The sequence below is a fragment of the Micromonospora sp. NPDC047134 genome, from assembly GCF_040643455.1.
Classification (GTDB): Bacteria; Actinomycetota; Actinomycetes; order Mycobacteriales; family Micromonosporaceae; genus Micromonospora.
Genome location: NZ_JBEYUI010000008.1, coordinates 111,852 through 168,248, shown reverse-complemented (window position 1 = coordinate 168,248; position 56,397 = coordinate 111,852). Strand labels below are relative to the sequence as shown.

At 71.5% G+C, this 56,397-nt stretch carries 56 protein-coding genes and 1 pseudogene (2 of these 57 running past the window's edge); 25 read left to right on the top strand and 32 right to left on the bottom strand.

Annotated features, from left to right (window positions below; translation table 11 throughout):
- On the bottom strand, nt 1-11 hold the beginning of the coding sequence (locus tag ABZ795_RS13200) for a fused response regulator/phosphatase (RefSeq protein ID WP_327023964.1). It extends 1,126 nt beyond the left edge of the window; 11 of the gene's 1,137 nt are visible here — the first part of the coding sequence; the start codon lies at nt 9-11; its stop codon lies off the left edge, out of view.
- A gap of 273 nt (nt 12-284) precedes the next feature.
- Between ABZ795_RS13200 and ABZ795_RS13195 the strand changes: the two genes are divergently transcribed.
- The gene (locus ABZ795_RS13195) at nt 285-2,663 is read left to right on the top strand and encodes a M28 family peptidase (protein ID WP_357530452.1); all 2,379 of its coding nucleotides are present in this window, start codon (nt 285-287) and stop codon (nt 2,661-2,663) included.
- A 126-nt stretch (nt 2,664-2,789) separates the two neighbouring features.
- Here ABZ795_RS13195 and ABZ795_RS13190 read toward each other — a convergent pair whose 3' ends face one another.
- The 3 genes from ABZ795_RS13190 to ABZ795_RS13180 all read right to left on the bottom strand — a co-directional run bounded on the left by ABZ795_RS13190 (nt 2,790) and on the right by ABZ795_RS13180 (nt 4,439).
- Nucleotides 2,790-3,044, bottom strand: a complete 255-nt coding sequence (locus ABZ795_RS13190; protein ID WP_013736060.1) for a Smr/MutS family protein — start codon at nt 3,042-3,044, stop codon at nt 2,790-2,792.
- A 115-nt stretch (nt 3,045-3,159) separates the two neighbouring features.
- Nucleotides 3,160-3,531, bottom strand: coding sequence for a tetratricopeptide repeat protein (locus ABZ795_RS13185; RefSeq protein ID WP_327023961.1), 372 nt, complete (start codon nt 3,529-3,531; stop codon nt 3,160-3,162).
- A gap of 155 nt (nt 3,532-3,686) precedes the next feature.
- Nucleotides 3,687-4,439: an ROK family protein gene (locus ABZ795_RS13180; RefSeq protein WP_327023960.1), complete on the bottom strand. Its 753-nt coding sequence runs from the start codon at nt 4,437-4,439 to the stop codon at nt 3,687-3,689.
- A gap of 97 nt (nt 4,440-4,536) precedes the next feature.
- Between ABZ795_RS13180 and ABZ795_RS13175 the strand changes: the two genes are divergently transcribed.
- The 3 genes from ABZ795_RS13175 to ABZ795_RS13165 all read left to right on the top strand — a co-directional run bounded on the left by ABZ795_RS13175 (nt 4,537) and on the right by ABZ795_RS13165 (nt 7,694).
- Nucleotides 4,537-6,174: an ABC-F family ATP-binding cassette domain-containing protein gene (locus tag ABZ795_RS13175; RefSeq protein ID WP_357530451.1), complete on the top strand. Its 1,638-nt coding sequence runs from the start codon at nt 4,537-4,539 to the stop codon at nt 6,172-6,174.
- A gap of 81 nt (nt 6,175-6,255) precedes the next feature.
- Nucleotides 6,256-6,981: a methyltransferase domain-containing protein gene (locus ABZ795_RS13170; protein ID WP_357530450.1), complete on the top strand. Its 726-nt coding sequence runs from the start codon at nt 6,256-6,258 to the stop codon at nt 6,979-6,981.
- Nucleotides 6,982-7,157: 176 nt separating this feature from the next.
- Nucleotides 7,158-7,694, top strand: coding sequence for a phospholipase (locus ABZ795_RS13165; RefSeq protein ID WP_327023956.1), 537 nt, complete (start codon nt 7,158-7,160; stop codon nt 7,692-7,694).
- 71 nt (nt 7,695-7,765) lie between these two features.
- On the opposite strand, the gene ABZ795_RS13160 is transcribed toward ABZ795_RS13165, so the two are convergent.
- Both ABZ795_RS13160 and ABZ795_RS13155 read right to left on the bottom strand, forming a co-directional pair.
- Nucleotides 7,766-10,543 (bottom strand): NB-ARC domain-containing protein, encoded by a 2,778-nt coding sequence (locus ABZ795_RS13160; protein WP_357530449.1) that lies wholly within the window; start codon nt 10,541-10,543, stop codon nt 7,766-7,768.
- 150 nt (nt 10,544-10,693) lie between these two features.
- On the bottom strand, nt 10,694-10,909 hold the full coding sequence (locus ABZ795_RS13155; protein ID WP_327023954.1) for a zinc ribbon domain-containing protein: 216 nt from the start codon (nt 10,907-10,909) through the stop codon (nt 10,694-10,696).
- A gap of 38 nt (nt 10,910-10,947) precedes the next feature.
- Here ABZ795_RS13155 and ABZ795_RS13150 point away from each other — a divergent pair, with 38 nt between their 5' ends.
- The gene (locus tag ABZ795_RS13150; protein ID WP_357530448.1) at nt 10,948-12,357 is read left to right on the top strand and encodes a lytic murein transglycosylase; all 1,410 of its coding nucleotides are present in this window, start codon (nt 10,948-10,950) and stop codon (nt 12,355-12,357) included.
- 72 nt (nt 12,358-12,429) lie between these two features.
- A complete protein-coding gene (locus ABZ795_RS13145) occupies nt 12,430-13,446 on the top strand; it encodes a GNAT family N-acetyltransferase (protein ID WP_357530483.1) in 1,017 nt (338 codons plus the stop codon).
- A gap of 9 nt (nt 13,447-13,455) precedes the next feature.
- Here ABZ795_RS13145 and hemB read toward each other — a convergent pair whose 3' ends face one another.
- The 7 genes from hemB to ABZ795_RS13110 form a co-directional block, all read right to left on the bottom strand.
- Nucleotides 13,456-14,439: a porphobilinogen synthase gene (gene hemB / locus ABZ795_RS13140; RefSeq protein WP_357530447.1), complete on the bottom strand. Its 984-nt coding sequence runs from the start codon at nt 14,437-14,439 to the stop codon at nt 13,456-13,458.
- 18 nt (nt 14,440-14,457) lie between these two features.
- Nucleotides 14,458-16,038 (bottom strand): uroporphyrinogen-III synthase, encoded by a 1,581-nt coding sequence (locus ABZ795_RS13135; RefSeq protein WP_327023951.1) that lies wholly within the window; start codon nt 16,036-16,038, stop codon nt 14,458-14,460.
- Nucleotides 16,035-17,045, bottom strand: coding sequence for a hydroxymethylbilane synthase (gene hemC, locus ABZ795_RS13130; RefSeq protein WP_327023950.1), 1,011 nt, complete (start codon nt 17,043-17,045; stop codon nt 16,035-16,037). Before hemC ends, ABZ795_RS13135 begins: the two co-directional genes overlap by 4 nt.
- Nucleotides 17,042-18,370 (bottom strand): glutamyl-tRNA reductase, encoded by a 1,329-nt coding sequence (locus tag ABZ795_RS13125; RefSeq protein ID WP_357530446.1) that lies wholly within the window; start codon nt 18,368-18,370, stop codon nt 17,042-17,044. The genes hemC and ABZ795_RS13125 overlap by 4 nt, the downstream gene beginning before the upstream one ends.
- Complete coding sequence (locus ABZ795_RS13120; RefSeq protein WP_357530445.1) at nt 18,367-19,137, bottom strand: redox-sensing transcriptional repressor Rex; 771 nt, start codon at nt 19,135-19,137, stop codon at nt 18,367-18,369. The genes ABZ795_RS13125 and ABZ795_RS13120 overlap by 4 nt, the downstream gene beginning before the upstream one ends.
- Nucleotides 19,138-19,463: 326 nt before the next feature.
- Entirely contained in the window at nt 19,464-20,126 is a 663-nt protein-coding gene (locus ABZ795_RS13115; protein WP_327023947.1) for an HAD hydrolase-like protein, read from the bottom strand.
- A 39-nt stretch (nt 20,127-20,165) separates the two neighbouring features.
- Nucleotides 20,166-20,417, bottom strand: coding sequence for a glutaredoxin family protein (locus tag ABZ795_RS13110; RefSeq protein ID WP_327023946.1), 252 nt, complete (start codon nt 20,415-20,417; stop codon nt 20,166-20,168).
- A 480-nt stretch (nt 20,418-20,897) separates the two neighbouring features.
- Between ABZ795_RS13110 and ABZ795_RS13105 the strand changes: the two genes are divergently transcribed.
- The 4 genes from ABZ795_RS13105 to ABZ795_RS13090 all read left to right on the top strand — a co-directional run bounded on the left by ABZ795_RS13105 (nt 20,898) and on the right by ABZ795_RS13090 (nt 24,110).
- Nucleotides 20,898-21,044: a hypothetical protein gene (locus ABZ795_RS13105; RefSeq protein WP_327023945.1), complete on the top strand. Its 147-nt coding sequence runs from the start codon at nt 20,898-20,900 to the stop codon at nt 21,042-21,044.
- A complete protein-coding gene (locus ABZ795_RS13100) occupies nt 21,041-21,991 on the top strand; it encodes an ECF subfamily RNA polymerase sigma factor, BldN family (RefSeq protein ID WP_327023944.1) in 951 nt (316 codons plus the stop codon). The genes ABZ795_RS13105 and ABZ795_RS13100 overlap by 4 nt, the downstream gene beginning before the upstream one ends.
- Before the next feature lie 269 nt (nt 21,992-22,260).
- On the top strand, nt 22,261-23,103 hold the full coding sequence (locus ABZ795_RS13095) for a DUF5667 domain-containing protein (RefSeq protein ID WP_327023943.1): 843 nt from the start codon (nt 22,261-22,263) through the stop codon (nt 23,101-23,103).
- A gap of 107 nt (nt 23,104-23,210) precedes the next feature.
- Nucleotides 23,211-24,110 carry an HAD-IB family hydrolase gene (locus ABZ795_RS13090; protein WP_357530444.1) on the top strand — a complete coding sequence of 300 codons (900 nt, stop codon included), beginning with the start codon at nt 23,211-23,213 and terminating at the stop codon, nt 24,108-24,110.
- A gap of 13 nt (nt 24,111-24,123) precedes the next feature.
- Here the strand turns inward: ABZ795_RS13090 and ABZ795_RS13085 are convergent, their stop codons facing one another.
- The 10 genes and pseudogenes from ABZ795_RS13085 to ABZ795_RS13040 form a co-directional block, all read right to left on the bottom strand.
- Entirely contained in the window at nt 24,124-25,092 is a 969-nt protein-coding gene (locus ABZ795_RS13085; RefSeq protein ID WP_327023941.1) for a lysophospholipid acyltransferase family protein, read from the bottom strand.
- Nucleotides 25,089-26,162 carry an NAD-dependent epimerase/dehydratase family protein gene (locus ABZ795_RS13080; protein WP_357530443.1) on the bottom strand — a complete coding sequence of 358 codons (1,074 nt, stop codon included), beginning with the start codon at nt 26,160-26,162 and terminating at the stop codon, nt 25,089-25,091. The genes ABZ795_RS13085 and ABZ795_RS13080 overlap by 4 nt, the downstream gene beginning before the upstream one ends.
- 116 nt (nt 26,163-26,278) lie before the next feature.
- Nucleotides 26,279-26,380: an AURKAIP1/COX24 domain-containing protein gene (locus tag ABZ795_RS13075; protein WP_007465623.1), complete on the bottom strand. Its 102-nt coding sequence runs from the start codon at nt 26,378-26,380 to the stop codon at nt 26,279-26,281.
- Between the two features lie 220 nt (nt 26,381-26,600).
- Nucleotides 26,601-26,810, bottom strand: coding sequence for a helix-turn-helix domain-containing protein (locus ABZ795_RS13070; protein ID WP_013736082.1), 210 nt, complete (start codon nt 26,808-26,810; stop codon nt 26,601-26,603).
- Nucleotides 26,811-27,031: 221 nt separating this feature from the next.
- Nucleotides 27,032-28,216: an ABC transporter permease gene (locus ABZ795_RS13065; RefSeq protein WP_327023939.1), complete on the bottom strand. Its 1,185-nt coding sequence runs from the start codon at nt 28,214-28,216 to the stop codon at nt 27,032-27,034.
- 16 nt (nt 28,217-28,232) lie between these two features.
- A pseudogene (locus tag ABZ795_RS13060) lies at nt 28,233-28,941 on the bottom strand (ABC transporter ATP-binding protein); the annotation flags it as partial.
- A complete protein-coding gene (locus tag ABZ795_RS13055) occupies nt 28,938-30,323 on the bottom strand; it encodes an efflux RND transporter periplasmic adaptor subunit (protein WP_357530442.1) in 1,386 nt (461 codons plus the stop codon). The pseudogene ABZ795_RS13060 and the gene ABZ795_RS13055, both read right to left, overlap by 4 nt.
- Before the next feature lie 49 nt (nt 30,324-30,372).
- Nucleotides 30,373-30,954 carry a WHG domain-containing protein gene (locus ABZ795_RS13050; protein WP_327023936.1) on the bottom strand — a complete coding sequence of 194 codons (582 nt, stop codon included), beginning with the start codon at nt 30,952-30,954 and terminating at the stop codon, nt 30,373-30,375.
- Nucleotides 30,947-31,747, bottom strand: coding sequence for an alpha/beta hydrolase (locus tag ABZ795_RS13045; protein WP_357530441.1), 801 nt, complete (start codon nt 31,745-31,747; stop codon nt 30,947-30,949). The genes ABZ795_RS13050 and ABZ795_RS13045 overlap by 8 nt, the downstream gene beginning before the upstream one ends.
- Nucleotides 31,748-31,842: 95 nt before the next feature.
- A complete protein-coding gene (locus tag ABZ795_RS13040; RefSeq protein WP_327023934.1) occupies nt 31,843-32,763 on the bottom strand; it encodes a proline dehydrogenase family protein in 921 nt (306 codons plus the stop codon).
- Nucleotides 32,764-32,936: 173 nt separating this feature from the next.
- Here ABZ795_RS13040 and ABZ795_RS13035 point away from each other — a divergent pair, with 173 nt between their 5' ends.
- The 3 genes from ABZ795_RS13035 to ABZ795_RS13025 are packed head-to-tail and all read left to right on the top strand — an operon-like array spanning nt 32,937 to nt 34,960.
- A complete protein-coding gene (locus ABZ795_RS13035; protein WP_327023933.1) occupies nt 32,937-33,215 on the top strand; it encodes a hypothetical protein in 279 nt (92 codons plus the stop codon).
- 1 nt (nt 33,216) lies between these two features.
- Entirely contained in the window at nt 33,217-34,383 is a 1,167-nt protein-coding gene (locus ABZ795_RS13030; protein ID WP_357530440.1) for a glutathionylspermidine synthase family protein, read from the top strand.
- Between the two features lie 19 nt (nt 34,384-34,402).
- On the top strand, nt 34,403-34,960 hold the full coding sequence (locus ABZ795_RS13025) for a CGNR zinc finger domain-containing protein (RefSeq protein ID WP_357530439.1): 558 nt from the start codon (nt 34,403-34,405) through the stop codon (nt 34,958-34,960).
- 7 nt (nt 34,961-34,967) lie between these two features.
- On the opposite strand, the gene ABZ795_RS13020 is transcribed toward ABZ795_RS13025, so the two are convergent.
- Both ABZ795_RS13020 and ABZ795_RS13015 read right to left on the bottom strand, forming a co-directional pair.
- Complete coding sequence (locus ABZ795_RS13020; protein ID WP_357530438.1) at nt 34,968-35,771, bottom strand: sugar phosphate isomerase/epimerase; 804 nt, start codon at nt 35,769-35,771, stop codon at nt 34,968-34,970.
- A gap of 76 nt (nt 35,772-35,847) precedes the next feature.
- Nucleotides 35,848-36,792, bottom strand: a complete 945-nt coding sequence (locus ABZ795_RS13015; RefSeq protein ID WP_357530437.1) for a Ppx/GppA phosphatase family protein — start codon at nt 36,790-36,792, stop codon at nt 35,848-35,850.
- 73 nt (nt 36,793-36,865) lie between these two features.
- Here ABZ795_RS13015 and ABZ795_RS13010 point away from each other — a divergent pair, with 73 nt between their 5' ends.
- A complete protein-coding gene (locus ABZ795_RS13010; RefSeq protein ID WP_327023928.1) occupies nt 36,866-37,675 on the top strand; it encodes a hypothetical protein in 810 nt (269 codons plus the stop codon).
- A 10-nt stretch (nt 37,676-37,685) separates the two neighbouring features.
- Here ABZ795_RS13010 and ABZ795_RS13005 read toward each other — a convergent pair whose 3' ends face one another.
- Nucleotides 37,686-38,369 (bottom strand): response regulator transcription factor, encoded by a 684-nt coding sequence (locus ABZ795_RS13005; protein ID WP_357530436.1) that lies wholly within the window; start codon nt 38,367-38,369, stop codon nt 37,686-37,688.
- A 23-nt stretch (nt 38,370-38,392) separates the two neighbouring features.
- Entirely contained in the window at nt 38,393-39,667 is a 1,275-nt protein-coding gene (locus ABZ795_RS13000) for an ATP-binding protein (RefSeq protein WP_357530482.1), read from the bottom strand.
- 209 nt (nt 39,668-39,876) lie between these two features.
- Here ABZ795_RS13000 and phoU point away from each other — a divergent pair, with 209 nt between their 5' ends.
- Nucleotides 39,877-40,518 carry a phosphate signaling complex protein PhoU gene (gene phoU, locus ABZ795_RS12995; RefSeq protein ID WP_327023926.1) on the top strand — a complete coding sequence of 214 codons (642 nt, stop codon included), beginning with the start codon at nt 39,877-39,879 and terminating at the stop codon, nt 40,516-40,518.
- Nucleotides 40,519-40,585: 67 nt separating this feature from the next.
- Here the strand turns inward: phoU and ABZ795_RS12990 are convergent, their stop codons facing one another.
- Nucleotides 40,586-41,353 carry a phosphoglyceromutase gene (locus ABZ795_RS12990; RefSeq protein ID WP_327023925.1) on the bottom strand — a complete coding sequence of 256 codons (768 nt, stop codon included), beginning with the start codon at nt 41,351-41,353 and terminating at the stop codon, nt 40,586-40,588.
- Between the two features lie 148 nt (nt 41,354-41,501).
- Here ABZ795_RS12990 and ABZ795_RS12985 point away from each other — a divergent pair, with 148 nt between their 5' ends.
- Nucleotides 41,502-42,776 carry an MFS transporter gene (locus ABZ795_RS12985; protein ID WP_357530435.1) on the top strand — a complete coding sequence of 425 codons (1,275 nt, stop codon included), beginning with the start codon at nt 41,502-41,504 and terminating at the stop codon, nt 42,774-42,776.
- 370 nt (nt 42,777-43,146) lie between these two features.
- On the opposite strand, the gene ABZ795_RS12980 is transcribed toward ABZ795_RS12985, so the two are convergent.
- The 3 genes from ABZ795_RS12980 to mshA all read right to left on the bottom strand — a co-directional run bounded on the left by ABZ795_RS12980 (nt 43,147) and on the right by mshA (nt 46,377).
- Nucleotides 43,147-44,298 (bottom strand): hypothetical protein, encoded by a 1,152-nt coding sequence (locus ABZ795_RS12980; RefSeq protein WP_357530434.1) that lies wholly within the window; start codon nt 44,296-44,298, stop codon nt 43,147-43,149.
- A 120-nt stretch (nt 44,299-44,418) separates the two neighbouring features.
- The gene (locus ABZ795_RS12975) at nt 44,419-44,970 is read right to left on the bottom strand and encodes a YbjN domain-containing protein (RefSeq protein ID WP_357530433.1); all 552 of its coding nucleotides are present in this window, start codon (nt 44,968-44,970) and stop codon (nt 44,419-44,421) included.
- A 60-nt stretch (nt 44,971-45,030) separates the two neighbouring features.
- Nucleotides 45,031-46,377 (bottom strand): D-inositol-3-phosphate glycosyltransferase, encoded by a 1,347-nt coding sequence (mshA, locus tag ABZ795_RS12970; RefSeq protein ID WP_357530432.1) that lies wholly within the window; start codon nt 46,375-46,377, stop codon nt 45,031-45,033.
- A gap of 186 nt (nt 46,378-46,563) precedes the next feature.
- On the opposite strand from mshA, the gene ABZ795_RS12965 reads away from it, so the two are divergent.
- A complete protein-coding gene (locus tag ABZ795_RS12965; RefSeq protein ID WP_357530431.1) occupies nt 46,564-47,334 on the top strand; it encodes an SDR family oxidoreductase in 771 nt (256 codons plus the stop codon).
- Between the two features lie 10 nt (nt 47,335-47,344).
- Nucleotides 47,345-48,157, top strand: coding sequence for a class I SAM-dependent methyltransferase (locus ABZ795_RS12960; RefSeq protein ID WP_357530430.1), 813 nt, complete (start codon nt 47,345-47,347; stop codon nt 48,155-48,157).
- A 28-nt stretch (nt 48,158-48,185) separates the two neighbouring features.
- On the opposite strand, the gene ABZ795_RS12955 is transcribed toward ABZ795_RS12960, so the two are convergent.
- Nucleotides 48,186-49,268, bottom strand: coding sequence for a UDP-N-acetylmuramate dehydrogenase (locus ABZ795_RS12955; protein ID WP_357530429.1), 1,083 nt, complete (start codon nt 49,266-49,268; stop codon nt 48,186-48,188).
- 70 nt (nt 49,269-49,338) lie between these two features.
- On the opposite strand from ABZ795_RS12955, the gene ABZ795_RS12950 reads away from it, so the two are divergent.
- The 7 genes from ABZ795_RS12950 to ABZ795_RS12920 form a co-directional block, all read left to right on the top strand.
- Entirely contained in the window at nt 49,339-50,103 is a 765-nt protein-coding gene (locus tag ABZ795_RS12950; RefSeq protein WP_357530428.1) for a maleylpyruvate isomerase family mycothiol-dependent enzyme, read from the top strand.
- A gap of 224 nt (nt 50,104-50,327) precedes the next feature.
- A complete protein-coding gene (locus tag ABZ795_RS12945) occupies nt 50,328-51,632 on the top strand; it encodes an ABC transporter substrate-binding protein (protein ID WP_357530427.1) in 1,305 nt (434 codons plus the stop codon).
- Between the two features lie 115 nt (nt 51,633-51,747).
- Entirely contained in the window at nt 51,748-52,755 is a 1,008-nt protein-coding gene (locus tag ABZ795_RS12940) for a sugar ABC transporter permease (protein ID WP_357530426.1), read from the top strand.
- Complete coding sequence (locus ABZ795_RS12935) at nt 52,752-53,585, top strand: carbohydrate ABC transporter permease (RefSeq protein WP_357530425.1); 834 nt, start codon at nt 52,752-52,754, stop codon at nt 53,583-53,585. Before ABZ795_RS12940 ends, ABZ795_RS12935 begins: the two co-directional genes overlap by 4 nt.
- The gene (locus ABZ795_RS12930) at nt 53,582-54,955 is read left to right on the top strand and encodes a GH1 family beta-glucosidase (protein WP_357530424.1); all 1,374 of its coding nucleotides are present in this window, start codon (nt 53,582-53,584) and stop codon (nt 54,953-54,955) included. Before ABZ795_RS12935 ends, ABZ795_RS12930 begins: the two co-directional genes overlap by 4 nt.
- 19 nt (nt 54,956-54,974) lie before the next feature.
- Nucleotides 54,975-55,982 carry a LacI family DNA-binding transcriptional regulator gene (locus tag ABZ795_RS12925; protein ID WP_327023913.1) on the top strand — a complete coding sequence of 336 codons (1,008 nt, stop codon included), beginning with the start codon at nt 54,975-54,977 and terminating at the stop codon, nt 55,980-55,982.
- A 106-nt stretch (nt 55,983-56,088) separates the two neighbouring features.
- Nucleotides 56,089-56,397 carry the 5' portion of a RidA family protein gene (locus ABZ795_RS12920; RefSeq protein ID WP_357530423.1) on the top strand. The gene runs 102 nt beyond the window's last position, so only the first 309 of its 411 coding nucleotides appear in the window; it begins with the start codon at nt 56,089-56,091; the stop codon falls past the right edge of the window.

Genomic DNA, 56,397 nt, shown 5'->3' with positions numbered 1-56,397 from the left:
ACCAGCAGCACCCGCAGCCGCTCCCCCGGCGGGAGGTTGGGATTACCTCCCAGGCCACCTCGCGGGTACGGCCACGACACGACGGAGGGACCGGTCGTGCCGGTCCCCCGGTGTGCCCGGGCCACCGCCGTGACCGGCGGGAGTTCGCTGGTGATGTCGGGCTCCTTCCGAGTGCCCCGCTGATCCTGTATTAGACAACGTTCGCACACAACACGACGGAGCGCCCTGGCGTGGCATAGAGGATGATGTGCACCCCCCAGGTCCCATCCCCCGAGGAGCCGTCCGTGGGCGCACCCCCCAGCCCCGCTGCCGATCGTGCCCTGTCCCGACCCCGTCGCCGCGGGCTGGCCGCGTTGGCGGCTCTGGTCGCGCTGGCCGCCGTCGGCACCCTGGCCCTGCTCGACATCCGCCCCCCGACACCCCGCCCCACGGACGCACCGGCCGAGGAGTTCAGCGCCGGTCGGGCGTACGCCCATCTGGCTGTCGTCGCCGGTGGGCCGCATGTCGCCGGCAGCCCGGCCAACGACGAGGTCCGCGCCTACCTGGAGGCCGAACTCCGCAAACTGGGCCTGACTCCGGAGGTACAGGACACCGTCGCCGAGGAGGCCGGTCAGCTCAGCGGAGCGGCCGCCGGCGCCACCCTGGCCCGGGTCCGCAACGTGGTGGCCCGGCTACCCGGCACCGACCCGACCGGCACGGTGTTCCTGGTGGCCCACTACGACGCCGTGCAGACCGGGCCGGGCGGCAACGACAACGGGGCCGGGGTGGCCGCCATCCTGGAGGTGGCCCGGGCGCTGACCAACGGACCGGCCCCGCGCAACGAGGTCGTCTTCGTGCTCACCGACGCGGAGGAGGCCTGCCTGTGCGGGGCCTCCGCCTTCGCCGCCGACCATCGGCTGGCCGCCGAGAAGGGGGTGGTGCTCAACCTGGAGGCGCGGGGCCGCACCGGGCCGGTGATCATGTTCGAGACCTCGCCGCGGAACGCCGCACTGGTGGAGGTCTTCGGTCGGGCCGCGCCGCATCCCGTCGGCACCTCCTTCGCCGTGGAGGTCTACCGCGCCCTGCCCAACGACACCGACTTCACGGCCTTCCTGGACCACGGTTTCGTCGGGCTGAACTCGGCCTATCTGGACGGGGGCGCGATCTACCACACCCCGCTGGACACCCCCGCGTCGATGGACCGGGCCAGCCTCCAGCACCACGGCGCCAACACCCTAGCCATGGCCCGCGAATTCGGTCGGATCGACCTGACCGACCTGGACGCCGGACACGACGCCACCTACTTCCCGATCCCCGGCGGCCTGGCCCGCTACCCCGGGCCGCTGGTGCTGCCGCTGGCCCTGCTGGCGCTGGCCGGGGTGATCGTGCTGGCCTGGCTGGCCCGGCGTCGAGGTCGGGTCACCGGGAGCCGGCTGGCAGCCGGGTTCGGGCTGGCGCTGGTGCCGATCGTGGTAGCCCCGCTGGGCGCGCAGTTGCTCTGGGCCGCGATCACCGCCATCCGGCCCGGCTACGCGATGCTGCTCGACCCGTACCGGCCGACCTGGTATCGACTGGCGGTGCTGGCGCTGGCCGCCGCCGTGCTGTTCACCTGGTACGCCCTGACCCGTCGACGGGTCGGTCCCGCCGCCCTGGCCATCGGTGGACTGGGCTGGCTGGCCCTGCTCGGCGTACTGCTCGCGGTGCTGGTGCCCGGTGGGGCGTACCTGGCGACCCTGCCCGCCCTGGCCGGCGCCCTGGCCGGGCTGGTCGCGGTGGCCGCCCGCATCGAGGGCCCGGTACCGGTCATCGCGGTGACCCTGGCCGGCGCGGTCGCCGTGGTCGTCCTGCTGCCCGTGGTGGTGCTGCTGTTCCCGGCGCTGGGCATGACCATGGGGGGTGTCGCGGCACTGTTCGCGGTCCTGCTCGGCCTGGCCGCCCTGCCGGTGGTGGACCTGCTGCACCCCGAGGCCGGCGGCCAGCGGGGCCTGGTGGCCCTGCGGGCCCGGCGGCTCGGCGCGCTGCCCGCCGGGGCCGCCACCCTGGCCGCGATCGTGCTCGCCGGGGTCGGGCTGGCCGTCGACCGGTTCGACGCCGCGCACCCCACCCCCACCCACCTGATGTACGCCCTGGACGCCGACACCGGACAGGCCCGCTGGCTCAGCCGCGAAACCGACCCCCAACCCTGGACCGCACAGTACGTCGAGGGGCCGGTCTCCATCGCGGACGACTTCCCCGGCCTGGCCCACACCGACCTGCTGGGCGGCCCGGCGCAGGCGGCCCCACTGCCCGCACCCCGGCTGGAGGTGCTGGCCGACACCAGCACGGCCGGGCAGCGCACCCTGCGCCTGCGGCTGACCCCCCAACGACAGGTACGCCTGGCCACCCTGCATGTGGACACCTCCACGGCCACGGTTCGCAGCGCCACGGTGGCCGGCCGGCCGGTGCCGATCGAGACACGCGAGGGCCGGTGGGGCTTCGGGGTGGTCTTCCACGCCCCGCCCCCGGAGGGCATCGAGATCACTCTGACCGTAGAACCCCGGGCGGCACAGGTCTCCCTGCGCGCCCAAGACGTCAGCGACGGCCTGGACCAGATCCCCGGCTTCCGCCCCCGCCCACCCCACGTAGGCGTGGTCGGCTCCCACACCTCCGAAATGCTCGCCGTAGCCCGCACCTACCCCCTCTAGCCCTCGCCCTCCCTCCCCCGCGATCTTGCACTTTTGGTCTCCGCAAAGCGGACATACTCCGCAGAAAGGCGACCGAAAGTGCAAGATCGGCGGGGTGGGGTGGGAGAGGCGGGGAGGGTGGGGGTCTTACTTCCAGCGGAAGTGGACGAAGAGGCGGCCGAAGTTCTTGGAGTCCTTCTCTACCCGGTGGTAGAGCTGCTTGACGTCCTTCTGGTCCAGGAAACGCAGCACCCGCTTCTTGAGCTGGCCGGAGCCCTTGCCGGGGATGATCTCGACCAGGGTGGCCTTCTTCGCGACCGCCTCGTCCATGATCCCGCGCAGCGCCCGGTCGATGTCGTGACCCTTGTTGAAGATGTCGTGCAGGTCCAGCTTCAGCTTCATGGCGCGTCCACCGTCCGGTCGGCTCCCATGTGCCCATGGTAGGCAGGGTGGTTGCCGGGGCCGGAGGCGCCGAAGGGGCAGCCCGGGTGGGCTGCCCCTTCGAGGGTTCCGATGGTCAGCGGGCGCTGGTCCCCAGCCGGGTCTCGACCCGGCGCAGGGCGGTCCGGTAGTCGTCGTTGGCGCCGTGCATGGCCGCTGCGATGCGCAGGTGGCGCAGCGCGTCGGAGTGCCGGTTCAGTCGCTCCAGGGTCCGGCCCAGGACGTGGTGGGCGTAGTGGTCGCTGGGGTTGCGGTCGACCAGTTCCCGCAGGTGCTCCTCGGCGCGACCGAGCTGGGCGGACTGGAAGTACGCCCGGGCCAGCAGTTGCCGTACGGCGGCGTTGTCCGGCTCGGCCTCGATGATCGGTTCGAGCAGCCGGGCCGCCCCGGTGGGGTCGCCCGACTCGAAGAACAGATTCGCCCGTCGGTACTCGGCCAGAAGATCCATCTTGACCACCCTCTCCCGTCGCAGCGCTGTTCTGACGCTCGCACAACAACGGCCGGACCGCGACTGTTCCCGCGTGCTCCTCCCGCCCCGCGCAGGCAGCGGTGTTAAGCAGGGGCCCTTCCTCTACACGAGGCGTTAATAAGGTGCCCTTCCTTTCACCGGAGCTTGAGGTCCCAGGCGCGGACCCCGCCGACTATGCCGGCGCTGTTGGGTACCACGACCACGTCGTCGCCCATCCGGGCGAGCTGTTCCGGGCGGATCAGTCGGGAGTTGCCGCCGCCCAGGTAGAGCCGGTCCCAGCGGAACACCGGGCGCAGCCCGTCCACCACCTGGCGGATCCGTCGGGACCAGAAGGCGTCGCCCAGCCGACGGCGTTCCGGTTCGCCGATGTAGGTGTCGTAGGTGGTGCCCCAGCGCACCGGGGCGTGGGACAGCTCCAGGTGCGGGGCGAGCACCCCGCCGTCGAACAGGGCGCTGCCCAGCCCGGTGCCCAGGGTCAGCACCAGCTCGCAGCCGGTGCCGGCGACCACCCCGGCACCGTGCACCTCGGCGTCGTTGAGCACCAGGGTCGGCAGCCCGAAGGCATCGGCAAGGGCGCTGCGGGCGTCGTACCCGGACCATTCGGCGAGCAGGGCCGGGTCCACCCGGGTACGCGGGCCGGAGCGGGTCACGTAGTGCGGGGTGGCCACCACCACCCCGTGCCGGATCATGCCCGGCATCCCGACCGTCACCCGGTCCGCCGAGGGCAGCCGGGCGCCCAGCTCCAGCAGGGTCTTGACGAACAGTTCTGGAGGCAGGGGGTACGGCGTGGGTACCCGCAGCGGCTGCGCCCGCATGGTGCCCGCGCTGTCCAGGACGGATGCCTTGATCCCACCGCCACCGCAGTCGATCGCCAGAGTGGTCTGCACGACCTGAGTCTGCCTCGTGCCGCTCGGCCGGCACGAGGAACCAGGGGGTGGTTAATCCGCAGACCGCCGACGGGTACGCGGGTAGGCTCGGCTCCTTGTGAGCGCCACGCTGATCGTCAAGGACCTTGCCGCCGGCCACGGGGACCGGACCCTGTTCACCGGGTTGGACCTGGTGGTGGCCCCGGGGGACGTGATCGGCCTGGTCGGGCCGAACGGGGCAGGCAAGTCGACCCTGCTGCGTACCCTCGCCGGGTTGTTGCCGGTGGAGGGCGGCAGCGTCACGGTGAGCCCGCCCGGCGCGAGCATCGGGCATCTGCCCCAGGAGCCGGAGCGGCGACCCGGCGAGACGGTACGGGCCTTCCTGGCCCGGCGTACCGGGGTGACCGGCGCGCAGGCCGCCCTAGACGCGGCGACCGAGGCCCTGACGGCCGGTAGGCCGGGGGCGGACGACGCCTACGCGGACGCCCTGGAGCGCTGGCTCGGACTGGGCGGGGCGGATCTGGACGAGCGGGCCGAGGAGGTGGCGGCCGAGTTGGGCCTCGCCGTCGACCTGGATCAGGAGATGACCGGCCTCTCCGGTGGGCAGGCGGCCCGCGCCGGGCTGGCCTCACTGCTGCTCAGCCGGTACGACGTGTTCCTGCTCGACGAGCCCACCAACGACCTGGACCTGGCTGGCCTGCACCGGTTGGAGCAGTTCGTCACCGGGTTGCGGGCCGGCACGGTGCTGGTCAGCCATGACCGGGAGTTCCTGTCCCGGACGGTTACCCGGGTGCTGGAGTTGGACCTGCACCAGCAGCAGGTGAACCAGTTCGGGGGCGGGTACGGGGCTTACCTGGAGGAGCGGGAGGTGGCGCGCCGCCAGGCACGCGCCGAGTTCGAGGAGTACGCCGACAACCTGGCGGGTCTGGAGGCACGGGCCCGGACCCAGCGGTCGTGGATGGAGAAGGGGGTCCGTAACGCCCGGCGCAAGGCCACCGACAACGACAAACTCGGTCGGAAGTTCCGCTCCGAGGCCAGCGAGAAGCAGGCCGCCAAGGCCCGGCAGACGGAGCGGCTGATCGAACGGCTGGAGGTGGTCGAGGAGCCCCGCAAGGAGTGGGAACTGCGGATGGAGATTGCCGCCGCACCCCGCGCCGGCGCCGTGGTGGCCACCCTCCGAGACGCCGTGGTACGCCGAGGCGAGTTCACCCTGGGCCCGGTGAACCTGCAGATCGACTGGGCCGACCGGGTGGCGGTGACCGGGGCGAACGGGTCCGGCAAGTCGACCCTGCTGGGTGCCCTGCTCGGCCGGCTGCCGCTGGCCTGCGGACAGGCCGCTCTGGGCCCGGGGGTGGTGGTCGGCGAGGTGGACCAGGCCCGGGGGCTGTTCCTCGGGGACGCGCCACTGTTGGACGCCTTCCGGGCGGCCGTACCGGATCTGTCCCCCGCCGATGCCCGGACCCTGCTGGCCAAGTTCGGGCTGCGGGCCCAGCATGTGTTGCGTCCGGCCGCGACCCTGTCCCCCGGGGAGCGGACCCGGGCCGCCTTGGCGTTGTTGCAGGGGCGGGGGGTCAACCTGCTGGTGCTGGACGAGCCGACCAACCATCTGGATCTGCCGGCCATCGAGCAGTTGGAGTCGGCCCTGGACAGCTACCCGGGCACCTTGCTGCTGGTGACCCACGATCGGCGGATGCTCGACGCGGTACGCCTGGACCGCCGGCTGGAGGTTACCGCCGGGCGGATCGTGGAGTCCTGACCCGAGGCGCCGGGCATCTTCTGGGATAACCGACGCATACCGGGCAGCTATCCGGGTAACGGGCCGCCGGAGGTGGCCTGGATGGTGGCACTGGCACGCACTGCGCCCTCGGGCGAGCGGCTACGGGCGGTGGACGAGTTCCTCACCGAGGCGTGGACGGACCAGGTCCGGCACGACGATCGGCTGCGCCCGCTGGGAGTCGAGGTCCGCTTCGACCGGGGGGTCGCCCACCTGACCGGGGAGGTGGCGGACCCGGCCCAACTACGGCTGGTACGCGACCAGGTGGGCCGCCTGGCCGGGGTCTTCGGCATCTGGTGCCGGGTACGGGTGGGCGGGCGCGACCCGGTGGTGGTGGACCTGGGGTGCGGGGCCACCAAGCAGTGGCCGGGCAATCTGGGGTTGGACATCTTCCCGGCGCCCGGGGTGGATGCGGTGGCCGACCTGTCGGGTTCCCTCCCGCTGGCCGACGACTCCGTGGACGTGCTGTTCGCGGTGCACATCCTGGAGCACCTGATCGACTTCCTGCCGCTGCTGGACGAGTGCCACCGGGTGCTCCGCCCCGGCGGGGTCCTGCATGTGATGAGCCCCTGGTGGGGGCATGTGAACGCGGTCGCCGACCCCACCCATGTGCGACTGCTGGACGTACAGACGATCAAGGGGGTCTGCCTGATGCGCCCACCGGGCACCCCCCGGTGGTATCCGCTGCACGCCGGCACGGACGGCGCCTCCATCTTCGCGGACCTGACCCCCCTGGGACCCGACGACCCCGCCCCCTCCCCCGCCCATCTGGCCCGCTTCTTCGACTAGCCGCCACCTGGCGCAATCCCCGGGAGCTCAGGCTCCCGGGGATTCGTCTGTTTCAGCACCGGTCATCAATATTTCCCGCGAGTAACACCGAGTCGCCGAAGTATTGATCGACACTGATGGGACCGGTGACTCGCCGGTAACCCCCACCGCCCCCACCCCCAGCGGAGGTTCCCCCAGTGCCCAGACGACTCGCCACCCTCCTCGCCTCGGGCGTATTCGCGCTGCTCACCGTGGTCGCCGCCGCCTCCCCGGCGGCCGCTGCCGTGACCCCGGCACAGAAGCTGTCCGTGCTGTCCAGTTGGACGCAGACCAGCGCCAGCAGCTACAACGCCTGGAACTCGGCCCGGCAGAACCGTGCCGCCTGGGCGGAGTACAAGTTCGACTGGTCCACGGACTACTGCTCGTCCAGCCCGGACAACCCCCTCGGATTCAAGTTCTCCAACGCCTGCTTCCGGCACGACTTCGGCTACCGCAACTACAAGGCGGTCGGCCAGTTCAGCGCCAACAAGTCCCGCCTGGACAGCGCCTTCTACGAGGACCTGAAGCGGGTCTGCGCCACCTACAACTCCGTTGTCCGCCCGGCCTGCACCAGCCTCGCCTGGACCTACTACCAGGCTGTTTCCGTCTTCGGCTCGGTTGCCGCGGTGTCCCAGGCCGACATCGACCGGGCCGCCCGGATGAAGGCCGAAGCCGAGCGATACGCCCGATCCTGACCACCGCAGCCACTGTGGGCCCGGCCGACCACGGTCGCCGGGCCCGCAGTGGGGCGGCGCCCGCGAACAGGTCAGTCGGCGGTGGCAGCGGACTGACAGGGCCCGCTACGACACCCCTCGGCCGCGAACCGGTCCGAGTCGGCCGCCAGGTCGGGATGTTCGACACCGAGGGCCAGCGCCACCGCCTCGTCCAAGCCCAGCTCGGCGCCTTCGCCGTACGCCTCGTCGAAGGCGGTGTCGCCGAGGATCCGACGCAGCGCGGCCTGCTCTTGCATCCAGTAGGCGTCATAGATGCCGGGGGTGGACCGCAGGGTCGCCCGGGTCACCTGGGCCGCACCGAACAGCCGGGCCGCGGTCAGCGGCGCACCCCCGACAGCACACCGTACGGCGATGGCGTTCAGGGTGTCGCAGGCGCGGCCGTGGAAGCCGTGGTGCATCCGGGACCGCAACGCCGCCAGCAGGTGCTCGTGCGCCGCCACCAGGTCACCCCGGGCCAAGGCGACCATGCCGAGCAGCATGTCCACCGAGCGACGCCCCCGCTCGACCGGCCGGGCCGCCTCGACCGGCCGGGCCGCCCCGAGCAGTTCCGCCGCCTCGTCCAGCTCACCCCGCAGCCACAGCAACTCGGCCAGCCGGAACACCGCGAACAAGGCCTCGGAGTCCACCCCCTGGTCGTGCGCCCAGTCGATGACCTCCCGACAGATCCGCTCCGCCTCGGCGAACTGTCCCAGGTCGACCAGCGGCGCGGCCCGCCCGGCGAGCACCCGGGCCAGCAGGCCGACATCACCGGCCTGCCGGGCAGCGGCCTCCGCCCGCTGCGAGTACCGCAGTTCCTCGGCGTACTCGCCGTCGGCGCCGGCATGCAGCGAATGCAGGTGGTACGCCGCTGCCAGCTCTCCCTCCGGGACCACCTCGCCGGTCTCCGCCAGTCGGCCGTACAGGCGGAACAGCCAGAGTCGGCCCTCCCGCGCCAGCCCCCGCTCGCGCCACCACTGTTCCAGGCCACCGGCCAACCGCAGCCCGATCCGGGCGCTGCCCCCGGTGGCGCACCACCGCAGGGCGGCCCGCACCTCCCCGGCCAGGGGATCCAGCGCGTACAACGACAGGGTCACCGGCTCCCCGTCCGGGCCCAGATGGGCCTGTTCGAGGGCGTGCGCGGACCACGCCACATGCCGGTTGCGGGCGTCCCGCTCCTCCCCGGCCTCGGCCAGTCGCCGGGCCGCGTACGCCCGGATCGGATCCAGCATCCGGTAGGTGTAGCCCGAGGCGTGCGGCTCGGCCAGGACCAGGGACTTGTCCACCAGCACCGAGAGGGGGTCCAGTGGATCGTCGCCGAGCAGCCACTCCACCGTCTCCAGGTCGACCGGACCGGCGAACACCGCCAACCAGCGCAGCAGCCGCGCGGCCCGCGGGCCCAGGGTCCGGTACGACCAGGTGACGGTGGCCTGCATGGTCAGGTGCCGTTCGGCCGCCGTACGCACCGACAGCTCCGGCTGCTCGTCGCCGGTCGACCCGCCCGAAGATCGCGGAGTGTCGGCGGTCGAGGGTTGGGGTGGGTCGTCCCGACCGGCGTCCAGGGTGCCGAGCACGTCGTCCAGGCGTTCGGCGAGCTGCCCTACCGAGAGCACCCGTAGCCGCGCCGCAGCCAGCTCTATGGCCAACGGCAGGCCGTCCAACCGCCGTACCACCCGACGCAGGTCGGCGGACTCGGCCGGATCGGGCTGTCGACCTCCCCGGGCCGCCGCCGTACGGTCCAGCAGCAGGGCGACCGCGTCGCTCTCGGAACCGTCCGCGGGCGGGTCGACCGACAGCGGCGGGATCCGCCACACCAGCTCGCCGGGCAGGGCCAGGGGTTCTCGGGTGGTGGCCAGCACCCGCACCCCACTGCCACCGGCCAGCAGCCGGGTGACCGCGTCCGCGCAGGCCGACGGCTGGGCGTCGCAGGTGTCCAGCACGATCAACATCCGGCGGTTGGCCGCGTACTCCACCAGGGTGTCGATCATCGGGCGTCCGGGCTCGGGACGCAGCCCGAGCACCGCGGCGATCGCGAAGGCCACCAGCCCCGAGTCGGTGACCGAGGCGATGTCGACGAACCAGACCCCGTCCGGGTACTCATCGACCAGGTCGGTGGCGACCTCCACGGCCAGCCGGGTCTTACCGCCACCACCGGCACCCAGCACGGTGACCAGCCGATGCCGCACCACAAGCTCACGGAGGTCGGCGCGCTCAGCCTGCCGGCCGACGAAGGAGGTCACCTGGACGGGCAGGTTGTGGGCCTCGGCGTCGGCGGTACGCGGCCGGGGAAACTGCCGCTCCAGTCCGGGCGCGACGAGTTGGAAGAGGCGTTCCCGGTCGTCGAACCCCCGCAACCGGTGCAGCCCGAGGTCCAGCAGGGATGCCCCGGTCGGCAACGGGTCGGCGTGCCGGGCGGTCGCCGCCGAGCAGAGCACCTGTCCACCGTGCGCGGCGGCGGCCACCCGCGCGGCCCGATGCACCTCCGGACTGGCGTACTCGCCGTCGCGCGGCTCGGCCCAACCGGTGTGCAGGCCCATCCGCACCCGGGGCGCCGACTCCGGGGTCGGCCACTCGTGCTCCCGAAGGGCACGTTGGGCGGTCAGGCAGGCGGTGATGGCCGCGCTGGCGTCGTCGAAGGCCAGGAAGAAGGAATCGCCCTCGGTCAGCAGCTCCGCCCCCTCGGTGGCGGCGATGGTCCGGCGCAGCAGCCGACGGTGTTCGGCGAGCACCGGCCGGTAGCCCGGGCCGAGCAGCTGCGCCAGCCGGGTGGAGCCCTCGATGTCGGTGAAGACGAAAGTCACCCAGCCGGCCGGGAGGTGGATCCTTGACGACACCCGCGCGACACCTCCCCCTGGCCTCGACCCCATACTCCACGAAGCCGAATCGTCACGCATCGCGAGAACGGCCGGTCGAGGCTCCGCCCCAAGGTGCCATCAGACCCCGCATCCGGGCAAGACGGCCGTCAGCCTTTCCCGCAGAACGGCCTAACAGCCGCAGCCACCGCCGCAACATCCACCCCCGGACGCCGGAGCAGCACCGGTGGCACCGGCGCCGCGGCCGGTGACCGCGACAGTGGAGAGCAGCTTGACTGTGTCGGAGTGCCCCTGGGGGCAGGACGCCGGCTCACCGGCCCGGGCCATCGGACGGTTGACCTCGAAGGTGTCGCCGCAGGCGCGGCAACGGAACTCGTACCGGGGCATGGCATCAGGGTACGACCGAACCTGGCGCCCGCGAAAACATGGGTGATACTCGACAGGTGGCAGACGGCGACCAGAACACCCCCCACCGCCCCCTACGGTCGGCCACTCCGCGTGCCGACTCCGATGTCGCGCCGGAGGGCCGGATCAGCAGGCTGCCCCGACCTCGCCGGCCCTGGCTGCGCTCCACCGAGCCGACCGGGAAGTCCCGGTCGGGCCTCAAGGGCGATCCCGCACCCGAGGCCGCCGGCGAACGCTCGCCGACCGAGCCGGCGGCCGGAACCGACAAGTCCGGAAGCGACACCCCGCCGACCGGCAAGACCGACCCCGCAACCGGCACCCCAGCGACCGGCAAAGCCGAGTCCGGAGGCGATGCCCCACCGACCAGTAAGGGCGACTCCGCGAGCGAAACCCCAGCGACCGGTAAGACCGAGTCCGGAAGTGACAGCCCAGCGACCGGTAAGGCCGGGGAGGCCACGGCATCGGCGTCGTCCACGCCGGACTCGGCGGCACCGGTCGCCCGACGCCGTCGGTCCCGCTTCGCGCACGCCGTACGGGTGCCGGGTCCTCGGGCGGCGGCTCGGGCTACCCGGGATTGGTCGAAGCGGCCGAGTGGGCGGCTGACCCTGCCCGGGGTGTTCCTCCTGGCGCTGGTGGCCGCGACCGCCACGGCCGGCGCGATGCTGGTACCGGCGACCATCGGCGGCCCGTCGCCGGCCGCCGCCACCGACGGGCCCGGGGCGGATGGTGCACCTCCCTCGTCCGAGGTGGCGCCTCCGCCCGGTGCCCTTCCGCCCCTGGCCACCCTGCCCCCCGGCATGACCCCGCCGAACGCGCCGGGCACGGCGGCGCCGCCCGGTGCCGGGCCGGTCGGTGGGCGCCCCTCCGACGCCCTGGCCGGTTGGGCCCGGGAGGTCGGCGCCAAGGCCGGCATCGACCCGGTCGCCATGCAGGCGTACGGCTATGCCGAACTGGTCCTCGCCCAGACCAACCGCAGCTGCGGTCTGAGCTGGACGACCCTGGCCGCGATCGGCTTCGTCGAATCCCGGCACGGGCAGGCCAACAACGCCCGCCTGGGGGCGGACGGTCGGGCCATCCCGGAGATCATCGGCCTGCCGTTGGACGGGCAGGGCGGCCGGATGCGGATCGCCGACACCGACCGTGGTGCACTGGACGGGGACACCACCTACGACCGGGCGATCGGACCGATGCAGTTCATCCCGACCACCTGGCAGGAGGTGGGCGCGGATGCCGACAACGACGGCCGCAAGGACCCGCACAACATCCATGACGCCGCGCTGGCCGCCGGGGTCTACCTGTGCCGGGGCAATCGCAACCTGACGATCCCAGGGGACTGGTGGAACGCCATCCTGTCGTACAACAACGTCCGGCCATACGCGCAAGATGTCTTCAACACCGCCAACCGGTACGGACAGGCCAGCCGCACTTAAATTGATCGTTTCCACACATTGGAGAACTGGACACTTCCCCCAGGCTGCACTTGACGGCAAGCTAGACGGGTGATGGTGCGCGAGTGGGACCCCAGGAACGCGTCGTCCGCCGAGATCGCATCGCTGCTGGAGACGCTCAACGCGATCTTGGCGACCGATCTCCCGCAGGATCCGCCATGGCGTGAGACCTGTCTACGGGAGTATCTCGCCGAGGTGATGCCGGGCGAGCGGCGGATTTCCTGGGTGGCTCAGGCCGAGCCGGCCGCAGACGGCACCCCCGGGCCGATCCTGGGGCATGTGCACGTGCTGCTGCTCGGCAGCATCGGCGTACTCGAAGTGCTGGTGCATCCCTCCCTGCGGCGCCGCGGGCTCGGCCGGGACCTGGTGCTACGCGCGGCCCGTCGGGTCTACCAGGAGGGCTTCGAGTCGATCGGGGTGGAGGTCGTCGGCGGCACCCCGGCCATCGCCTTCTACGAGTCCCTGGGCTTCGCCCGGGAGTACGTCGAGACCCGCAGCGTGCTCGATCTGAACGAGGTCGACTGGGCCGAGTTGGCCCAGATGTCCACCGGCCTCGGGGCGGGCTATGACGTCCAGTTCCACCCGGGTGGTCCACCGGACGAACTGATCGAGGCGTACGCGCGGGCCAAGGCCGAGATCCGGGATGTCGAGGACGGCGAGCTGCGGCCGAGTTCGTACGACCCCCAGCGGCTACGCGACAGCCTGGACTGCCTGCACCGACGGGGCATGCAGCCGTACATCGTGCTCGCCCTGCACGAGCAGACCGGGGAGGTGGCCGGGTTGACCGAGGTGGTGGTGCCGGCCCAGCATCCCACCCGCGCCGACCAGTACGACACCATCGTGGTGCAGGATCACCGTGGCTACGGCATCGACCGGGCGATCAAGGCTCGGATGCTGCTGGAGTTGCGCTCGGCCGAGCCGCAACTGGAGGAGGTCCAGACCTGGAACGCCCAGGCCAACGAGGCGATGCTCAAGGTCAACGCCGAGCTGGGCTACCGGCCGGACCGCGAGTGGTGTGAGTACAGCGTGGACGTCGCCGAGCTGGTGCACCGCCTGGACGCCTCCCGCTGAGCCCGGGGCTCAGTAACGCTGGCGGAGCAGTTCGGCGGCCTCGACGGCCCAGTAGGTGAGGATGATCTGGGCGCCCGCGCGCCGGATCGAGGTCAGGGTCTCCAGCATCACCTGCTCGCGGTCGATCCAGCCGTTCGCGGCGGCTGCCTCGACCATCGCGTACTCCCCGGAGACCTGGTAGGCGGCGACCGGGACCTGCACCGCGGCCCGGACCGCCGAGACCACGTCCAGGTAGGGCAGGGCCGGCTTGACCATCACCATGTCGGCGCCCTCGGCCACATCCAGCTCGACCTCACGCAGCGACTCGCGCAGGTTGGCCGGATCCTGCTGGTAGGTGCGCCGGTCCCCCTCCAGCGACGACTCGACCGCCTCCCGAAAGGGGCCGTAGAACGCCGAGGCGTACTTGACCGCATAGGCCAACACCGAAACGTCGGTGTACCCGGCCGCGTCCAGGGCCCGGCGTACCGCGCCGACCTGGCCGTCCATCATCCCGGAGGGCCCGACAACCGACACCCCGGCGGCGGCCTGGGCGACCGCCATCTCGGCGTACGCGGCCAGGGTGGCGTCGTTGTCCACCGAGCCGTCGGGGGCGAGCACCCCACAGTGCCCGTGCGAGGTGAACTCGTCCAGGCACAGGTCGCTCATCACCACGGTCGCGTCGCCGACCTCGGAGACCACGTCCCGGATGGCCACGTTGAGGATGCCGTTGGGGTCGATGCCGCCGGCCCCGCACTCGTCACGCGCCGCCGGCACCCCGAAGAGCATGATCCCGCCGACCCCGGCCTGGACCGCCTCCGCCGCGGCCTTGCGCAGGGAGTCCCGGGTGTGCTGGAGCACACCCGGCAGCGAGCCGATCGGGCGGGGCTCGGTCAGCCCCTCCTTGACGAACATCGGTACGACCAGCTCGGCCGGGGCGGGACGGGTCTCCGCGACCAGCCGCCGCACGGCTGCGTTGCGACGCAGCCGGCGGGGCCGGTGCTCGGGGTACGGCATGGCGGCTCTCCTAAACGGCTACCGGAACCTCAGCGCGGTCGGCCCCTGCACCTTCGAACCACGGCGCTGCTTCGCCGGCATGGCGGCGAGCTTCTCCCGCAGCTCGACGGCGTAGCCGGCGAGCGCTTCCACCAGGTCGGGCACGGAGGCGTGCGGCGGCTGGACGTCGACCCGCAGGCCGAACTCCGTGGCGGTCTCCGCGGTCTTGGGCCCGATCACTGCGACAACGGTACGCGCGTGCGGCTTGCCGGCGATACCGACGAGATTGCGCACCGTCGAGCTTGACGTGAAGAGCACGGCGTCGAATCCACCGGACTTGATGGCGTCCCGGATCTCGGCGGGCGGCGGGGCGGCCCGGACCGTACGGTAGGCGGTCACGTCGTCGACCTCCCAGCCACGCTCGGTGAGCCCGGCGGCGAGGGTCTCCGTGGCGATGTCGGCGCGGGGCAGCAGCACCCGGCCGACCGGGTCGAGCACCTCGTCGTGCGGCGAGAACTCGGCCAGCAGCCCCTCGGAGGACTGTTCCCCGGTGGGGATCAGTTCCGGCTGGATGCCGAAGGCGCGGACCGCCTCGGCGGTGGCCTCACCGATGCAGGCGATCTTCACGCCGCCGAAGTGCCGGGCGTCCAGGCCGTGCTCGGCGAACTTCTCCCAGACCGCGCGTACCGCGTTGACCGAAGTGAAGATCACCCAGGCGTACCGGCCGTCGACCAGGCCCTTGACCGCCCGCTCCATCTGAGCCGGGGTACGCGGCGGCTCCACCGCGATGGTCGGCACCTCACACGGGATGGCGCCGTACGCCCGCAGCCGGGCACTCATCACCCCGGCCTGCTCCTTGGTCCGGGGAACCAGCACCTTCCAGCCGTACAGCGGGCGGTTCTCCCACCAGCTGAGCTTGTCCCGCTGGCTGACCCCGTCGCCCACGGTCAGCACCACCCGGCCGGTGAAGCCGAGTGCCGCCGCGACGAACGAGTCGACCGTCGAGGTGGTGGTGTACTGGGTCTCCCCGGTGCCGTCACCGGTGACTCCCACCGCGGTGGTGCCGTCCACCCCGGCGGCCAGCAGCCCGTCCCGGATCGCGGCCAGGTCACCGGCGTCCACGGCGAGCGCCAGCGAGCCGCGCTGCACCGCCGAGGCCAGCGCGTCGAAGTCCAGGGTGCTGACGTCCTCCACGTCGGCCGTGGTGCGTACGCCGGGCAGGGGCACCCCGGCGTAGGTGGACACCCCCTCGGCCTGGCTGACCCCGGGCACCACCTCGAAGTGGGCGGCGGTACGGGCGACCGCCTGCACCTCCTTGACCACGGAGTCGTGGCCGAAGGGGTCGCCGGCCACGAGGTGCACCGCGTTCTGCCCGGCGCGGGCGGCCGAGATGAGCACCTTCGCCACGTCACCCGGCACCCCTTCGGCCGGGGTGAACTCGGTCTCGGCCTTGGCCTCGGCCCGGACCACGTCGAGCAACGACTCGGGGACTCCCCGGTCGTACACCACCTGATCGGCGTCGACCAGGGCGTCGTGCGCCCGGCGGGTCAGCAGGCCCGGGTCGCCGGGTCCAGCCCCGACGAACGCGATACGGCCTACGGGCTTACGGGTGCGGGTCATTCTGTGCTCCCAAATTGCTGGGTCCCCGGGCCGTTGGGTCCTTGCGGGCCGAGGATCGAGTCGGCGCCGAGGTCGAGGAGTTCGGCGGCGAGTGCCTTACCGATCTCCGTGGCTTCGGCGAGCGTTCCGGTGCGGGACAGCCGGATGTCGCGGACGCCGTCCGGGCTGATCACCGCCCCGCGCAGGTAGATCTCCTGGACAACATCACCGTCGTCACCGGAGCCGGTGGGCTCACCTTCGGCGACGACGGCGTAGGCGGCGACCGGGGCGGAGCACCCGGCCTCCAGGGTGGCCAGCATCGCCCGCTCCGCAGTGACAGCGGCGCGTGACGGTGCGTGGTCAAGCGTACCTAGCAGTTCGAGCATCTCCGGGTCGTCGACACGGCACTCCACCGCCAGCGCACCCTGGGCGGGAGCCGGCAGCATCAACATCGGGTCGAGGGTCTCGCTGACGGCGTCGAGCCGACCGATTCGGGCCAGCCCCGCCCGAGCCAGGACGATCGCGTCCAGGTCGCTCTCCGGGTCGAGCACCCGAGCCAGCCGGCTGTCGATGTTGCCGCGGATGGGGGTGACCGACAGTTGCAGGCCCAGGGCGTGCAACTGGGCGATCCGGCGCAGCGCCCCGGTGCCGATCCGGGCACCGGGGGCGAGTTCGGCCAGCGTCTTCCCGTCGCGGGCGACGAGCGCGTCACGCGGATCCTCGCGCGGGGGCACCGCGGCGATGTGCAGCTCGGCCGGCATCGCGGTCGGCAGGTCCTTGTACGAGTGGACCGCGAAGTCGATCTCTCCGGCGACCAGGGCGTCGCGCAGCGCGGAGACGAACACCCCGACCCCGAGGCGCTGCACCGGCGCGGTGGACCGGTCACCTGCGGTGATCACCTCGACCAGCTCCACCGGGCGTCCGGTGCGGGCGGTCAGGGCCTCGGCGATGTGTCCGGACTGGGCCATCGCCAGTTTGCTGCCCCGGGTGCCGAGACGCAGCGGGTCACTGGTTTTCCGCCGGCTCATCGTTCACCTCCGTTGGTTGGGGCGATGTCGGGGACCGTGTCCACCGGGGAGGTCTGGGGTACTTCCAGGTCGAACAGTTCGCGCAGCAGGGCGGCGTACTGGTCACCGCCGGGCTCGGCGGCGAGCTGACGGACCCGTACGGTCGGCTGGTGCAGCAGCCGCTGCACCACCCGGTGCACCGTGCGGGCCACCTCGGCGCGCTGGTCGTCGGTGAGGTCGGGACGGCGCTGGGCCAGCCGGCGCAGTTCGGCGCTGACCACGTCCTCGGCCCGGCCACGCAGGGCGGCCACGGTGGGGGCCACGTCCGCGCCGCGCAGCCAGGTCAGGAAGGATTCGACCTCGGCGGCCACGATCCGTTCGACCGCGGCCGCGTCCGTGGCGGCCGGGCCGTCGGCGAGCAGCGCGCCCATCCGGTCGATGTCGATCACCTCGACGCCGGGCAGCTCGGCCACCCCGGGCCCGACGTCCCGGGGTACGGCCAGGTCCAGCAGGACCAGGGGCCCGCGTCCGGGGGCCCGACCAGCCACCGCACCGGCGACGATCTCCCGGGTGAGGACCGGCTCCGTGGCCGCGGTGGCGGCCACTACGATGTCCACTGTGGAAAGCGTGTCGGCCAGCTCGGCCATCGGTCGTGCGGTGGCGCCGTACGACTCGGCCAGCCGTACCGCCCGCTCGGCGCTGCGGTTGGTCACCGTCAACGGGCCGGCAGCGAGCCGGGACAGCGTCGCCACCCCCAGCGAGCCCATCGCCCCCGCTCCGACGATGAGCGCGGGTCGACCGGCGAGTTCGTCGCCGAGATGACCGGCGGCCAGTCCCAGGGCGGCGGTGACCACGCTCTGCCCGGCCCGGTCGATGCCGGTCTCGGAGTGGGCCCGCTTGCCCACCCGCAGGGCCTGCTGCATCAGCTCGTGCAGCAGCCGACCGGCGGTGTCCGCGTTGGTGGCACCGTGATAGGCGTCCCGGAGCTGGCCGAGGATCTGCGCCTCGCCGACCACCATCGAGTCCAGCCCGGCGGCGACCCGGAAGACGTGGTCGACCGCGGCGGAGTCGAAGTGCACGTAGAGGTTGTTGGCCAGCGCGGACGGCTGGCAGTCGGCCTGCTCGGCCAGGACGGCGCAGATGTCGCCGAGGCCACCGTGGAAACCGGAGACCGCCGCGTAGACCTCCACCCGGTTGCAGGTGGAGACCAGCACGGCCTCGCTGACGTACGGCTGGGCGACCAGGCGGCCCAGGATGCGGGTGAGGTCCTCCGGGGCGACCGCCAGCCGCTCCAGGGTGGCGACCGGCGCGGTGCGGTAGGAGGCACCCACGACGAGAAGCTTCACGTTCCGATCGCCTCCTGGCCCTCGGTGACCGCGAGACCACCGGGCAGGGCGGTCAGGGCGGATCCCCCCGTGCGGGGCAGACCGGTCAAGGACGCCTTGCGGTGCTCGTGGAACGACAGAATCTGCAGCTCGATGGCGAGGTCGACCTTGCGCACGTCGACCCCGTCCGGCACCGAGAGTACGCAGGGTGCGAAGTTCAGGATGCTGGTCACGCCGACGGCGACGAGTTGGTCGGCGACCCGCTGGGCGGCCGACGCGGGGGTGGCGATGACCCCGATCGCGATCGACTCCTCGGCCGCCACCCGGGGCAGTTCCTCGATGTGCCGGACGACCATCCCGTGGATCTCCTCGCCGACCCGACCCGGATCGGCGTCGAACAGGGCGGCGATCCGGAAGCCACGGCTGGCGAAGCCGTCGTAGCCGGCCAGGGCGTGACCGAGATTACCCACCCCGACCAGGGCGACCGCCCGACGTTGGGTGAGCCCGAGCACGTACTCGATCTGCTCGATCAGCAGGGCCACGTCGTAGCCGACCCCACGGGTGCCGTACGAGCCCAGGTGGGACAGGTCCTTGCGGAGCTTGGCGGAGTTGACCCCGGCGGCGTTGGCGAGCCCCTCACTGGAGACGGTCTCGTTACCGGTTTCAGCCAGGTTGTGCAGGGCACGAAGGTACTCGGGGAGCCGTGCGACCGTCGCCTCGGGAAGATCCGGAAGCGCCGGTACGGCACCGGCGCGGCCGGGCGCGCCAGGGTGACGGTGCTGACTCATGAGACTCCGTGCGGTGCGATCCTTGACCAACTCCACGGGCCGGCCGTTTGGGACTCCCGCTGGCGACCGGAGTTGCCGGCTGTGCTAGCAGGGCGCGTCGGAATTACAGAGTAGGCGCTTGTGAAGACGTGCACAAATCGCGATCTTGCTGCTCCGCCCCCCGTCCCCACCAGCCCCTCCGCCCAACAAGATCGACGCTCGCTCCCGCTTCCCGGGAACACCTGCGCGATTATCCCTCAATCCCGACTTCTCTGACCAATTACACGCGCCCCATCGGCCCAACCCAATTTGTTGATCATGTAGTTGTCGCCGTACGGAATTCATGATCAGCTCGCCGGGGCGGCCAGGGTGGTGGCGAGGGTCACCGCCTCGGTCAGGGTCTCGGCCACCGGATGACCGGAAGCGATCAGGCGGGAGCGGTCCGTGAAGCCGCCGGAATAGAGCACCGCACGGCCCCCGACGGCGAGAGCCGCGTCGGCGTCGTCGAGCGAGTCGCCGATCAGCACCACCGAGCGGCCGTCGACGCCGAGTTCGGCCAGGTGCCGCACCAGGGACTCGGCCTTACGGTCGCCGCCGACCGTGGCCCGCAGGCCGTCCACCCGGGCGAACCGGCCGGTCAGGCCGTAGGTCTGCACCGTCGGCACCAGCTCGTCGTGAAACCACATGGACAGCAGGGACTGACTGCCCGGCCAGGCCGCCATCGCGTCCACCGCGTCGTGGGCGAGGGCACAGCTGGTCAGACCCCGCCGGTACGCCTCATGGAAGATCCGGTCCAGTCGGCCGAAGGCCTCGTCGTCCACCGCCCTACCGAGCACCTCGGCGTAGTAGTCGGCGATCGGTCGACGAAACCGGACCCGGTGCTCCTCCGCGGTCACCGTCGGCCCGCCCTCGCGGGTGAAGACGGTATTGGTGCAGGCCACCACGAGACTCAGATCGTCCAGCAGGGTCCCGTTCCAGTCCCAGACCAGGTGGGGGTGCGAAGGGGTCATCGCCGCACTCTATCGGCGCTCCCCCTCGTCGGGCCCCCGTCAGAGCTGCGGCGTGGTCAGGTCACGCAGCAACCGTTCCTCCTCGACCCGCCAGTAACCGTGCTCCTTGCCGTCGAGCAGCACCACCGGCAGCCGGTCGCCGTACTCGCGCTCCAGCTCGATGTCACCGCTGACGTCCCGCTCGGTCCACTGGTCGCCGGTGACCGCGACCACCCGGTCCAGCGCTGCTTTGGCGTCCTCACACAGGTGACAGCCGGGGCGGGTGATCAGCATCAGGCGGGGCTCAGGCATCGGTCTCCTCCGTCGTGCCGGGGTGATGTCGGCTGCTCGGTCCGACCTCGGTCGGGCACGCCAACCTCGCCAGGTTACGCGCGCGGCCGGCGATCGGTCCCCGGGTGCACTCATCGACCCGGTTGCCGCAAGCGCGACAGTCCCGTTGACGGAACCTGTGAACGTCACCGAGGGTACGCGCAGCGGCGTCGAGCTCACCCGGACCAGGAAGGCCGACCGGCCCTACCCAACCCCCGCGGTAACGCCTGGCGGCACCCTCCACCATCGACCTGACCTGCACAACTGCTTCAGATCAGGTGGACCGGCGATTGTCAACCACACTCGACGGACAACCGGTCCGGCAGGGGTGCGACACGTCGGGAAATACTTTGGCCCTGTGTAACGGACTTGCCACGCGCGGGTGACGTTGGCCCTATCATCACTCGGGTCGGCTCACCCCATTTGCCGTGAGTCGACACCCCTCAGCCCGAGGAGGCCCCCGTGCCCGTCAGCGCATTGGACCAGCACCTCAAGGGGTACTGCCGCAAGTCGGCACGCCCCGGAGTCGACCTGTCCGGCGGTGATCCGGCCGGTCAACCGGCCACCGCCGACGTCCTCGTCTGCGATGGAATGGAGGTGGGCCGATGACCACCTTCGGTTTCGCGCACCGTCCGACGGGCCTCACCGGTCCGGCGGCGCGGGTCCCGGTGAACGAGCGCGGGGCCGCCCACGCTCCGCAGAGCACGACGGGCAACCTGGCCAGCCGAGGTGAGAGCACCACGCGCCGGTACGGCAACCGACCACACCCGAACGAACCACCACACCGACCAGCGGCGCCCGGGGCCAACGCGATGCCGGCCGGCGGCGGGGTGGCCACCCCGAGCCGACCGACCATGCCGGCCCAGGCCCGGCGCAGCGGCGGTGACACCCCGGTGGCCGACCTGCCGACGGCCGAGACGGCGGTGATCCCCGCGGTGACCGCCCCGGTGGACACCTCCACCGGGTACCCGAGTCGCCCGGATCCCTCCGATCCGGCCACGGAGGTGTGGGCCCTGGTGGAACGGGCCCAGGCCGGGGAGGCCGAGGCCTTCGGGTTGATCTACGACCGCTATGTCGACACCGTCTTCCGCTTTGTCTACTTCCGGGTCGGCAACCGGCAACTCGCCGAGGACCTCACCTCGGACACCTTCCTGCGGGCCCTCAAGCGCATCGGCAGCTTCACCTGGCAGGGCCGTGACCTGGGAGCCTGGCTGGTCACCATCGCCCGCAACCTGGTCGCCGACCACTTCAAGTCGGGTCGGTACCGGTTGGAGGTGACCACCGGTGACGTGCTCGACGCCGACCGGGAGGATCGTGGCCCGGAGGGCAGCCCGGAGGCGGCCGTGGTGGAACACATCACCAATGTCGCCCTGCTGACCGCCGTCAAACGGCTCAACCCCGAGCAGCAGGAGTGCATAGTGCTGCGCTTCCTCCAGGGGTTCTCGGTGGCCGAGACGGCTCGGGCGATGGGCAAGAACGAGGGGGCGATCAAGGCCCTCCAGTACCGTGCGGTCCGCGCGCTGGCCCGGCTGCTGCCGGACGGTTTCCAGGCGTGACCGGCCCGGCGCAGACCGGCCGGCCACCCGGCCGACGCCGGTCCCGACCGGGGACTCACCGCCATCACTTTGGGTGATTTCCGACTCCGGCCGGCCCGTAACCCCACCCCGGCACGGCGCGTTTCTCCGGGTGCGACCGGTGACAGCCTGGCCTCGGGCTACGGACGACGGGCAACGACGCCGGCGAGTTCGCCGTGATGTCACGCGCTCATCGGTCGCTGGTGGCGATCGCGGCCGACCGGCCGCGCCCAGCGAGAGGAGGTGCCGCGGTGGACGACACCCTCTTCTCCCGACGGCGCGCCGAGCGCTTCGCGCAGCTACTCGACGAAGCGAACGGTGGCCGACGCCATCACGTCCGCTCCCGACTCGACGACCAGCTGACGCCCCTGGTGGGGCTGGGTCGGCAGTTGAGCGCCGACCCGCCGACGCCCGAGGTGGATCCGGATTTCCGGACCGGCCTGCGGGCCATGTTGGTGGCCACCGCCGAGCGCGAGGGCATCACCGCCCCGGCCGAGAAGGTCAGCACCAACCGGGCCCTGCTACCGGCCGTCACCGCACGTCGGGCTCGCGCCCGGGGTGCCATCCTGGTCGGCATCGCGGCCGGTGCCATCGCGGTCTCCGGCATCTCCGCCGCCAGCGAGAACGCCGTGCCCGGCGACGCACTGTACGGCATGAAGCGCAGCACCGAGCGGGCCCAGCTCGCGCTGGCCAGCTCCGAGATCAGCCGGGGGCAGCTCTTCCTGGACTTCGCCCGGACCCGGCTGGCCGAAGCCTCCGCCCTGGAGGGCAGCCGGTCCGGTTACCGCGCGGTGCTGGATGACATGGACGCCGACACCCGGCAGGGCGTACGCCTGTTGACCGAGGCCGCGGCGCAGCGCTCCGATCCGGCGGCGCTGGACGCGGTGGACGCCTTCCTGGTCCGGCAGCGACGGGCCCTCAACGCCCTGCTGGACAACGGGTCCCGTGCCGACCGGGAGCGGACCGCCCGGTCCCTGCTGCTGTTGGCTTCAGTGACCGAACGCGCCGAGGCCCTGCGTACCACGATCGCCTGCGGCCAGCCGGTCGGCACCGGCAGCGACAGCCTGGGCCCCCTGCCCGGCACCTGCGCCTGAACAGTGTGTGACACCTCCCGGCCGGGCGACTCCCCCGGTCGGCACCGCGACCGGCGGTTACCCTCGCGGAAGGGCAGCAGAGATCCGGACGAGGTGAGGGGGCGTCGGTGGCGCGCAACCGGAAGGTGACCGTCAGCACGGATGTGCACGGGCACACCACAGGTTGGGCCGAGACCGAGCCGGCTCCCCCGGTAGCGCCGGACCCACGGGCCGCAGCCTTCTTCGACGTGGACAACACGATGATGCAGGGCGCCTCGATCTACTGGTTCGCCCGCGGTCTGGCCGCCCGCAACTACTTCACCACGGCGGATCTGGCCCGGTTCGCCTGGCAACAGCTCCGCTTCCGGCTGCTGGCCCGCGAGCACGCCGGGGACATGTCACAGGCCAAGGAGGCCGCCCTGGCCTTCATCGAGGGCTGGCGGGTCGAGGAGATCGAACGCCTGGCGGAGGAGATCTTCGACGAGCTGATGGCCCCCCGGATCTGGGCGGGGACCCGGCGGCTGGCGCAGGGTCACCTGGACGTTGGTGAACGGGTCTGGCTGGTCAGCGCCGCCCCGGTGGAGATCGGCCGGGTGATCGCCACCCGACTGAACCTGACCGGGGCGATCGGGACGGTCGCCGAGGTGGTCGACGGGGCGTACACCGGCAGGTTGGTCGGTGACCTGATGCACGGGCCGGTCAAGGCCGAGGCGGTCACCGCCCTGGCGGCCGTGGAAGGGCTGGACCTCAGCCTCTGCAGCGCCTACAGCGACTCGGCCAACGATCTGCCGATGCTGTCGGCGGTGGGCCGGGCGGTAGCGGTCAATCCGGATACCGCCCTGCTGCGTCAGGCACGCCAGCGCGGTTGGGAGGTACGCGACTTCCGCACCGGCCGCCGGGCCGTCAAGATCGCTGTGCCCTCCACGGCCGCTGCCGGGCTGGTGGCCGGAGCGGTCACGGCCGGCATGGCGTTGCAGCGCCGTCGCCGTGGCGAGCGCAGCCCCGGGGAACGGCGCCCCGTCCGCTGACCCTGGTCGGCGGCTAGGGGCCGAAGGGGTCCGGGCGGCGTTCGAGGAGTTCGTGCAGGGTCTGCTGGATGGTCTCGCGTACCTGGTCGGCGAGGTTGAACACGACCAGGGGGTCGTCCGCGGAGTCGACCAGGTGTGCGGTGGGGATCGGCGGGCAGAACTCGATCAGCCACTTGCTCGGCAGCGGCACCATGCCCAGCGGTCCCAGCCAGGGGAAGGTCGGGGTCACCGGGAAGTAGGGCAGCTTCAGCAGCCGGGCCAAAGGCTTCAGGTCGGCGAGCATCGGGTAGATCTCCTCGCCACCGACGATCGCCACCGGGATGATCGGGGTGCCGGTACGCAGGGCCGCCGAGACGAAACCCCCTCGGCCGAAGCGTTGCAGCTTGTAACGCTCCGCGTACAGCTTGCCGATGCCCTTGAAGCCCTCCGGGAAGACCCCCACCAGTTCACCGCCGCGCAGCAGCCGTTCGGCGTCCGGGTTGCAGGCCATGGTGCCCCCGGTCTTGCGGGCGATCTCGGAGACCACCGGCATCCGGAAGACCAGGTCGGCACCAAGCAGCCGCAGGTAGCGGTGGGCGGGGTGCTCGTGGTGCAGGGCGGTGGAGAGGATCAGGGCGTCCAACGCCACCGTGCCGGAGTGGTTGCCGACCACCAGGCCCGCCCCCTCGGCGGGGATGTGCTCCAGGCCGGTGACCTCGGTACGGAACCAGTCCCGGTAGAGCCGACGCAGCAGCGGATGGAAGACCGCCTCGGTCAACTCCGGATCGAAGCCGAACTCGTCCACCTCGTAGTCGCCGGCCAGCCGCCGACGCAGGAAGGCCAGTCCGCCCGCGATCCGCCGGTCCCAGAGGTCCCCGGGGCTCTCCGGCACCGCCGGCTGCCGGGGCGCCGGGTGGTGCCCGTTGTGCCGGGCAGGGTCGACCGCCGGGGAGGGGTTGTCCGGGCGCGTTTCGTCGTCGCTGCGCATCTCCAACTCGCTCACTGCTGCTCCCGCACGGCCGCACGCACCCGCCGGATCTGTTCCAGCACGAGTTGCTCGGCGGCGGCCAGTTGCTCGCGCGTCACCACGGACCGCCCGTGGTGGGCCCGGATGAAGTCGTCGAAGGCGGCCGCGGTGGATCGGGGGGTGAAGCCGTACTCCCGCTCCAGGCGGGTGGTGTCCACCACCCGGCCGTGCACGAGCAGGTCCACCTGGTCCAGGCCGTAGCGACCCAGCCCCATGGTCCGGGCCAGGGCTGCGGCCCCGGACAGGCCCGGTTCCAGGATCGGCACGGCCAGCCGGCCGGCCCGGCGGATCGCCTGGGACATCGCGAGCACCCCCGGACCGGCGACGTTGTACGTGCCCGGGTGCTCCTCGGTCACCGAGCGGTGAATCACCTCAAGGGCGTCGTCGAAGTGCAGGAACTGCAACCGGGCGTCCCGGCCGAGGATGGTGGGCACCACCGGCAGCGAGAAGTAGCGGGTCAGGGTGGTGTCGGCCGTCGACCCGATGAACGGGGCGAACCGCAGCACCGTGGCGGTGACATCGGGCCGCCGTCGCCGGAAGCCACGCACGTAGCCCTCGATGTCGAGGATGTCCCGGCCGAAGCCGCCACGCGGCACCTCACGGGGCTCGGTCTCCTCGGTGAAGACCGCCGGGTCCCGGAAGGAGGCCCCGTACGCCGCGGTTGAGGACCGGACCACGAGCTTGCGTAGCCGGGGTGCCCGCTGGCAGGCGGCGAGCAGCTGCATGGTGCCGATGACGTTCTGTTCCTTCATCGCCGACCGGCCGCCCTGCTGGTGATCCGGGGCGCTGACCAGGGCCAGATGCACCACCGTGTCGACATCCAGGTCGGCGAGGAGTCCACCCACCGAACCCGCGTCCACCCGGATCCGCTCCACCTGCTCCAGCAGGCCGGCGACCTCCGGACTCGGGTCGGGCAGGTCGATGCCGATGACCCGCTCGATGCGGGGGTCGGCAGCCAGCCGGGCGGCGACATGGGCACCGAGGTATCGGCTGACCCCGGTCACGACGACGACCCCCGGGAGGCTCGATGAGCCACCGGGGGTCATGTCTCGCACCTACCCCGGCGGCTGGGACCGAGCCGGGACAGCCACGGCCTGATCACCTGAGCCTCCGAGGGTCGACAGTTGGCAAGCGGCGAAGGCCGGGCAGCGCCCGGCATCCGTCACTTGCCGAGACGGCGACGCTGGACGCGGGTCTTGCGCAGCAGCTTGCGGTGCTTCTTCTTAGCCATGCGCTTGCGGCGCTTCTTGACCACCGAGCCCATACGAAAGCCTTTCGATGCAACATGCGGCGCGACCGGAAGACGCCACGAACCGGTGACGTCGGCGACCGCTTACGGACAACGGACCGGACCGGCGGGGTGGGCGGCGGGCGCACCAACGGTCACGATCGCTGTCCAGCGTAGCGGGACCACGTCATCCGGACCAACGCGCCCCCGGTCGATGCCGGTTACCGGGCCCTGTCCGGACGGTCTGACACCCGGATCAGGCGGTCTCCTGGAAGGCGCCACGGAGGTACTCGTGCACGGCGTGCTCCGGCACCCGGAACGACCTGCCGACCCGCACAGCGGCCAACTCACCGCTGTGCACGAGACGGTAGACCGTCATCTTCGACACTCGCATGACGGTCGCCACCTCGGCGACGGTCAGGAACTTGACATCCGACAGCCGACCGTCGGACGGTGACCCGGCCATGGCTCACCCGACCCATCCCATGCCCTGCGCGTGCCGCCCCACGGGTCCTCCCGCGCGGCCGGCGACGCGCGTGTTACCAGTACGGTAGCGGGACGGCTGTGACCGGCGCGATCCCTTCCTGCAACTGATCACGATCCGGAACCGGATGGTCGGTGGAAAACCCCTGGTCGGGTGGCGTGTGCCCGAATTGCCGACGGTGATCATCTTCGGCCACGGCGGGTTCACTCGGCCCGCAGGGCGACCACCGGGTCCAGGCGGCCGGCCCGTTGGGCGGGTACCACCCCGAAGATGATCCCCACCGCCGCCGAGACGCCGAAGGCCAGCGCCAACGACCACCAGGTGACCGCCGCCGGGATCGGCGAGACGGCGGCCACCAGCAGGGCTCCCCCCACCCCCAGGGCCATTCCGGTGAGCCCGCCGATCGAGGTGAGCAGCACCGCCTCCAGCAGGAACTGCACCCCGATGTCCCGAGGGCGGGCGCCGACCGCCTTGCGCAGGCCGATCTCCCGGGTCCGTTCGCGTACCGAGACGAGCATGATGTTGGAGACCCCCACCCCGCCGACCAGCAGCGAGATGCCGGCGATGGCGGCCAGCACCCCGGTCAGGATGCCCAGGATGTCGCCGAGGACGCCGAGGATCTGCTCCTGGGTGACGGCACTGAACTCCGTACCCGGGTGCCGGCCGTTCAACTCGGTCACGATCCGCTGGCCGAGTTCCTCGATCCGGTCCCGGTCGGGTGCCCGCACCGCGATCGCGTCCACCCGCTGGGTGCCGTACAGCCGCTGGGCGGCGGTCACCGGGATGTGCACCTCGTCGTCCCGGTCCACGCCGAGGCTCTGCCCGAGCGGGGTGAACACCCCGATCACCCGGAACCGCACCCCGGCCAGGTTCACCTGCTGCCCGACGGCCTCCCGGTCGGGGAAGAGGATCCGGGCGACGGAGTCACCCAGAACGGCGACCCGGCGGCCGGTGTCCACGTCGGATCGGGTCAGGTAGCGACCCCGGGCCAGGTCCCGGGCGAAGACCGTCGGGGTGGTCTCCAGCACTCCCTGCACGGTGGTGAAATCCTGCCGGCCACCGGCCCGGACAGTGGCCCCGGAGGCCACCGTCACGGCCACCCGGGAAGGGTCGCCGACCACCCGGCCGACGGCCTCCGCGTCCTGCAGGGTCAGCGGGGAGACCGCCGGGGCCGAGCCCACGTCCAGCCGCCCCGGTACGACCAGCAGCAGGTTCGAGCCCAACCCCTCGACCTGCTGTTCGACGGTCTGTTTGGTGCCGGTGCCGATCGCCACCAGCAGCACCACGGAGGCGACCCCGATGATCACCCCTAGCATGGTCAGCAGGCTGCGCATCCGGTTGGCCCGCAGCGCGTCCGCCGCCACCCGCCACGCCTCGGCCAGCCTCACGAGGCGCCCCCACCCGAGGCGGCGACACCGGGAGTGCCGGCCACGGCGCTGTCGGCTACGACGACGCCGTCGCGCATGGTGATCCGGCGGCGGGCCCGGGCGGCCACCTCCGAGTCGTGGGTGACCATCACCAACGCCACCCCGGACTCGGCGTTCAGCCGCTCCAGCAGTTCCAGTACGGCGGCCCCGGTGGTGCTGTCCAGGTTGCCGGTCGGCTCGTCGGCCAGCAGCACGGTCGGGTCGGTGACCAGGGCACGGGCGATCGCCACCCGCTGCTGCTCGCCGCCGGAGAGCTGGTTGGGACGGTGGTCCAGGCGGTGCCCCAGGCCGACCCGTTCCAGCATGGCCGCGGCCCGCGCCCGCCGCTGACGGGCGCTGACCCCCCGGTACACCAGCGGCAGGGCCACGTTGTCCACCGCGGTGGTACGCGGCAGCAGGTGGAAGGCCTGGAAGACGAAGCCGATGGTCTCGTTGCGCAGCCGGGCCAGCTCGGGGGCGGAGAGGGTCCCCACCTCCCGCCCACCGATCACCAGTCGCCCTCCGGTCGGCCGGTCCAGGCCCCCGAGCAGATGCATCAGGGTGGACTTCCCGGACCCGGAGGGCCCGATCAACGCCACGTAGTCACCGGACGCCACGGTCAGGGTCACCCCCCGCAGGGCCGGTACGGACACCCCGTCGAGCTGGTACGTCCGGGACACCTCTACCGCCTCGATGGCGGGGTTCACCCGACCTCCTGGCCGTCGCGCACCTGGTCGGTGCCGCGCACCACCACCCGGTCACCGGGCTGCACCCCGTCGACGATCTGCACCAGATCCTGACCCTGCACCCCTACCGTGACCGAGGCCCGTCCCACCCGGCCCTCGCGTACCACCCAGACGGTGTCCCGGCCGTCGGCGGAGAAGATCGCGGAGGCGGGTACGGTCACCGCGTCGCTGGCCTCGCGGACCTGCAACCGCAGCACCGCGTTCATCCCGGGGCGGGGGGTCGGTGCCGGTTCGGCCTCACCGAACTGACCCGCCCCCAGAGAGAGCCGGACCCGGTAACTGACCCCGCCCCGGGCCGAGGTGCTGGGCAGCACGTCGATTGAGCGGACGGTGGCCGGGTAGCTGGCACCGGGGACGGCGTCCAACTCGACCGTGCCGGTGAGACCGGCCTGGACCAGCAGCACGTCGGTCTCGTCCACCTCGGCCAGCAGCCCCAGTTCGCCGGTGTCCACCACGGTCAGCACCGGGGTTCCGGCGGTCACCCGACCGCCGACCGGGACGGCCGTGTCCACCCCGGCGGGCGGACCGGCCGCCGGGGCACCCAGCGCGCTCGGTTCGAGGCCGGGCGGCAGGGCTCCCCCGCCGCCGAGCAGCCCCGCCAGGGCGCTGGCGGAGGCGTCCCCGGAGCTGACCCCGCCGGGCTGGACCACCCCGGCGATCGGTGCCCGCAGGGTCAGCGCGTCCACGGTCGCCTTGGCCAGGTCGTACGCCTGCTGGGCCTGGAGGCGTTGGGCGGTGGCCAGGGCCCCGACTGCGGAGTTGAGACTGCGTACCCCGCGCTGCACCTCACGTACCGCCTGGTCGGCGGCGCGCGCGGCGGCGGCGTACTGCCGCTGCGCGGACTCGACCTGCGCTAGCAGTGCCTTGCGCAGCTTCGGGTCGCTGATCTTGCCGGCGGCGGCGCGGGCGGCGGCGTGTGCCTTCGCGGCGGCCCGGTCGGTGCCCCGCAGGGATCCGACCAGGTTGCCGCCGCCACCCCCACCGGCCCGCTTGGCGGCATCCAGCGCCTTCCGGGCCTGCTTCAGGCGCTCCCGGGCCGAGGGTGAGTCGATCACGGCCAGCACCTGGCCGCGCCTGACCCGCTGTCCCGGCTCCACCCGGAGGCTGCGCAGGGTGCCGTCGGCCGGAGCGGTCAGGGTGGCCGCCGCCCGGGCGACGACCGTGGCCGGGGCGTCGATCTCCTCCGCCACCGCTGCCCGTACGGCCGAGGCCAGCGCGATCGGTGCCTCGTCCTCGCCGCAGGAGGCGGCGCTGGTGAGGGTCAGCACGGTGACGGCTAGCAGGGCGGTGTACAGGCGGGGCCGCGTGGCTGCGAGCAGCCGCGGCGAGTCGTGGCGGCGCACCGGCCCATGCTACGAGCCCCGGCGGACCGGTCGACGACCCGCCATGCCGTCAGTCCAGGTCGGTGCCGCCCGGCCAGGCGGAGAAGGCCACATCGAGGGCCGTGATCATCTGCTCGAAGGAGCGGTCGACCTCCCGGGGCAGGCCGAAGTCACCGGCCGCCTCCAGGGCCACGAAGCCGTGTACGGCGGCCCGGAACATGCGTACCCCGTCGACCGCGCTGTCGCCCTCGATGCCGTACCCGCGCAGGATGGCGTAGACCACCCCGACCGCCCGCTCACCGGCGGCCACATGCGCCGGATCGGCCGGATCCGGCACCCGCTGGGCCATCGGGTAGCGGCCGGGATGCCGTCGGGCGTACGACCGGTAGGCGGTGGCCACGGCCCGCAGGGCCTCCTCCCGGCTGCGCCCGGCGGCGGCCGTGGTCATCTCCTCGGCGAGTTCGGCCGTGGCCAGGGCGGCGAGCTTCTGCGCCAACGCCTCGGCGCCCTTGATGTGCTTGTAGAGGCTGGGCAGGGCGACCCCGAGCCGACCGGCCAGCGCGGCCAGGGTGAGCTGCTGGTAGCCGACCTCGTCGGCCAGCAGGGCCGCCTCACGCACCACGATCTGCGGGTTGAGCCCGACCCTAGGCACGATCGGTCACCGCCATGAAGGTGGTCAGTTCGGCGGCCATCGCCTCAGGACGGTCGGCGTGCGGGTAGTGCCCGGCGTCGGTGATCATCCGGGCCTCGGCCAGGGGGAAGAGGCGCCGGGCGGCCCGGGCCTCGGCACCGGGGTCGGGGAAGTCCGGGTCCTTCGTGCCCATCAGCACCAGCACCGGTTGACGCACCTGCGTAGCGAGGGTGGTCCAGTGTGGCGCGACCGGGGCGGCCACCTCACGGACCGGCAGCATCCGGCCGGGCCGCCGCAGCGCGGTCACCAGGTTCTTGCGGTACTGCGCGTCGTCGGCCGGGCGATGGACCGGGAACAGGGTGCGGTGGAACATGCCGAACAGCCGGGGACTGCGGACCACCGCCCACACCCCCAACCGCATGACGGGGTTGAGCTTCGGCTGCGTCACGAAGGCGCCGACCAGCACGATCCCGTTGACCAGGGCCGGTTCCTCGGCGGCGGCGAAGACCACCGCGGCGGCGCTGGAGGAGTTGCCGACCAGGGTGGCCGGCCCGCCGCCGAGTTCCCGGACCACCGCCAGCAGATCGCCGCCCACCTCGGCCGGGGCGTAGCTGGCCCACCCGATGGTGGAGTCCCCGTGGCCGCGTACGTCGACCGAGGCCACCCGGTATCCGGCCGCCACCAGCAGGGGAATCAGGTGCCGGTAGGAGTGGCGGTTCTCCCCCATGCCGTGCGAGAGCACCACCAAGGGCCCCTGACCGTGCACCTCGTAGGCGATCCGTCCGTCGCCACGCTTCGCGAAGCTAGTGTTCATAGCCCTTAGGCTAATTCCATTAGCCAACCGACGTCAAGACGGGACCACGGCAGGGTCCGGTGGAACCTGCCGAGGCCGTTCGGATGGGTGGGTGGTTACTTGCGGGAGGTCAGGGCGCGGGCGAAGAAGGCCAGGTTGGCGGGACGCTCGGCCAGCCGGCGCATCAGGTAGCCGTACCAGTCGTCGCCGTACGGCACATAGGTGCGCACGATGTAGCCCTCGCCGACCAGCCGGTCCTGCTCCTCGGGCCGGATGCCGTACAGCATCTGGAACTCGAAACGGTCCGGCGCCCGGTCGAACCAGCGGGCCCGGTCCTCACCGATGGCGATCAGTCGGGGGTCGTGGGTGGCCAGCATGGGATAGCCGTCGCCTGACATCAGGATGTTCATGCACCGCACGTAGGACTTGTCCACCTCGCGGGCCGACTGGTAGGCCACCGACTCGGGCTCCTTGTAGGCCCCCTTGCACAACCGCACCCGGGACCCGGCGGCGGCCAGGTCACGACAGTCCGACTCGGTACGCCGCAGGTAGGCCTGGAGCACCGCCCCGGTCGAGGGGTAGTCCTTGCGCAGCTTGGCCAGGATGTCGAGAGTCGAGTCCGTGGTGGTGTGGTCCTCCATGTCCAGGGTGACCGTGGTCCGCGCGGCCTCGGCGGCGGCGCAGATCGCCCGGGCGTTGTCGTAGGCCAACTGCTCGTCGAAGGCCTGACCGAGCGCGGAGAGCTTGACACTCACCTCGGCCGCGGGGGTCAGCCCCTCCTCGGCCAACCGTCCCAGCAGGGCGAGGTACTCGTCGCGTACGGCGATGGCCTGCTCGGGGTTGAGAGTGTCTTCGCCGAGGTGGTCCAGGGTGACCGCAAGGCCACCGTTGACGAGTTCGCGGGTCACGCGCAACGCGTCGGCGGTCTGCGCACCGGCGACGAACCGGCGCACGACGTCCCGGGAGAACGGGGCCGTCGCGACGAGCCGCTCGACCCGGGATGACCGGGAGGCGGCGAGAATCACGGAACGGAGCATGAGCCGAGGGTATCGCCCACCCGGCCCCAAGATTGCGCCCCCAGCCCACCCCGCCCGCGTTGTAGGGAAGGGCCCCCTTTCAACACTTCGAGGAGAGAGGGGGAAGCCTTCCATCCGCCTTTGAACCCCAGCCCGGGGCGGCGAGCCTGGCGTTCATCGGTTACAACGATGGCGTGAAACAACTCCCCCGACGCCGCCTCCGCTCCGCCTCGGTGCAACTCGGCGCCCTCACCGCCCTGGCCCTCACTCTCTCCGGCTGCAACATGACCTCCGACGACGATGACGACTGCGCGATGGGCCCGGGTGGGGGTGGCGACACCGTGGCGATGGCCGTGCGTACCCCCTCACCCGGCGCCGAGATCGGGGTCGGGCGCCCGGTGACGGAGCCGGTGGCCTCGGCCGTGCCGGAGCGCGGGGGCTTCGGCTCCCACCAGGCCTCCTGCGGGGGCTGAGATGCGCCGCGTAGAGGTCAGCCCGCGTCCCGACTGGGACAGCACCATCCGGGAGCAGGGTCTGGTGTATGTGGACACCGAACTGCCCGACGGCGAGGTGATGTCGTACTGGGACGAGACCGCCGCCTACGCCTTCGACCTGGACGAGGTGCTGCGGTTGGAGGAGGCCACCGAGGAGTTGCACCGGATGTCGGTGGCCGCCGCCGAGCATGTGGTGGCCCGCAACCGGTACGCCGAGTTCGGCATTCCCAGGTGGGCGGCCGAGGCGGTGGCCCGATCCCTGCGGGAGTCCCCGCCGACCCTCTACGGCCGGTTCGACCTCTGGTACGACGGCAGTTGGCCGCCGAAGATGCTGGAGTACAACGCCGACACCCCCACCGCCCTGGTCGAGGCGAGCATCATCCAGTGGTTCTGGCTGGAGCACACCCGGCCGGAGCTGGACCAGTGGAACAGCCTGCACGAGCGACTGGTCGGGGCCTGGGCCAAGATCGGTGCCGGGTTGCACGATCGCCGGGTGCATGTGGTCTGGTCGAACGAGGAGGAGTCCGGCGAGGACCACATGACCGCCGGCTACCTGGCCGAGACCGCCCGCCAGGCCGGGCTGGAGGTCACCCTGCTGCCGATCCAGCAGATCGGTTGGGACGGCCGTCGCTTCATCGACCGGACCGACCAGCCAATCACGACCTGCTTCAAGCTGTACCCCTGGGAGTGGATGCTCGCCGAGCCGTACGGCCCACTGGCCCTGGAACCGGGCACCCCTACCACCTGGATCGAGCCGGCCTGGAAGCTGCTGCTGTCGAACAAGGCGCTGCTGGCGGTGCTCTGGGAGCTGTACCCCGGCCATGAGCTGCTGCTGCCGGCCTACCTCGACTCACCGCGCGGAATGTCGGAGTACGTGGCCAAGCCGCTGCTGGGCCGGGAGGGTGCGGCGGTACGCATCGTCACCCCCACCGGGGAGTTCAACAATCCGGGTGACTACGGCGACGAGGGTTTCTGCTACCAGGAGTTCCGGGCCCTGCCGGAATTCGCCGGGAATCGGCTGGTCCTGGGGAGCTGGACGGTCGACGGTGAGTCGGCCGGGGTGGGGCTGCGGGAGAGCGTGAGTCTGATCACTGACGGCTATGCGCGATTCCTGCCGCACTACATCGACGCGCCGCGCGGCGGATGAGTGGACTACCTTTGGAGGGGTGAACTTCGACGCGTACGCCCGGACCGGAGTTGACCTTGTCAACGCCCACCTGGACGGCCTCGACGACCTACGGGCTATTTTTCCGGACGACAACGCCTGGATGCGAGACGAGGTCGTGGAGCGCGACCTGGCGGTCTTCCGGCGGGTGCAGAAGCGGTTGCGCGACGTCTTCGAGTACGGCACCTCCGGGCGCGATGCCGAGGCGGTGGCCGAGTTGAACTCGCTGCTGGAGGCGTTCCCGGTGCAGCCGCGCATCTCCGGCCACGACTCCAGCGACTGGCACATGCATGTGACCAGCCGGGGCTCCTCGGTCAGCTCGGAATTCCTCGCCGGTGCGGTGTGGGGGCTGTCGGTATGGCTCTGCGAGTACGGTAGCGCCCGTTTCGGTGTCTGTGCGGACGACCGCTGCGGCAACGTCTACCTGGACACCTCGTCGAACTGCTGCCGCCGGTTCTGCTCGGAGCGGTGCGCCACCCGCTCCCACGTGGCCGCGCATCGGGCCCGCAAGCGGGCGGCCGTGCCGACCCAGACCGACCCGCTGACCCCGGTGTCCTGACCGCCGCTCAGGCCTCGACCGGGGTGGCGCTGAGGTGCTCGCGGGCGAAGGCCAGGGACTGACGCAGGTCCGCCTCGCGGTCCTGCCGGCTCTTCGCGCCCCGGGTGGTGACCTCGACCGCCACCGAGCCGGTGAAACCCCGCCCGGCCAGGGACCGCAGCAGTTCGGCGCAGGGTTGACCGCCCCGGCCGGGTACCAGGTGCTCGTCCCGGCCCTCCCCGGTGCCGTCACCCAGATGCACATGGGCCAGGCCCGAGCCCATCCGGTCGGCCATCCCCAGGGCGTCCGTGTGCGAGGCGGCGCAGTGCGACAGATCCAGGGTGTACGAGGCGTAGCCGACCGTGGTCGGATCCCAGCCGGGGGCGTACGGCACGAACTGCCGGCCGGCCATCCGGACCGGGTACATGTTCTCCACCGCGATGTGGATCCCGCCGAACTCCCCGGCCACCTCGTCCAACCCGTCGGCGAAGGTGCGGGCGTAGTCCCGCTGCCAGGTGAAGGGCGGGTGCACCACCACGGTCGGGGCCTGGAGCGTCTCGGCCAGGATGGCCGAGCGGCGCAGCCGCTCCCAGGGGTCCGGGCTCCAGACCCGCTGGGTCACCAGCAGGCAGGGGGCGTGCACGGAGAGCACCGGCACCCCGTAGTGCTCGGCCAGCCCCCGTAGCGCCCCGACGTCCTGGCTGACGGCGTCGGTCCAGACCATCACCTCGATCCCGTCGTAGCCGAGTTCGGCGGCCAGTTGGAAGGCCGCCGCGGTGCGTTCAGGGAAGACCGAGGACGTGGACAGGAGTACGGGAACTCGGGAGGTCACACCACCGAGGGTAGCCGCCATCGATTGCACCAATGCGACGAGAACTCAGCAATGCGGTCAAACCGGCCGAGGAATGTCACTCTGGCGCCAACCGATCCAGTCGATCGAGGATCACACCCTCACGCAGCGCCCACGGGCAGATGTCCAGGGAGTCGACACCCAGGCGGCGCAGCACCGAGTCGGCGACCACCGCACCGGCCAGCAACTGGTGCGCCCTAGCGGCGCTGACCCCCTCCAGCTCGGCCAACTGGGCGGGGGCGATGTGCCGGATGAAGCCGAGCACCTGGCGCAGCCCGGCGCGGGTCAGTCGGCGACGGGTCCAGATGCCGGCGCTGCTGGGGGCGGCCCCGGCCAACCGGGCCAGGGTACGGAAGGTCTTGGAGGTCGCCACCGGGCGTTCCCAGCCCACCTCGGCCATCCGCTCGGCCACGGGTTCCAGCAGGCTCTCCACGTACTCCCGAAGCTCGTCGACCGCCTGGGGTCCCGGCGGTGCCGGGCTCTGCGGATCCACCGCCAGCCGGTCCCGGGTCAGCCGGCCCGCCCCCAGCGGCAGGGAGACCGCCTGGTCGGGGTACTCGTCGGCACCGGCCGCGATCTCCAGCGAGCCACCCCCGATGTCCAGCACCAGCAGCCGACCGGCCGACCAACCGAACCACCGGCGCACCGCCAGGAAGGTCATCCGGGCCTCGTCGGCCCCCGGCAGCACCTCCAGGCGTACGCCGGTGGTCTCCTGGACCCGGGCGAGCACCTCGGCGCCGTTGGTGGCGTCGCGCACCGCGGAGGTGGCGAAGGCGAGCAGTTCGTCGACCTTCAGCGCGGTGGCCGAGGCCCTGGCCGCGCCGACCGCCTCGACCAGGGCGTCCACGCCGGCCGGGGGCAGGGCACCGTCCGGCCCCAACTGCTCGGCCAGCCGCAGCACCGCCTTCTCGGAATGCGCCGGCCAGGGATGCCCACCCCGCTGGGCGTCGACCACCAGCAGGTGCACCGTGTTGGAACCGACGTCCAGGACACCCAGTCGCATGGGCACGACCCTAGGGCAATCCGTTCGCGGCACTGCCCGGCCCACCCGGCCCACCCCGCGTACGCTGGGCCGGGTGACAGGGCAGATCGAACTCCGCGTGCTGGTGGACGACCCGGCGGACCCGCGCAGCCGTGAGGTGCCGCTGGACTTCCCCCGGGAGTGGATCGAATTCGTCGACCCGGCGGACGAGCGGCACCTGGTGCGCGCCGATCTCACCTGGTTGCTCTCCCGCTGGACATGCATCTTCGGTCAGGGCTGCCACGGCATCATCGCCGGGCGGGCCGCCGACGGCTGCTGCTCGCACGGGGCCTTCTTCACCGACTCCGACGACGAGAAGCGGGTCCGGGCGGCGGTCAAGCGGCTGACCCCGGCCACCTGGCAGCACTTCCGTCGGGGGTTCAAGAACTGGACCGAGAACGACACCGTGGACGGCAAGAACCCGGCCCGGCGGACGGCCACCCGGGACGCCGAGGGGCCCTGTGTCTTCCTCAACGACGCGGACTTCCCGGCCGGTGGCGGCTGCGCCCTGCACGCCCAGGCGCTGCGCGACGGGGTGCATCCGCTGGAGTACAAGCCGGACGTGTGCTGGCAGTTGCCGATCCGCCGGGATCAGGACTGGGTCACCCGGCCGGACAACACCAAGGTGCTGGTCTCCACCCTCGCCGAGTTCGACCGGCGGGGCTGGGGCGCCGGCGGTCACGACCTCGACTGGTGGTGCACCTCCTCCACGGACGCGCACGTCGGGGCGGAGCCGATGTACCTGTCGTACGGCCCGGAGTTGACCGCCCTCATCGGCGCCCCCGCGTACGCGAAGCTGGCCGAGCTGTGCGCTACCCGGCTGCGGCAGGGTCTGACCGCTCCGCACCCCGCCGACCCGGCCTGACCGCGACGAATCAGGGCTCGAACTTGTAGCCGAGACCCCGCACGGTGACGATGTGCCGTGGCGAGGAGGGCTCCGGTTCGATCTTGGAGCGCAGGCGCTTGACATGCACGTCCAGGGTCTTGGTGTCGCCCACGTAGTCGGCGCCCCAGACCCGGTCGATGAGCTGGCCCCGGGTGAGCACCCGCCCGGCGTTGCGCAGCAGCAGCTCCAGCAGCTCGAACTCCTTCAGCGGCAACTGCACGGCCGCCCCGGCGACCGTGACGACGTGCCGCTCGATGTCCATTCGGACCGGCCCGGCGGCCAGGGTGGCGGAGCCCGACTCCACGGTCTCCACGCTCTGCCGGCGCAGCACCGCCCGGATCCGGGCCACCAGCTCCCGGGGGGAGTACGGCTTGGTGACGTAGTCGTCGGCCCCGATCTCCAGGCCCACCACCTTGTCGATCTCACTGTCCCGGGCGGTGACCATGATGATCGGCACGTGCGAGCGCTGGCGTAGCTGACGGCAGACCTCGGTACCGGACATCTCGGGCAGCATCAGGTCGAGCAGCACGATGTCGGCGCCGCTGCGGTCGAACTCGGTCAGGGCCGCGGTGCCCGTGGCGGCCACGGAGACCTCGAAGCCCTCTTTGCGGAGCATGTACGACAGGGCGTCGGAGAACGACTCCTCGTCCTCGACCACCAGTACCCGGCTCAACGGCCTTTCCTCTCCATTCGTACTCAACTCTGCGGGACCTCGGCCGGACCGGGCTCGATACCCGGCAGGGCGGACAGCAGATCCTCCGGGGGACGGGCGGGCAGCCGGAGGGTGAAGGTGGACCCACCACCCAGGGTGCTCGTCACCTCGACCCGTCCGCCATGGTTGCTGGCGATGTGCTTGACGATCGCCAACCCGAGCCCGGTGCCGCCGGTGGCGCGGGAACGGGCCTGGTCGGCCCGGTAGAAGCGTTCGAAGACCCGGTCCACCTCGTTGGGGGCGATGCCGATGCCCTGGTCGGTGACGGCGATCTCGACATGATCGGCGGTGGCCCGGGCGGTGACCAGGACGGTGGTGTCCGCGCTCGAGTAGTTGACCGCGTTCTCCACCAGATTCGCCACCGCCGTGGCCAACTGGCTGTCGCTGCCGTACACCGTCAGCCCACGCTGCCCCTCTACCGCCACGGTGATCCGGCGGGCGGTGGCCGCGGTCCGGGTGCGGTCTATCACCTCGGAGATCACCCAGTCCACCGCGACCGGTTCCGGGGCGGGCTGCGGTTCGGCGCCCTGCAACCGGGTCAGCTCCAGCAACTCCTGCACCAGCCGGCCCAGTCGGGTCGACTCGTGCTGGATCCGTTCGGCGAAGCGACGCGCGGCGACCAGGTCCTCGGAGCGGTCCGGCGGCCCGACGCTGGCCGGCTCGGTGGCGTCCAGCAGGGCCTCGGCCAGGAGTTGCAGCGCGCCGATCGGCGTCTTCAACTCGTGGCTGACGTTGGCCACGAAGTCCCGGCGGACCCGGGCCAGGCGGTGGGACTCGGTGACGTCGACCGCCTCCACGGCCACATGGCCGTTGCCCAGCCCCATCGCCCGCAGGTGCACCCCCAGCGGGTTCTCCTTGTCGCGGCCACGGGGCAGGTCGAGCTCGATCTCGCGACGCACCCCGGTGCGGCGGACCTGCCCGGCCAGGGTACGGACCAACGGGTGCGCGATGACCGAACCCGGCTGGGCCCCGGTACGCAACAGCCCCAACGCCCGGGCTGCGGGGTTGACCAGCACCGGCAGGTCCTCGGCGTCGAGCACCACGACCCCCGCACGCAGCGAGTCGATCGCTCGTCGGCCCAGACCGACCTGCACATCCTCGACGATCGTGTCCCTCCCCTTACCGAACCGGAGCCGGCCCCACCCCCGGCGGGGGGAGCCGCCCGGACCAGGCGCCTCGGGCAGCAGTCCGGACAGCCAGAGCCCGACGACAACTCCGGCTGCCAGCGCCCCGGCCACTGCCGCCGTCACTGCCCACATCACTCGGTGATCGTAGGGTCAATGCTGACCCGACTACCGGGCGAAAACGGGCGAAGCACGCTCACTTCCGGGAAAGTTCACCTTCGCGCCCGGCTCAGTTCACCGGCGTTCACCTCCGGGCCTTCCAGCGGCCCTAACTTGGGCGCCGACCTGCGCAAAAGCATCGTCGGCCGAGACCGGCCGGCACCGACGAACGACAGGACGTGAGCATGCGCGACGAGTTCCGGGCCGAACTGCAAGCCGTCAGCCATCTGCTGGTGGAGATGGCCGAGGGTGTCCGGGCGGCGCTACGACAGGCGACCCGGGCCCTGCTCGCCGCCGACCGGCGGGCCGCCGAGACCGTCATCGAGCAGGACGCCCAGATCGACGAGTTGTACCGGCAGGTGGAGGAGCGGGTCTGTGACCTGCTGGCCCGGCAGGCCCCGGTCGCCTCCGACCTGCGGGCCATGATCACCGCCCTGCATGTGGCCGCCGACCTGGAGCGGATGGGCGACCTGGCCGACCATGTGGCCAAGACCGCCCTGCGCCGCCACCCCTCCCCCGCCGTGCCGGCGGAACTGCGGCCGGTCTTCACCGACATGGCGACCATCGCCGACCGGATGGCGGAGAAGATCGCAGGGGTGCTGGCCCACCCGGACGCCGACCTGGCCGCCGAACTGGACAGCGACGACGACGCGATGGACGAGCTGCACAGGGGCCTGTTCGGGGTGCTGCTCGGCGCGGACTGGCCGTACGGGGTGGAGACCGCCATCGACGCCACCCTGCTGGGCCGCTTCTACGAACGGTTCGCCGACCACGCGGTCAACAGCGCGGAACACGTCGTCTACCTGATCACCGGCAAACCCGCCTGAACTGCAAGGAAGGGCCCCCTGTTAACGCCTCGCGTATAGCAGGGGGCCCTTCTTAACAAGCGAAAGCTCAGCGGCCCTGGTTGGCTACCGCGGCAGCGGCCGCCTTGGCCGCCTCCGGGTCCAGGTAGGTACCGCCCAGGGTCTGCGGACGCAACTGCGGGTCGAGATCGTAGCGCAGCGGAATCCCGGTGGGGATGTTCAGCTTGGCGATCGCCTCGTCGCTGATCTGGTCCAGGTGCTTGACCAGGGCGCGCAGCGAGTTGCCGTGCGCCGCCACCAGCACCGTCCGACCGGCCAGGATGTCCGGCACGATCGAGTCGTACCAGTACGGCAGCATCCGCTCGACGACGTCCTTGAGGCACTCCGTACGGGGCATCAGCTCGGTCGGCAGCAGGGCGTACCGCGGGTCGCCCACCTGAGACCACTCGTCATCGTCGGCGATGGGTGGGGGTGGGGTGTCGTACGAGCGGCGCCAGAGCATGAACTGCTCCTCGCCGTACTCCTCCAGGGTCTGCTTCTTGTTCTTGCCCTGCAAGGCGCCGTAGTGCCGCTCGTTGAGCCGCCACGACCGGCGCACCGCGATCCAGTGCCGGTCGGCGGCGTTCAACGCCAGTTCGGCGGTACGGATGGCGCGGCGCATCACGCTGGTGTGCACCACGTCCGGCAGCAGGTCGTGTTCGCGCAGCAGCTCGCCGCCGCGGCGCGCCTCGTTCTCGCCCTTCTCGGTCAGGTCCACATCGACCCAGCCGGTGAAGAGGTTCTTGGCGTTCCAGTCGCTCTCGCCGTGCCGCAACAGGACCAGCGTCCCGACGGTGGGTCCCTCGCTCGCTGTCATGCCGATCATCCTGCCGTAACCCGGGAACGTACGCGCGGGAAGGGTCGTGACGACCACCACGTGGAAAACCGGATGACCTTGCTTCCGGAGCGCCACTAGGTTGTAAGGGTTGTCTGGTTCATCACTCATTACGGACGGGGGCGCCGGCGTGCGTGCGGCAAAGGGCTGGCTCCAGGAGACCACCGGTGGTCTGCCGAAGATCTTCTGGTACCTGTGGACCGGCACCCTGATCAACCGGCTCGGCTCCTTCGTCCTCGTCTTCCTGGCGATCTACCTGACCCAGGAACGCGGATTCTCCGCCTCCCAGGCCGGGGTCGTGCTGGGTCTCTGGGGAGCCGGTGGTGCGGTCGGCGCCACCGTCGGCGGCACCCTCAGCGACCGGTGGGGACGGCGACCCACCCTGCTCACCGCCCACCTGGGCGGCGCGGTGATGATGCTGGCGCTGGGCTTCGCCCACGAACTCTGGGCGGTCGGGCTGGGTGCCCTGCTGCTGGGCCTGTTCGCCGAGGCGGCCCGACCGGCCTTCGGGGCGATGATGATCGACGTCGTGCCCGAACGGGATCGACTGCGGGCCTTCTCGCTCAACTACTGGGCGATCAACCTGGGCTTCGCCTGCGCCGCGGTGCTCGCCGGCTTCGCCGCCCAGGCCGGCTACCTGCTGCTGTTCGTGATCAACGCGGCCACCACACTGGTCACCGCCGTGATCATCTTCATCAAGGTGCGGGAGACCCGGACCATCACGGTCAGCACCCGAGCCAGCGCCGCCCCGGTGAACGCCTTCCGCGCCATCCTGAACGACCGGGTCTACCTGTGGTTCGTGGGGTTGAACCTGCTCGGCGCGCTGGTCTTCCTCCAGCACATCTCGATGCTGCCGATCGCGATGGCCGACTCCGGGCTGAGCCCGGCCACCTACGGCTCGGTGATCGCGCTCAACGGGGTCCTGATCGTGGTCGGCCAACTCTTCATCCCCCGACTGATCCGGGGGCGCAGCCGGTCGCACGTCCTGGCCCTGGCGGCGGTGGTGATGGGCCTCGGCTTCGGCCTGACCGCCTTCGCCGACACGGCCTGGTTCTACGGGCTGACGGTGTTGATCTGGACCGTCGGCGAGATGCTCAACTCACCCTCCAACGCCACCCTCATCGCCGAGTTGTCCCCGAGTGAACTGCGGGGCCGCTACCAGGGCGCCTTCTCCCTGTCCTGGCAGTTGGCCGGCGCCATCGCACCCATCCTCGGCGGTCTGGTGCGGGAACAGGCCGGCAACGCCGCGCTGTGGTTCGGCTGCGCCGGCATCGGCCTGGTGATGGCGGTGGCCCACCTGGTGTCCGGGCCGGCCCGGGAACGGCGGGCCCTGGCCCTGCGTACCGCCGGGGCCCCGTCCGCGCCGCTGAAGACGGCTGAGCCGGTCGGTCCCAGCGGCGGTTAGTCGCGGGCGACGCGATGTGCCCGGTGCGTGGGCACCGGGCACATCGTCGATCGTTACGACCGGCGGCGGCGGGCGGCACTCACCCCCGTAAGCGACGCCCGCTCGCGCCGCCGGTCCAAACAGGTGGACACCGTCCCCCAACGGTGTTGCTCCACCCGTCCTCCAACACCTCGCCTGGTGCACAGATCTGCGCGATCTGCCGCTCCCCCGAACGGTTCCAAGCGTGGTGCGGTGCAATAACGCTAGTTCGCCCCGTGGGCCGGATTCAACCTGATGGGCTGTCTCGCCCGTCACAGCGACCCTGTCCCCTCCGACGGGCTGGTCCTTCCCGGCCAACAGCGCATACCCGGCCGGGATTCCCGCAAACCTGCTATCCGTCCTCCCGATCGGGTGACTCCGTACGGAAGAAATTGCTCTGCCGACCGTCCCGCAGCTGCTCCTGGTAGATCAAGTTCAGCCGCCGCAGGTCGAAGGTGTGGAACCAGTCATCCCAGCTGATCTCGCGGATCCGGCCGCCCTCCCGGTAACCCGGGATGTTGAAGGTCAGCACCCCGACCCGGCCCTCCCGTTCGGTGCCGCTGATCGTGGCCGGCTTGGCCCCCCGCTCCCGGGCCCACCGCTGGATCACCTCATGGTTGGTGGTGACCAGGCTCCGGCCCGGACGCTCCGGCCGGTCCTGCAACGAGGAGATCACCTGCGAGGACCGGGCGGAACGGGTCGTCGACCGGCCGGTCCGCACCCCACCACCGGCCGATGCCGCCTTGGCTGCGGTACGAGCCGGGGCCGTCTTCGCCCCGCCACGGGCCGGGGTCGCCTTCGCCCGGGCTGGTGTCGTCTTCGCCGCGCTGCGGGTTGGGGCCGTCTTCCGCGCGGGGCCGGCTGATGCCTGGGTGGTCGCGCGGGTCGTCGTACGCGCCTTGGTGGCGCCGGTGGCGGCCTTGCGGGGCGACGCCGACTTACGGGCAGCGGTGGCCTTGGCCGCCGGAGTCGTCTTACGCGGGGACGCCTTCCGGGCGGTCGCCGTCGTCGTGCCCGCGGTGCCTGCCTTCCGGGCCGCCGTCGTCGACTTGCCGGCGGTACCGGCCTTGCGGGCAGTCGTCGTCTTACGGGCGGTCGCCGTCGACTTGCGGGCGGTGGCGGTCTGTCGGGTGGTGCCGGTTGCCGATGCTGTCCGCGCCGGGCCGGTCCGCTTGGCGGGCGTGGCCTTCGCCCGGCCCGCGGTGGTACGGGTCTGCTTCGTGCCGGCACTCTTCGTGGTGCTGGCCCGGCCGGCCGGTCCACTGCTGCCCCGCGCCGCCCCACCCGACCGGAGGGTACTGGCGAGCCTCTTCACCAGTTCCGGCTTACGCAGGGCGGAGATGCCGGAGACCCCGTACCGACGCAACTGGCCCCGGATGTCGTCCACCCGCATCCGGGAGATCTCCGATTCGGAGATCCGTGGTGTGTTCGGGGTCTGGTTGCCGGTCTGTCGTTTGGTCCTGGTCGCGGTCCCGCCGCGACCAGTGCTGCTTCGCTGAGCCATGGACGCTCACGCTCCTCGACACTGGAGTCTCGGCGCACGGCGGGTCCCAAAGCCGCACCGCGCGCTGCGGCTTACCCAGCAGAACCCCGCTAAACCACGAATCGGGTACGACAGTCCCGGTCAGGTCCGGTTCGGACCCGTCCCCCCGCCGTCGCCGGCAGTCTCGGCGGGTTCGGTGCCGGTGGTCTTCGAGGGCTCGAAGAGATGGGCGAAGGCCGCCAGGTTGGCGGTCGATTCGCCCCGCTTGACCCGCCACTCCCACTCGCGGCGGATGGAACTGCCGAAGCCGATCTCCAGCATGGTGTCGAAGGACTCGTCGGCGTAGCTGAGCACCGCGCCGAGCAGCCGGTCCAGCTCGTCGGCGTCGACTCCGGCGGGGTTGACCCGGCCGGTCAGGTAGATGTCGCCGACCGCGTCGATGGAGAACGACACCGCGTACATCCGGGCGTTGCGCTGCAACAGCCAGGCCCAGAGTTCCTCACGCCGCTCGTCCGGCTGGCGCATCACGAACGCCTCGATCCGCAGCGCGTGCTCACCGACGATCAGGTTGCAGATCGTCTTGAGCTTGTGCGTACCAGGCAGGGTCACCGCGTACGAGCCGGGACCGGTAACCGCGCAGGGCAGTTCCTGTTCGGCGCAGACCGCCTCGATCAGGGCACCCAGGTCACTCATCCGATCAACTCTACGGCCGCCCGGACGGCACCGCCCGTCGCCGGGCCCCGCACTGACGCCTCAGCAGGACGCCGCCAGGGCGGAGGTCAGGCGGGCGCGGTGGGTCACCAGGGCCTCGCTGTAGACGGCTAGCAGGCCCTCCGCGGTGCGGTGCCAGGAGAAGTTCCGGGCATGCTGGGCGGCACCGACCGCCAGGCGCGCTCGGCGGGCTCGGTCCGGCAGCAGACCCGCCAGGGTGTGCGCCCAGTCGACCGGATCATGGCTATCCACCAGCACCCCGCTGACCTGGTCCCGTACCGCGGTCACCAGGCCGCCGACGGCGGCGGCCACCACCGGGGTACCGCAGGCCTGGGCCTCCAGGGCGACCAGGCCGAAGGATTCGTTGTACGAGGGCACCGCCACCAGGTCGGCCGCCTGGTACAGCAGGGGCAACTCGGCCCCGGTACGCGGTGGCATGAAGTGCACCCGGTCGGCCACACCGAGGGAGGCGGCCAACTCGATCAGGGCGGTGGGCCGGTCGAGTCCGCTGCCGCTGGGCCCACCGCAGATCACCACGGAGACCTCGCGGGCCAGCGCGGGATCCTGCTGACGCAATGCCGCGATCGCCCGGATCAGCACGTCCGGGGCCTTCAGGGGCTGGATCCGGCCCACGAAGGCCACCAGGTGACCGGTGGTGGGCAGGCCCAGCCGGGCCCGGGCGGTACGGGTGGCGGCGTCCCGGTCACCGGCCGGTGGGCGGAAGCGGTCCAGGTCCACCCCGGGCTCGACCACGGCCACCCGGGTCGGGTCGGCGGCGTACCGGTCGATCAGGTCCTCGGCTTCCACCCGGGTGTTCGCCACCAGCCGGTCGGCCTCGGCGACCACCTGTTCCTCGCCGATCACCCGGGCCTTGGGTTCGGGCCGGTCCCCGGCGGCCAACTGGGCGTTCTTGACCTTGGCCAGGGTGTGCGCGGTGTGCACCAGCGGCACCCCCCAGCGATCCTTGGCCAGCCAGGCGACCTGGCCGGAAAGCCAGTAGTGGGAGTGGATGAGGTCGTAGTAGCCCGGCGGGCGGGCGGCCTCGGCCCGCAGTACCCCGGCGGTGAAGGCGCAGAGCTGACCGGGCAGTTCCTCCTTGGTCAGCCCCTCCAGCGGACCGGCCATCACATGCCGGACGTGCACCCCGGGGACGACCTCCACCACCGGGGGCAGGTCACCCGAGGTGGCGCGGGTGAAGATCTCCACCTCCACGTCGGCCTCGGCCAATCGCCGGGCGATTTCCAGGATGTAGACGTTCATGCCGCCCGCGTCCCCGGTGCCGGGCTGGTGCAGGGGCGAGGTGTGCACCGAGAGGGTTGCGATCCGTCGAGGGCGCGGCCACGGCAGGGCACCTCGCTGACGACCGACACCGGTGTGCAAATCCGCCACTTCTGCTCCCTAAGCCAGGGTTGATGCCGTACTGCACGACCGACGTGCCTCTCGCGTCAACCTCCGCGCCAGATGCCATCTTCCCGATCGGCGGCTGGTAATACGTCGCCCAGGGGCCACCGGCGTGATCGACCTCATCGCGGGGGTAGCCGGGTCCGGCCCCTCGACAGGGGCGAGAATGGCCGGATGAGTCGTGTCGCCATCGTCACCGGGGCTTCCAGCGGGATCGGGGCCGCCACCGCACGCCGACTGGCCGGCGAGGGATTTCACGTGCTGGCCGCCGCCCGGCGTACCGACCGGTTGGCCGACCTGGTCGCCGGGATCACCGCCCAGGGTGGCAGTGCCACCGCGGTGGCCTGTGACGTCACCTCGGACGAGTCCGTGGCGGCCCTGGCCCGGGCCGCGCAGCAGGCTCCCGGGCCGGTCACCCTGCTGGTCAACAACGCCGGTGGGGCACGCGGCATGGACCCCGTGGAAGCCGGGTCGGTCGGCGACTGGCAATGGATGTACGACGTGAACGTGCTGGGCACCCTGCGGGTGACCCAGGCCCTGCTGCCCACACTGGAGTCCTCCGGCGCCGGCACGATCGTCATCGTCTCCTCGACCGCCGGCTTCACGGTGTACGAGGGCGGTGGCGGTTACACCGCCGCCAAGCACGCGCAGACCGCGATCGCCGGCACCCTGCGGCTGGAGTTGTGCGGCCGACCGGTCCGGGTGATCGAGATCGACCCGGGCATGGTGAAGACCGACGAGTTCTCTCTGGTCCGCTTCGGCGGTGACAGCGATCGGGCGGAGTCGGTGTACGCCGGGGTGGCCGAGCCCCTGGTCGCCGAGGATGTGGCCGACTGCATCGCCTGGTGCGCCACCCGACCCCAGCATGTGAATGTGGACCGGCTGGTGGTCCGTCCGCTGGCGCAGGCCGCCCAGCACAAGGTGCACCGCACGAGCGGAGCCTGAGGAAGGCGCCATGCCGACGCGGGCCTCCCGGCCGCTCGGGGTGATCACCCGGGGCACGACCAACCCCAACCGGCTCCGCCGGGTGGACAACTGGATCGTCGACACCTGCGGCGAGGTGCTGCGCGCCGCACCGGACCCCCTCGTGGTCGACCTCGGGTACGGCGCCAGCCCGGTGACCGTGGTGGAGCTACGCGCCCGGCTGGCCGCCGGGGTACGCCCGGACGTACGGGTGGTCGGGCTGGAGATCGACCCTGGCCGGGTGGCCGTCGCCCAGGCCGCCGCCGACCCACCCGGCCTGACCTTCGCCCGGGGCGGGTTCGAACTGGCCGGGCTGCGCCCGGTGCTGGTACGCGCCTTCAACGTGCTGCGGCAGTACGACGAAGCGGAGGTGGCCGGTGCCTGGGCCCGCCTCACCGCCGGGCTGGCGCCTGGCGGCCTGCTGGTCGAGGGCACCTGCGACGAGTTGGGGCGGCTGGCCTCCTGGGTGCTGCTCGATGCCACCGGCCCGCGCTCGCTGACCCTGGCGGCCCGGCTGTCCACCATGCAGTCCCCGGCCGAACTGGCCGAACGCCTACCCAAGGCCCTGATCCACCGCAACATCCCCGGGGAACCCATCCACGCCCTGATCCGCGCCCTGGACGACGCCTGGCAGGCCGCCGCCGGCTACGCCCCGTACGGTCCCCGCCAGCGCTGGCTGCACACCGTGGCCGCCGTACGCGCCCAAGGCTGGCCCATCCTCCACCGCCCTCGCCGCTGGCGCCTGGGCGAACTGACCCTCCCCTGGCCCTCCATCGCCCCCAACACCCCGCCCAAGGCCAGGTGATCAAGAGGGGTGGGGTGGGCGAGCGGGGTTAGAGGGTGCAGTTGATCAGGACGGGTTCGGGGTGGAGGGTCACCGCGAAGCGGGCCTGGACGCCGTCGCGGATCTCGCGGGCCAGGGTCAGCAGGGCCTCGGTGGTGGCGGTGCCGCTCTGGTTGGTCAGCGCCAGGGTGTGCTTGGCGGAGATGGCGACCCCCTCCGGGCCGGGGTAGCCCTTGCCGAAGCCGGCCTTGTCGATCAGCCAGGCGGCACTGACCTTGACCAGATCCCCGGCGCCCGGCCAGGCGGGCGGCTCACCCAGGTCGGCGGCGCGCTGCCGCAGCACCTCGTACCCGGCCGGGTCGAGGATCGGGTTGGTGAAGAAGGAGCCGACCGAACGGGTGTCCGGGTCCGAGGGGTCCAGCACCATCCCCTTGCCGGCCCGCAGGCCCAGCACGGTTTCCCGGGCCTGGGTCAGCGGCACCCGGTCACCGACCTCCACGCCGAGGGCGCGGGCCAGTTCGGCGTACCGGACCGGGCCGGACAGCGGCGAGCGGGCCAGCCGGAAGTCGACCCCGAGCACCACCCAGCGCTCGCTGTACTTGAAGATGCTGCCCCGGTACCCGAAGCCGCAGTCGGCCGCCGGCACCTGGCGGACCGTCCCGGCGGTGCGGTCGTACACCTGCACGCCGAGGATGGTCTCGGCGACCTCCTGCCCGTACGCCCCGACGTTCTGGATCGGGGTGGCGCCGGTGGAGCCGGGGATGCCGGACAGGCATTCCAGCCCGGACCAGCCGTTGCGCACCGTGGTGGCGACCAGGTCGTCCCAGGGCTCGCCGGCCTCCACCCGGATGGTCACGGTCCGCTCGTCCTCGGCCAGCACCCGCAGACCCCGGGATCGGACGAGCACCACCGTGCCCGGGAAACCGGCGTCGCCGATCACCACGTTGCTGCCCCCGGCAAGCAGCAGTACGCGCTCGCCGGCCTCGCGTACCTGAGTGACAATCTGGTCGGAAGTGGCGGCGGTGACGATCCGCGCGGCCGGTCCACCGAGGCACAATGTGGTGTATTGCGACAGATCACCCCGAACAGCGGGTTGGGCGGCGGCTGTCGGCTGGGCGTAGACGTCAGACACAGCTTTCACCCTAGGCTGATAGGCAGCCGCGGCACCCACTGGTGGCCGGGTCACCCCCGGGAGGATGGCGATGAGCAGAATGCACGGCTCCAAGGATTTCTGGATCGGCGCGCTCCGGGCGGAGGGCCCGGCGTTCGCCGCCGCGGTGGCCGAGGCCCCACCCGAGACACCGGTGCTCTCCTGCCCCGGCTGGACGGTGACCGACCTGGCCCTGCACCTCACCGGCATCTACCAGTGGGTACGCACCGTGGCCGGCGCGGGCCGGACCACCGCGCCGGAGCAGCCCCGGTCGCAGCGCCCGGCGCCCGTCCCGGGGCTCACGGCCGCGCAACAGTGGCAGCAGGCGTACGACGACCTGATGGTCCTCTTCGACACTCTGGACCCGGAGGCCCCGGCCTGGAACTGGGCCCCTCAGCCGAAGAAGGCCGGCTTCTGGCCGCGCCGGATGGCGCACGAGACGGCGTTGCACCGCTGGGACGCCCAGCTCGCCATCGCCGCCGGTGAACCGGTCGAGGCCAAGCTGGCGGCCGACGGGGTCAGCGAGGTGCTCGACACCTGGCTGCCGGCCGGTCGGCGGGCGGCCACCGGTCAGTGGCGCGGGGTGGTACGCCTCAGCGCGACCGACGCCGCGCAGGAGTGGTACCTGCGGCTACGCGGCGAGGGGGTGGCCCTGCTGGACACCGGCACCATCCTCGACCACGACGAGCACCACGCCCGGGTGCATGTCAGCGGCACCGCCAGCGACCTGCTGCTGGCCCTCTGGGGTCGGGTCAGCTTCGAATCCCTGACGGTGGCCGGCGACCCGACCCTGCTGGACGGAGTACGCACCGGCTGACCCATAGATCAACACCGTTTCGCCGGAATGGCGGTTACCTGACCTCCAGGTGACCGCCATTCCGCCGTAACGGCGAAAGCGGACCACCGCAGGGTCGTGGCCGTTCTGTGACCCGGGCGAGAGAGCGCTCTCTTGACACCTCTCCACCGGGAGGCGCAGGCTACGTGAGAGCGCTCTCTCACCATTCCGCACCGCCACCCGGACCTGAGAGGGGTCACCAGACCATGGGCACCTTCACCCGCCACCGCCTCGCGGCGGTGGCCCTGGCAACGATCGGTGCACTACTCGCCACCAGCGGCTGCGCCGGCGAGGACGCGGCCGACGACGGCCAGATAACCCTCACGGTCGACGTCTTCGGACAGCTCGGCTACGACCAGCTCTACCAGGAGTACATGGACGCCAACCCCGGGGTGAAGATCGTCGAACGGGGCACCGGCAGCAACCTCGACGAGTACTCGCCCCGGCTGACCCAGTGGCTGGCCGCCGGCAAGGGCGCCGGGGACATCGTCGCCATCGAAGAGGGTCTGATGGTCGAGTACAAGGCCAACCCGGACAACTTCGTCAACCTGCTGGACCACGGCGCCGGGGAGCTCAAGGGCAACTTCCTGGAATGGAAGTGGAACCAGGGACTGACCGCCGACGGGCAGAAGCTGATCGGGCTCGGCACCGACGTGGGCGGCATGGCGATGTGCTACCGCACGGACCTGTTCGCCAAGGCGGGGCTGCCCACCGAGCGTGACGAGGTCTCCAAGCTCTGGCCGACCTGGGAGGACTACATCGCGGTCGGCGAGCGGTTCAAGGCGGCGAACACCGGCGCCTCCTTCCTGGACGCGGCCACCAACACCTTCAACACCATCGTGTTGCAGACCGCCGGCAAGGCGCAGGGCTACCACTACTACGACACCAGCGACAACCTCGTGGTGGACAGCAACCCGGCGGTCAAGCAGGCCTGGGACACCACGATGAAGATCATCGGAGCGGGCCTGTCCGGCAAGTACGGCTCCTGGTCGGAGGAGTGGGTATCCGCCTTCAAGCAGGCCAAGTTCGCCACCATCGCCTGCCCGGCCTGGATGACCGGGGTGATCGAGGGCAACGCCGGCACGGAGGCCAGCGGCAAGTGGGACATCGCCCGGGTCCCCGGTGACGGCGGCAACTGGGGCGGCTCCCACCTGGCCGTGCCGGCCCAGGGCAAGCAGAAGGAAGAGGCGATCAAGCTGGTCAAGTTCCTGACCAGCCCGCAGGGGCAGATCGGTGCCTTCAAGGCCAAGGGCCCGTTGCCCTCCTCACCGCAGGCCCTGAACGACCCGGCGATCGCCGAAGCCACCAACGCGTACTTCTCCGGAGCGCCGATCGGGACGATCTTCGCCGAGGGTGCCAAGACCCTGAAGCCGGTCTACATGGGCCCGAAGAACCAGGCGGTCCGCACCGAGGTGGAGAACGCCGTCCGCACGGTCGAGCTGGGCCAGCGCACTCCCGAACAGGGCTGGCAGGACGCCGTCACCAACGCCAAGAAGGCTGCCGCCAAGTAACCGGCCCGACAGCCGCCACCCCCGCCGCCGATCCGGGCCCGCCACCTTCGCCGGGCGTACGCGATGACCGGCCGGATCGGCGCGGGGGTGGGGCGTGGAGAGGAGTCAACGGGTCATGGCGTTGCAGCTCGACGCGCGAGGGCCGACCGGGCCGGCACCGGGCCGATCCCGCCTGTCGCGGGCCGGCCGGCTGAGCCGGATCGACGCGAAATACTCGCCCTACCTGTACATCGCCCCGTTCTTCGTGGTCTTCGCGATCTTCGGGGCCTGGCCGCTCGCGTACACCTTCTGGGTTTCCCTGCACGACTGGGACCTGCTCGGCAGCGATCCCACCTTCATCGGGGTGGACAACTACACCCGGCTGCTGGCCGACGGCGACTTCTGGCACGCCGTGGTCAACACCCTGGGCATCTTCGTCATCAGTACGGTGCCCCAGTTGCTGCTGGCGCTCTGGCTGGCCAACCTGCTCAACCGGCAGCTGCGGATGCGTACCGGTTGGCGGATGGCCGTGCTGGTGCCCAATGTGACCTCCACGGCTGCGGTGGCGATCGTCTTCGGGGTGTTGTTCGGCCGCGAGTTCGGGATGGTCAACTGGCTGCTGGACCTGGTCGGCATCGACGGGATCGAGTGGAAGTCCAACCGGTTCGCCTCCTGGGTGGCCATCTCGACCATGGTCGACTGGCGGTGGACCGGCTACAACGCCCTGATCTTCCTGGCCGCCATGCAGGCCATCCCCCGCGACCTGTACGAGGCCGCCGCGATCGACGGGGCGAACCGGGCCCGGCAGTTCTGGTCGGTCACCGTGCCGCTGCTCAAGCCGACGATCATCTTCTGCGTCATCATCTCCACCATCGGTGGGCTGCAACTGTTCACCGAACCCCGGCTGTTCCACTCCGGCACCAACCCCATCCGGGGTGGGCCGCTGCGCGAGTCGCAGACGATGACGATGTACATGTTCGAGAACGCCTTCGCGCCCTATTACAACTTCGGGTACGGCTCCGCGGTGGCCTGGCTGCTGTTCGCCCTGATCGCCATCGTCGCGGCGATCAACGTACTGATCATCCGCCGGGTCGGATCGGGGGCCCGGCCCCCCAGGGACGCCCGAAAGGGAGGCTTCCGATGAGCCGACTCTGGCGGGCCAGCCCGCTGACCTACGGCGCGTTGCTCGCCGCCGGATTCCTGTCGCTGTTTCCGATCTACTGGATGTTCGTGGTGGCCAGTCGCTCCAGCGACGCGATGGGGCAACTGCCCCCGCCGGTCACCCCCGGCGGCAACCTGGGCGCCAACATCTCCCGACTGTTCGCCAACACGGACGCGTACTTCCTGGCCGGCCTGATCAACTCGGCGATCGTGGCGACCACGGTCACCTTCTCGGTGGTCCTCTTCTCCTCCCTGGCCGGGTTCGCCTTCGCCAAGCTGCGGTTCCGGGGCAGCAACGCCCTGCTGATGGTCATCATCGCCACGATGATGGTGCCCACCCAGCTCGGCATCATCCCGCTATACATGCTGATGACCAGGCTGAACCTCAACGACCGGCTGCCCGCGGTGATCCTGCCCGCCCTGGTCACCGGCTTCGGGGTGTTCATGATGCGGCAGTACGCCGGTCAGGCGATCAGCACCGAGCTGATCGAGGCGGCCCGGGTGGACGGCTGCGGCACCGCCCGGATCTACTGGAACGTGGTGCTGCCCGCGTTGCGGCCGGCCATCGCGGTGCTGGGCCTGCTCACCTTCATGACCACCTGGAACGATTTCCTGTGGCCGTACGCGGTGCTCAATGATCCGCAGAATCCCACCGTGCAGTTGTCCCTGCGGGCCCTCTCCGACGGCTATTACCAGGACATGTCCCAGGTGTTCACCGGTACGGCAATCGCCACCCTGCCGCTGCTGCTGGTGTTCGTACTGTTCGGACGCCAGATCATCGGCGGAATCATGGAAGGTGCGGTCAAATCGTGAGTGGAATCCGGTTCCCGGAGAATTTCCTGTGGGGAGCGGCTACGGCCGCCTTTCAGATCGAGGGGGCGGCCCGCGACGACGGGCGCGGGGAGTCGATCTGGGACACCTTCTGCCGCACCCCGGGAAAGGTGTACGCCGGGCACACCGGTGACGTCGCCTGCGACCACTACCACCGGTACGCCGAGGACGTGGCGATGATGGCCGAGCTGGGTCTGCGGGCATACCGGTTCTCGGTGTCCTGGCCCCGCATCCAGCCCGATGGCAGCGGCCCGGTCAACCCCCGTGGGCTGGACTTCTACGACCGGCTGACGGACACCCTGCTGAGCCGGGGCATCGACCCGATCGTCACCCTCTACCACTGGGACCTGCCGCAGAACCTGCAGGACCGGGGCGGGTGGACGGCGCGGGAGACCCCGGAGCACTTCGCGACCTACGCCGCCGCGGTGTACGCCCGGCTGGGGGACCGCATCAGCACCTGGACCACCCTCAACGAACCCTGGTGCTCGGCTTACCTGGGCTACGGCAACGGGGTGCACGCCCCGGGGGTGCAGGATCCGGGTGCCGCCTTCAGCGCCGTACACCATCTGCTGCTGGCGCACGGCCTGGCCACCCAGGCCCTGCGCGCGGGCGGCGCCGGGCGGGTCGGCATCACCCTCAACCCGGCCGACGTACGCCCGGCGGACGCGGACAGCGCCGCCGACGCCGAGGCGGTACGCCTGGTCGACGGCCTGCACAACCGGATCTTCCTGGATCCCCTGCTGGTCGGCGGCTACCCCGAGGATGTCCGCGAGCATGTGGCCCGGATCGTCGAGCCGGTGTTCATCGCCGAGGGCGACGAGAAGATCATCGCGGCCCCGATCGACCTGCTGGGGATCAACTACTACGCCCCTACCTATGTCGCCGGGCGGTCGGACGGCGCGGGTGGCGGCGGCGCCTACCCGGGCACGGCGGGGGCGGTGGAGTTCCTGCCGCCGGTCGGTCCGCTCACCGACATGGGCTGGATGATCGAACCGGCCGGGCTGACCCGGCTGCTGGAACGCATCGCCGCCGACTACCCCCCGGTGCCGCTGATGATCACCGAGAACGGGGCGGCCTTCCCGGACAAGGGCACCTCGGAGGCCACCAGCCCGGTGCACGACGAGGACCGGATCGCGTACCTGGACGGGCACCTGCGGGCCGCCCACGAGGCCATCGCCCGCGGTGTGGACCTGCGCGGCTATCTCGTATGGTCACTGCTGGACAACTTCGAGTGGGCCGAGGGGTACCGCAAGCGATTCGGAATCGTGCACGTCGACTACCTCACCCAACGGCGTACACCGAAGTCCAGCGCCCGGTGGTACCAGGAGGTGATCTCCCGGAACGGGCTGTGACGAGGCGGTGATCTCTCCGATGACGGGCGCACAACGGCCCACTCTGGAAGCGGTGGCACGGCGGGCCGGGGTGTCCCGGGCCACCGTGTCCCGGGTGGTGAACGGTTCCACCACGGTCGCCGAGCCGATCCGGGATGCGGTCCGCCAGGCGGTGGCCGAGTTGGGGTACGTGCCTAACCTGGCCGCCCGCACCCTGGTCACCCAGCGGACCGACTCGATCGCCCTGGTCATGCCGGAGGAGGCCACCCGGGTCTTCTCCGACGACCAGGTCTTTCCCGGCATCATCCGGGGGGCCGCCCAGGAGTTGGAGGCCGCCGACAAGCAGTTGGTGCTGATGCTGGCCGGCTCACCGGCCGGGCACGAACGGGTCGAGCGGTACACCACCGGCCGGCATGTCGACGGGGTGCTGTTCGCCTCCCTGCACGGTGCCGATCCGCTGCCCGCCCGGCTCGCCGCCCTGGGCATCCCGGTGGTGTGCAGCGGCCGACCCCTGGACGGCGCGGACGTGCCGTACGTCGACGTCGACCAGGTCGGCGGGGTCACCCAGGCGATCCGGCACCTGATCGACAGGGGGCGCCGCCGGATCGCCACCATCGCCGGGCCGCAGGACATGGTCGCCGGCATCGAACGGCTGGCCGGCTACCGGGACACCATGGCCGCCGCCGGGTTGCCGCAGATGGTGGCGGTCGGCGACTTCACCCGGGAGTCCGGCGCGGCGGCGATGCGGGAACTGCTCACCAACCACCCCGACCTGGACGCCGTCTTCGCCGCCTCCGACCTGATGGCGCACGCCGCCCTGCGGGCGTTGCGCGAGGCCGGACGGCGGGTGCCGGAGGATGTCGCCGTGATCGGTTTCGACGACATCGAGACGGCCGCGTACACCGAGCCGCCGCTGACCACCGTCCGCCAGCCGATAGTCGAACTCGGCCGACAGGGCACCCGACTGCTGCTCCGCCTGGCCGCCGGGGAACAGGTCGAACCGGCCCTCATCCTGCCCACCGAACTCATCATCCGCGACTCCGCCTGAGGCGTAAGGAAGGGCACCTTATTAACGCCTCCGGTAGAGCAAGGGCCCCTTATTAACAACCCTTATCGCCTGGCACCCGGCTCGGCGGGCGGCTAGCCTGCCCCGCATGTCCCACCCGGTCCACCTGCTGTCCGTTCCCGCACTCACCGAGGTCGCCCCGTACGCCTATCTGGCCACCGTGGAACCCGGCACCCGCCTGGTCTTCACCGCGGGCGCCTGCCCGCTGGACGCCGAGGGCCGGACGGTCGCTCCCGGTGATCACGCGGCTCAGGCCCGGCAGGTGATGACCAACCTGGAGACCGCCCTGGCCGCCGCCGGGGCCACCCTCGCCGACGTCGTCAAGAGCACGGTGTACGTGGCCTCCAGCCGCCAGGAGGACCTGGTCACGGTCTGGGAGGTGGTACGGGCGGCCTTC

Coding starts and splice junctions, on each gene's coding strand:
- ABZ795_RS13190 (WP_013736060.1), bottom strand. CDS start 3,044: ATGAAGCTGAAGCTGGACCTGCACGACATCTTCAACAAGGGTCACGAC.
- ABZ795_RS13185 (WP_327023961.1), bottom strand. CDS start 3,531: ATGGATCTTCTGGCCGAGTACCGACGGGCGAATCTGTTCTTCGAGTCG.
- ABZ795_RS13170 (WP_357530450.1), top strand. CDS start 6,256: ATGGTGGCACTGGCACGCACTGCGCCCTCGGGCGAGCGGCTACGGGCG.
- ABZ795_RS13155 (WP_327023954.1), bottom strand. CDS start 10,909: ATGCCCCGGTACGAGTTCCGTTGCCGCGCCTGCGGCGACACCTTCGAG.
- ABZ795_RS13150 (WP_357530448.1), top strand. CDS start 10,948: ATGGGTGATACTCGACAGGTGGCAGACGGCGACCAGAACACCCCCCAC.
- ABZ795_RS13145 (WP_357530483.1), top strand. CDS start 12,430: ATGGTGCGCGAGTGGGACCCCAGGAACGCGTCGTCCGCCGAGATCGCA.
- hemB (WP_357530447.1), bottom strand. CDS start 14,439: ATGCCGTACCCCGAGCACCGGCCCCGCCGGCTGCGTCGCAACGCAGCC.
- ABZ795_RS13135 (WP_327023951.1), bottom strand. CDS start 16,038: ATGACCCGCACCCGTAAGCCCGTAGGCCGTATCGCGTTCGTCGGGGCT.
- hemC (WP_327023950.1), bottom strand. CDS start 17,045: ATGAGCCGGCGGAAAACCAGTGACCCGCTGCGTCTCGGCACCCGGGGC.
- ABZ795_RS13120 (WP_357530445.1), bottom strand. CDS start 19,137: ATGAGTCAGCACCGTCACCCTGGCGCGCCCGGCCGCGCCGGTGCCGTA.
- ABZ795_RS13115 (WP_327023947.1), bottom strand. CDS start 20,126: ATGACCCCTTCGCACCCCCACCTGGTCTGGGACTGGAACGGGACCCTG.
- ABZ795_RS13110 (WP_327023946.1), bottom strand. CDS start 20,417: ATGCCTGAGCCCCGCCTGATGCTGATCACCCGCCCCGGCTGTCACCTG.
- ABZ795_RS13100 (WP_327023944.1), top strand. CDS start 21,041: ATGACCACCTTCGGTTTCGCGCACCGTCCGACGGGCCTCACCGGTCCG.
- ABZ795_RS13080 (WP_357530443.1), bottom strand. CDS start 26,162: ATGACCCCCGGTGGCTCATCGAGCCTCCCGGGGGTCGTCGTCGTGACC.
- ABZ795_RS13075 (WP_007465623.1), bottom strand. CDS start 26,380: ATGGGCTCGGTGGTCAAGAAGCGCCGCAAGCGCATGGCTAAGAAGAAG.
- ABZ795_RS13070 (WP_013736082.1), bottom strand. CDS start 26,810: ATGGCCGGGTCACCGTCCGACGGTCGGCTGTCGGATGTCAAGTTCCTG.
- ABZ795_RS13045 (WP_357530441.1), bottom strand. CDS start 31,747: ATGAACACTAGCTTCGCGAAGCGTGGCGACGGACGGATCGCCTACGAG.
- ABZ795_RS13040 (WP_327023934.1), bottom strand. CDS start 32,763: ATGCTCCGTTCCGTGATTCTCGCCGCCTCCCGGTCATCCCGGGTCGAG.
- ABZ795_RS13030 (WP_357530440.1), top strand. CDS start 33,217: ATGCGCCGCGTAGAGGTCAGCCCGCGTCCCGACTGGGACAGCACCATC.
- ABZ795_RS13015 (WP_357530437.1), bottom strand. CDS start 36,792: ATGCGACTGGGTGTCCTGGACGTCGGTTCCAACACGGTGCACCTGCTG.
- ABZ795_RS13000 (WP_357530482.1), bottom strand. CDS start 39,667: ATGTGGGCAGTGACGGCGGCAGTGGCCGGGGCGCTGGCAGCCGGAGTT.
- phoU (WP_327023926.1), top strand. CDS start 39,877: ATGCGCGACGAGTTCCGGGCCGAACTGCAAGCCGTCAGCCATCTGCTG.
- ABZ795_RS12990 (WP_327023925.1), bottom strand. CDS start 41,353: ATGACAGCGAGCGAGGGACCCACCGTCGGGACGCTGGTCCTGTTGCGG.
- ABZ795_RS12980 (WP_357530434.1), bottom strand. CDS start 44,298: ATGGCTCAGCGAAGCAGCACTGGTCGCGGCGGGACCGCGACCAGGACC.
- ABZ795_RS12975 (WP_357530433.1), bottom strand. CDS start 44,970: ATGAGTGACCTGGGTGCCCTGATCGAGGCGGTCTGCGCCGAACAGGAA.
- ABZ795_RS12965 (WP_357530431.1), top strand. CDS start 46,564: ATGAGTCGTGTCGCCATCGTCACCGGGGCTTCCAGCGGGATCGGGGCC.
- ABZ795_RS12960 (WP_357530430.1), top strand. CDS start 47,345: ATGCCGACGCGGGCCTCCCGGCCGCTCGGGGTGATCACCCGGGGCACG.
- ABZ795_RS12950 (WP_357530428.1), top strand. CDS start 49,339: ATGAGCAGAATGCACGGCTCCAAGGATTTCTGGATCGGCGCGCTCCGG.
- ABZ795_RS12945 (WP_357530427.1), top strand. CDS start 50,328: ATGGGCACCTTCACCCGCCACCGCCTCGCGGCGGTGGCCCTGGCAACG.
- ABZ795_RS12940 (WP_357530426.1), top strand. CDS start 51,748: ATGGCGTTGCAGCTCGACGCGCGAGGGCCGACCGGGCCGGCACCGGGC.
- ABZ795_RS12935 (WP_357530425.1), top strand. CDS start 52,752: ATGAGCCGACTCTGGCGGGCCAGCCCGCTGACCTACGGCGCGTTGCTC.
- ABZ795_RS12925 (WP_327023913.1), top strand. CDS start 54,975: ATGACGGGCGCACAACGGCCCACTCTGGAAGCGGTGGCACGGCGGGCC.